Here is a 55,162-nt window from a genome sequence, read left to right as displayed (position 1 = left end):
CGTGTCGTAGCTCGGCGGCACCTCGGCCAGGGGCCGCAAGCCCTGCAGTTCGCCCAGCATGAAGTCCGGTAGCACGGCGATGCCCAACCCGGCCCGCGCCAGCTCCGCCACCGACAACATGCTGTTGCAACGGAAACTCGGGACCACCCCGGGAAAGCGCTGGCGACGCCAGCTCACGCTCGGATGATCGGGCAGAAAATCGTCCGGGGCGATCCAGGCCTGGCGCTCCAGATTCTCGATATCGAGCGCTGGCAAATACGCCGGACTGGCGCACAGTCGATAAGACACCGCGCCCAGGCAACGCCCCACCAGATGCTCCGCTGGCGAGTCGGTCAAGCGCAAGGCGATATCGGCGTCGCGACGGTTCAGGTTGGCGAAATCGTTGGAGGTACTGAGCTCCAGGGTCAGGGCCGGATAAGCCGGCATGAACCGCGCCAGTGCCGGTAACAGCAGCGTATGCAGGACCGAGTCGGTACAGGTCAGGCGCACCGTGCCACTGATCACCTCGCCGTCCTGCTCGATACTGACGCAGGCCACTTCCAGTGCCTGCTCGGCACGCTCCGCCTGTTCGGCCAGGGATTGCGCCAGGCCGGTGGGCAGATAACCGGCGCGACTCTTTTCGAACAGCTCCCGGCCCAGCGCGGCCTCCAGCCGGCGCACCGAACGGAACACCGTCGAGACATCGACCTTGAGCAATCCCGCCGCCCGCGCCAGGGAGCGCCCTCGGACCAGCGCGAGAATCAGCGACAGGTCGGCATGCTCCAGTCGATAGTGCGGCAATGCATTGATCAATTGCGGAGCTGCCTATATTGAATGCGTCGCCGCCACCTTATAGTTCGCCTCAGGAATCAACAAGCCTGGGGGAAATATCCATGGAGCAGCGCTCGCCACACAGCATCCTGAACATCGCCCTGATCGGCGATCACGACCCGCAGGTCAGCGCGCATCGCGCAATCCCCGTAGCCCTGCAACGGGCAGCCGCGGACGCCGGGCTGAACGTGCAAGCTCATTGGCTGGCCACCGACAGCCTGACGGCGCAGACCGACCTGAGCCTGTTCGAGGGTTTCTGGTGCGTGCCGGCCAGCCCCTACCGCAGCCTGGAAGGAGCACTGCTGGCGATTACCCACGCCCGTGAACAACGGCTTCCGTTCCTGGGTACCTGTGGCGGTTTCCAACACGCGGTCCTGGAATATGCACGCCATGTACTGGGCTGGACGGACGCCGAACATGGCGAAACGGCGCCCGACTCGCCGCACGCGGTGATTTCACCATTGAGCTGCTCGCTGCTCGACGCCCACCAGCGCATCGGCTTTGTCGAAGGCACGCTGATTGCCAAGGCCTACGGTGCCCTGGAAACCCATGAGGACTATCACTGCCGCTATGGCATCAACCCCGCGTTCGAAAACGCCTTGCTCGACGGCGACCTGCGCGCCAGCGGCCATGACGCCCAGGGCGATCTACGAGCCGTCGAACTCAAGGGCCACCCCTTCTTCGTCGCGACCCTGTTCCAACCGGAGCGCGCGGCGCTGGAAGGCCGTACCCCGGCGCTGGCCGGCGCGTTCCTGGCAGCCTGCGCGAGTCATCGGCAATGATTGCCCGGACACCGCAACCGCCTTACTACGCGGTCATCTTCACCTCCCTGCGCACCGAGGGTGATCAAGGCTATGGCGCAGCGGCACAACGCATGCTCGAACTGGCCCGACAACAACCGGGCTTTCTCGGCGTGGAGTCGGCCCGGGGCGAGGACGGCCTGGGCATCACCGTGTCCTACTGGAGCAGCGAAGCGGCGATCCTGGCCTGGAAACAACACGCCGAACACAGCGAAATCCGCGAACGCGGTCGCTCCACCTGGTACCAGGCCTTTCATACCCGGGTGTGCAAGGTCGAGCGGGCCTACCCTTTCTCGCATTGACGGCCAAAGTCACCTCAGGAGGCGCTGAGCGCCCTGCGCAGCGCCACGATCTCGGGAACATCCACACGCCGCTGGTACACCCGTAGCGGCTCGCTGATGTTGATCCGGTCATCGATATTCTGGTCCAGCAACAACTGAATCCGCTCGCGACTTAGGCTCATGGTCTCGTCCAGGGTCGGCACCCAGACAAACTCGCAGGCCGGGAAGATGGCGTCATCCGCCACATCCATGCCGAAGGCGTCCTCGCTGAAGCGGACGATGTACTGGTCGGTCTTGCGATTGAAACCGACAAACCCCCTGAGTTGGTCGGCGGCCTGGCAGATAAGCTCGGATGTGATCGACATGGTAAACCTCGCTGAAGAGCCACAAGGCTCATGGATGGATGGTTTACACGCAGGGCATGCCTGTCCCTCTGGCGGGGAAATGGGCGACAAAGCCTGGCGCACAATACCCGAGGAAAGTACCGAAAACCGGATCTGGAGCACGTTTGTGTCGGTTTCGCGATAGCCGCTGTAGCAATCAGTTGTTAAAAGGAAGCTCTGACATTCACTCTCTGCGAAAGGAATTCGAGCATGCCCGTCAACTTCACCAAAAGCGCCCTGGTCCTGAGCCTGCTGCTGGGCCTGGGCACTGCCGAGGCCAACAGCGCCGCCAACGTCGCCGCCTCGGCCGGCATTCCCCATCCCGCGGTGATTGCCCACCGTGGTGCGTCCTTCGATGCCCCGGAATCCACCGCTGCCTCCTACACGCTGGCCCGCGACCTGGGTGCCGACTACCTGGAAATGGATCTGCAACGCAGCAAGGACGGGGTGATCTTCGCCCTGCACGACAACAACCTGTCGCGCACCACCGACGTGGCCAGCAAGTTCCCCGAGCGCAAGGACAGCCCGGCCAACGAGTTCACCTGGGCCGAGCTGCAAACCCTGGACGCCGGCAGCTGGTTCAACAAGGCCTACCCCGAACGGGCGCGTCCGGCCTACGTTGGCCTGAAAATCCTCAGTCTGGACCAGATCATCGACATCGCCCAGGCCAATCCGAAGCACCAGCCTGGCCTGTACATCGAAACCAAGGAACCCAAGCAATTTCCCGGGATCGAGCATGAGCTGAAGAACAAACTGCAAGAGCGCGGCCTGTTGAGCCCGACCCAGGTGGTGTCCAAGGAACAGCCCCAGGTTGGCCAGGGCAAGGGCAAGGTGATCCTGCAGACCTTCGAGAAGAGCAGCCTGGAACTGTTGCAAAAGGAAATGCCGGACACGCCGAAGATCCTGCTGCTGTGGGTCGGTGAAGGCAGCATCGAGCCCAAGTCGAAAGTGAGCTTCGCCGACTCCGGCGAGAAGACCAAGGCCGCCTACTACGCCAAGCAGGAGCCCAAGGACAAGGCCGAGTTCGAGAAATGGGTCGACTACGCCAAGGCCCAGGGCGCCATCGGGACCGGCCCGTCGGCGGAACTGACCCAGGGCGGCGACCAGAGCTATTCGGACTTGGTCAAACCCTGGATGAACCAGTACACCCACGACAAGGGCATGCTGGTGCATGTCTACACCGTCGACACACCGACGGACTTCAAGAAGGTGCTGGGCGCGGGCGTCGATGGCATCTTCACCAACCGCTCGTCCGAGTTGCTCAAGTACTTCAAGCGCCCATCGCCGAAAACCATACCGCAGATTCTTGAGGCCAACGGGTACTGAGCACTTTCTTGAAAGCCACACCCGACCTGTAGGAGCAGGGCTTGTCGGATCGCCGCACCGCCGCGAAGCTTTTCGCGACCTCAAGGCCCCCTTCGCCGGCAAGCCAGGCTCCTGCAGGTTCCGCGGCACCTGGTGGATTTATAGGCCGCCAGCGCTTACCAGAGCGCCACGGTATAGCTGAGAATCAGCCGGTTCTCGTCCAGATCATTGCCGAAGTTCGAGCGCACCGTCGCATTGCGCCACTTCACCCCCAGCCCTTTGAACGTGCCGTCCTGGAACACATAGCCGATGTCGGTGTTGCGTTCCCATTCCTTGCCTTCGCCCGGGATCGTTCGTTGCACGTTATCGCCGGAGACGTAGCGGGTCATGAAGGTCAGGCCCGGCAAGCCCAACTGCGCAAAGTCGTAGTCATAACGCACCTGCCAGGAGCGCTCGTCGATATTGGCGAAGTCGCCGATCTGCACGAAGTTCACCAGGTACGGATCGCTGTGCCCGATGTACGGGAACGGGTCCTTGCCGCTCATGCGCTGATAGCCGAAGCCCAGGGCATTGCCCTTGAACGCATAGGTGAACATCCCGCCCAATGCGCGGTTATCCAACGGACGGAAGTTGCCGTCCTCGCTGCTACGGGCGTAACGCAGGTCGCTCTTCAAGCTCTGGCCCTGGCCCAGGTCCCAGTTATGCACCAGGCCGAGGAAGTTCTGCTGGTAGACATTCTCCAACTTGCCATAGCGATATTGGGTCAGCAGGTTGGGCAACCACTGGTAGTCCGCCCCGGCGAACTGGAACTTGTCGCTCGAACCGCCAATGCGGTTGGCCGTCATCTTCTGATCATCGGTGGAGTCGACGTAGCGGATCTGGTTGAACGAGCCCCCGGTCAGCCTCAAGTGGTCGATTTCCTGCACGTTCAACAACCCGCCCTGAAAGGTCCCGGGCAACAGGCGGGTATCGTTGGAAATGATCACCGGGTCCTTCATCTGGAAGCTACCGACCTTCAGGGTGCTCTTGGAAATCCGCACCTTGGCGGCCGCCGCCAGCTTGCCGTAGCTGTCCTGGGAGCCGCCGTGGCGGGTGTCCGCCGGCAACAGGCCGGTGCCCGCGGTGCCAGGTCCCGAGTCCAGTTTGTAACCGATCATGCCCAGGGCATCGAGGCCGAAACCCACGGTGCCTTCGGTATAGCCGGACTCCATGCGCAACAGGAAACCCTGGGCCCATTCATCGGCTTTTTCCCGGGAGCCCGGCTGGCGAAAATCGCGGTTGAAGTAGAAGTTGCGAGCTTCCAGGGTACCCTTGCTGTCGGCGAGGAAATCCGCCCGGGCGCCCGGTGCCCAGAGCAGGCCCAGGCCCACCAGCGCGCTGGCTGGCACGAACAAACGTGATAAATAATCGAACGACTTCATGGTGTGCTCCTTTATTGCGGACGCAAGCCGACCCTCTCGGGGGCGTTGGGATCGCGACCGATGTGGTTGAAACGTCAGGATCAGTAGTCCCTGGGCCCGCCGGACCCAGGTGCCTCGGACATCAGCTCTCGAGCTGGCGACCGCGGGTTTCCGGCAGGCTCAGGGCCGCCAGGATCACCACCGCGTAAGCACCGGCGGCAAACACGCCGATACCGACGCCAATCGGCAGGGTTTCACTCAGCGCGCCGATAAACAGCGGGAACAACGCGGCGATGGAGCGCCCGGCGTTATAGCAGAAGCCCTGGCCCGACCCACGCATGCGGGTCGGAAACAGCTCGGTGAGGAACGCCCCCATGCCGGCGAAGATGCCCGAGGCGAAGAACCCCAGGGGAAAGCCCAGCCAGAGCATCCAGGTGTTATCGATGGGCAGTTGGGTATAGGCCAGGACGATGCTCATGGAGCCGACGGCAAAGAGGATGAAGTTCTTCTTGCGGCCGATGGCGTCGGTCAGCAATGCGCTGATGACGTAGCCGACATAGGAACCGACGATCACCATCGCCAGGTAACCGCCGGTGCCCAATACACTCAGGCCACGCTCGGTTTTCAGATAGGTCGGCAACCAGGTGGTGATCGCGTAGTAACCGCCCAGCGCGCCGGTGGTGAGCAACGACGCTCGCAAGGTGGTGCTGAGCATCCGTGGCGCGAAGATCTCGAAGAAGGCCCAGGGCGAAGGCTTTTCCGCCTGGCTCAGACGCTCGCCCCGGGACTGCTCGAAGGTATCGGACTCCTTGACCAGCCGGCGGATCACCAGCACGAACAGCGCCGGTACCAGGCCGACCATGAACAACGCCCGCCAGGCCTGTTCCGGCGGCAGGAAGCTGAACAACCCGGCATAGAGCAGCGCCGTCAGCCCCCAGCCCAGCGCCCAGCCGGCCTGCACCATGCCCACCGCCTTGCCGCGATCCTGGGAGCGGATCACCTCGCCGATCAGCACCGCGCCGGCGGTCCACTCGCCACCAAAACCGAAGCCCATGAGTGTGCGGGCCACCAGCAGTTGATCGTAGTTCTGCGCCAGGCCGCACATGAAGGTGAAGAAGGCAAACCAGAGCACCGTCAGCTGCAGGGTGCGCACCCGGCCGATGCGGTCGGAGAGAATCCCGGCAATCCAGCCGCCGGCCGCCGAGGCCAGCAAGGTCGAGGTGCCGATCAGCCCGGCATCGCCCTTGGAAATGCCCCAGGTGGCAATCAGGGTGGGAATCACAAAGCTCAACATCTGGGTGTCCATGCCGTCCAGGCCATAGCCGATCTTGCAACTCCAGAAAGTGCGCTTTTCATTTTTGCTCAGCGGGCCGTACCAACTGAACGGGCCGGCACGGCGCGTCCCTGAAGGCACGGGGTCAGTCATGGTGTGTTCCATGGAGGGGTTCCTGCGGCAGCAAAGGAAGATGACGGACACGCCTCGTTGTTTTTTTGTGAAGGCGTTGTCGTGGAGAGCCGATGCAGATGCGCTACATCGTGGAGTGGATTCTTCGCGCCGCGGCGGTGCAGCGTCAAACGGGAAAAAAGCCGGTCAATGCATAAGAAAAGTTGATGGCCCCTCAGGGACCTGTGCCGGAAAACAGGAGTGTCGCGTGCAACCGCGGATCAGTTTTTCTTGTTCGCAATAACAGATTTTCTCGTTGGACGAGGTGCTCGCCACACCCTAAAAAGGCCTCGACCCAACACCGGAGAGAAACTCGATGAACCTGCCTGCGCTGTCCTTCGATCAGTTGCGCCATCTGGCGCCGCGCGCCTTGCGCCGACATATCGCCACCGACCAGTATCAGGGCCACACCAGCGGCCTGGGCCTGGGCCGGGTACAAGCCAATATCGTGATCTTGCCAGGGGACTGGGCCGACGAGTTCCTGCGCTTCTGCACCCTCAATCGCCAGGCCTGCCCGATACTCGACATCAGCCAACCCGGCGACCCGATCTTCCGCCACCTCGGCGAAAGCGTCGATATCCGCCACGACGTCCCCCGCTACCGGGTCTATCGCCAGGGCGAACTGAGCGAGGAGCCGCGGAACATCAAGCACCTCTGGCGCGACGATATGGTGGCCTTCGCTATCGGTTGCTCCTTCTCCTTCGAACAACCCTTGCTGGATGCCGGCATCGATCTGCGTCACGTCAAATTGGGGCGCAACGTGGCGATGTTCCAGACCAATATCGAGACCCGCCCCACCGAACGGCTAAAGGGCAAACTGGTGGTGAGCATGCGACCGTTGAAGGCCGCCGACGCGATCCGGGCAGTACAGATCACCGGGCGCATGCCCAATGTGCATGGCGCGCCGGTGCACATCGGCGACCCGCGACTGATCGGCATCCATGACCTCGGCGCACCCGACTACGGTGACGCCGTGCCACTGGCCGACGATGAACTGCCAGTGTTCTGGGCCTGCGGCGTGACCCCACAAGCGGTGGTGCAAGCGTCACGCCCACCGCTATGCATTACCCATGCGCCGGGCTGCATGCTGGTGAGCGATCTGCACAATCACAGCCTTTGACTCAGGCGGTGGTGTTCACCGTACTGCCCGATGTGCTGCTGCCTTCTTCCTGCAAGGCGTTGGTCAGGGCGGCGGTGACCGTTGAAATGGAACCGGAAATCGCAGACACCTGCGACTCCGCGGCCGCTACCGCGGTGGCCTTGGCGTCCGGGGAATCATTGCTCGCCTGAGCCTTCTGCATTTGCTGCTCCGCTTGCTGCAACTGCTTTTGCAGATCGGCCAGTTGCTTTTGCAGCTCCTTGACCGTATCGGAAGAAGAGCTGCTGCTGGAGCTGCCGCTGCCGCCCGACGCGCCGCCGGCGCCCGCCGCTTGGCTGCCGCCGGCCTGGGTGGTGCTACCCGCAGCCGCCGTGGCGCTGGTGCTGGTGGTGTCGGTAGCGGCGGTGCCGGTGGTCTTGTTGGCGCTGGTGCTGGTGCTGGTGCTGGTAAGCGTTGGGGCAATGTTGACCGAAGTGATGCTGACCATGGGGATCTCCCGATTCAGTTATGGGCAGTCATGTCATCGACAACCTTTCAACATGATTGAGATCGATTCTGTATCACACGTGTCAGCGTCCCGATACACGGCCACCTCCGTGTGGCCGCGGATCAGCCGGCGAGGCGCGCCGTCACCTCATTCAACTGCCCCGACAAGCCGTGCAGGTTCTGGCTCGCGGCTTCGGTGCGCTTGACGTTGTCCAGGTTGGTACTGGCAATAGCGGTGATCTCGGTCAGGTTGCGCGAAATGTCTTCGGCCACCGAAGTCTGCTCTTCAGCGGCAGTCGCGATCTGACGGTTCATGTCGCGGATCGCCTCCACGGCGGTGGTGATGCGTTCGAGCATGGCACCGGCCTCGGTCACCTGCTCGACGCTCTCCTCGCTACGGGCCTGCCCGCCCTCGATGGCCTGGGCCGCATCCACCGCACCGGTCTGGACCGAATGGATGATCTGGTTGATCTCGATGATCGACGCCGCGGTGCGTTGGGCCAGGCTGCGCACTTCATCGGCGACCACGGCAAAGCCGCGTCCGGCTTCACCGGCGCGGGCGGCCTCGATGGCGGCGTTGAGCGCCAGCAGGTTGGTCTGTTCGGCAATCGCGCGAATCACTTCGAGCACCTTGCCGACCCGTCCGCTGTCGGCTTCCAGGCGCCGGATGACCGTGGCAGTGGTGGTGATCTCGCCGCGCATGCGGGTAATGGTCTCGATGGTCGATTGCATCACCAATTCACCCTGCTGCGCCGCGCGATCGGCATCATCCGCCGCCGTGGCGGCGTCCCCGGCGTGACGGGCGACCTCCTGGGCAGTAGCGGACATTTCAGTCATTGCCGTGGCCACCTGGTCGGTACGTTCGAACTGTTCGTGGGTGCCGTTGGCCATCAGGCCGGCAATCGACTTCAGCTCGCCACTGGCGCTATCCAGGTCCGAGGTGCTGCGCTTGAGATGGCTGAAGGTTTCGGCCAGGAAGTCGCGCAGGGTATTCGCTGCTACCGCGAGGCGACCCAGTTCGTCCTGGCGATCGGCGTTCACCCGATTGTCGAACTTGCCATGGCTCAATTGCGCCACGTAGTCGATCAGGCGGCGGATCGGCTCCACCAGGTTGCGGTTGACCAGCCACAGGCTCAACAGACCGATCAACAGCCCCGAAACCAGCAACACCAGGATGCCGACCCAGATGGTCCGTTCGGCGAGGGCACTGATCGCCTGCGACTGCTCATCACCTTGCTGGCGCAACTGGGCAACCAGGGTCTTCATCTGCTCGCTGGCGGCACGGTCGACGCCCTTGACCGCCTGGTCACCGGCGCTCGCGTCGGACCCGGCCGCCAGGTAAGCCTCGCGGCCTTTCAGATAGGCAGTGCCCAGCACCCGATGTTCTTCTCGTAACTGTTCGATCTGCGACTTGAGCCCTGCGTCCATGCCCGGCTGGCTGGCCAGACGGCCAAGGATGTCCTGCACATCGCGCTGACGCGCTTCAAACTGCGACCAATAGCGGTTGAGGTCCTCCGGTTGCTTGCCGCGCAACAGGACGTCCTTCCACTCCTGCACCTGCGCCTTGAATTGCACGTTGGCCTCGTCGATCAAGTGCGAGGTGCGCAGGGGGCCAGCGAGCAAATCCCGATAATCCTGGACGCCATTGGACAAGAGGTGAAAACAGGTCAGCGCGATCAGCAACATGGCGATCAGGCTGCCGCTCAGGAGCGTGAGCAGTTGGGCTCGCAGGGATTTTTTCAGCATCGACGGAGTCTCTCGACAAGGATTGAATGCTCCCCGTGGGGAACACAAGCAGTCGAAACGTCCCTGTCAGCGACAACCGGGCATACAGTCAAATGGATGGTGGCTTACATCCAATGGCATCGGCCGGGCGGTACGGCACTTGAGCCGAGCCGACCATCGGTCAATGCAACACAGGATACCTGTCGGCGTGTTGGGAAAAGCTCCATCCCCCGCCAACACAGAAACCGTCACAAAACTGTCAAAGAGCCTTGCGATGATGAACCCCGCGAATCTGTAAAAAAATGTTTCAGGCGTTCCACTTCAGCGAGCCTTCATGAACCACAGCCTTGACCAAAGCCATCGTGACCCGGATCTGTTCGGCCTGCTTTACGGATTTCGCTTCCGCACCGGCGAACGCGGCGAGGAAATCGACTCGGCCACCGCCCTGCAATGCCTGCAACAACCGGAGGATCCCGATGAGTTTCTCTGGCTGCACCTGAACCTCGCACACGCCGCCTGCGAGCGTTGGATGAAGACGCACCTGCCGTTGCCCGAGGAGTTTTTCGAGGCCCTGCACGAAGGCTCGCGCTCAACCCGTATCGAACATGTCGACAACGCCTTGCTGGCGGTAGTCAACGACGTGGTGTTCAACCTCAGCAGCATGGTCTCTTCGGACATTTCCACGCTGTGGGTCTGTGCCCGCAGCAGACTGCTGATCAGCGCGCGCCTGCAACCGCTGCACTCGGTGGACAAGCTGCGTTCCTCGGTCAAGGCCGGCGAACGCTTTCGCTCGCCGCTGGAATTGCTCGTGCACCTGTTGCGCGACCAGGGTGAAGTGCTGACCCAGATCGTGCGCAAGACCAGCAGCAGCGTCGACCAGATCGAAGACCAGTTGCTGGCCCTGCGCCTGAGCAACAACCGCGCCGAACTGGGCGCCATGCGCCGGATACTGGTGCGCCTGCAACGCCTGCTGGCCCTGGAACCGGGCTCGTTGCTGCGACTGCTCAACCGTCCGCCGCAATGGCTACAAAAGGAGGACGTCAAGGAACTGCGCAAATCCACCGAAGAGTTTTCGCTGATCCTCAGCGACCTGGAAGCCCTCGGCGAACGGATCAAGCTGTTGCAGGAAGAAATCGCCGCCAGCCTCAACGAACAGAGCAACCGCACCCTGTTCACCCTGACCGTGGTAACGGTACTGGCCCTGCCAATCAACATCATCGCCGGCTTCTTCGGCATGAACGTCGGCGGCATCCCGCTGGCGGGCGACCCGCAAGGCTTCTGGATCCTGGTGGCACTGGTGGTGACCTTCACTGTGCTGGCCGGACGCTGGGCGTTTCGCAAACGTCAGGATTACTGATCTGGCGCAGTCAACCTGTAACATTTTGAAACGATCATGGCTGGCATCCGTTCTCAAATAGGATTCCCCGGCATGGCTACCCCGTCATTGACTAATGCCTCGCCCGCCCAGGACGCAGGTAAACCCCAGTTCGAAAGCACTCCCCGCTCGCGCTTCGTCAACACCCTGATCTTTTTCGCGGTGCTGCCCATGGCACTGTTGTTCACCGCCTACAGCCTGATGCATGACATGCACGACTTCGGCACCGTGGTCACCACCTGGACGCCTTTCCTGCTGCTCGGCGTGGCGTTGTTTATCGCCCTGGGCTTCGAGTTCGTCAACGGTTTCCACGACACCGCCAACGCCGTGGCCACCGTGATCTACACCCATTCGTTGCCACCGCATTTCGCGGTGGTCTGGTCCGGCTGCTTCAACTTCCTCGGCGTGCTGCTCTCCAGTGGCGCGGTAGCCTTCGGCATCATCGCCCTGCTGCCGGTGGAACTGATCCTGCAAGTCGGCTCCTCGGCCGGCTTCGCGATGATTTTCGCCCTGCTGATCGCCGCCATCCTGTGGAACCTCGGCACTTGGTGGCTGGGCCTGCCGGCCTCCTCCTCCCACACCCTGATCGGCTCGATCATCGGCGTCGGCGTGGCCAACGCGCTGATGCACGGGCGCGACGGCACCAGCGGCGTGGACTGGAGCCAGGCGACCAAGATCGGTTACGCCCTGCTGGTGTCGCCACTGGTGGGCTTCTTCTGCGCCGCCCTGCTATTACTGGCCCTGCGCCTGCTGGTGAAGAACCGCGCGCTGTACAAGGCGCCCAAAGGCAACACACCGCCACCATGGTGGATTCGCGGCCTGCTGATCCTGACCTGCACCGGCGTGTCCTTCGCCCACGGCTCCAACGATGGGCAAAAAGGCATGGGCCTGATCATGCTGATCCTGGTCGGCACCCTGCCGATGGCCTACGCGTTGAACCGTACCATGCCGGCCGACCAGGCACTGCAATTCGCCGCGATCGCCGAAGTTACCCAGCAGGCGTTGGTACGCAGTGCACCGCAGCCGGCCCCCGCCGACCCGCGTCAGACGCTCTCGGTGTATGTGCGCAGCAAACAGCCGACGCCGGAACTGATCCCGGCGCTGGCCGCCCTGGCCGGCAATATCGGTACTGAGGTCAAGAGTTATGGCTCGCTGGCCAAGGTTCCGGCCGAAGCCATGGGCAACGTGCGCAATGACATGTACCTGAGCAGCGAAACCATTCGCCTGATGGACAAGGACAAGATCGGCAACTTCGACGCCGATACCCAAGCCAAGCTGCAGCTGTTCAAGCAACAGATCGACGGCGCCACGCGCTTCATTCCGCTGTGGGTGAAAATTGCCGTGGCCATTGCCCTGGGCCTGGGCACCATGGTCGGCTGGAAGCGTATCGTGGTCACCGTCGGCGAGAAGATCGGCAAGACCCACCTGACCTACGCCCAGGGCGCCTCGGCGGAAACGGTCGCCATGCTGACCATCGCCGCGGCGGACATGTACGGTTTGCCAGTGTCCACCACCCATGTCCTGTCCTCGGGCGTCGCCGGGGCCATGGTCGCCAATGGTGGTGGTTTGCAGATACGCACCATCCGCAACCTGGTAATGGCCTGGGTCCTGACCCTGCCGGCGGCGATCCTGCTCTCGGGTAGCCTGTACTGGTTGTTCACGCAGATTTTCTAAGCCCCGCCCCCTCGATGAGCGCATGCCCAGACATGCGCTCATCCTCAAGCGTCGCCCAACTCCTCCTGCAGCACCCGCCCCAACCAGTCCATGAACACCCGCACCCGCCGGGGCAGATGGCGTTGCTGGGCATACAGCAACGACACTTCCAGCGGCGCCGGCAGAGCATCGGGCAATACCGTCACCAACGCACCGCTGTCCAGATGCTTGCGCACGCCCAGATACGGCGCCTGGATCAAGCCGAACCCGCCCAGGCAAGCCGACTCGTAGCAATCGGTACTGTTCACCGTGACACTGCCGGCCATCGGCACCTGCTGCAACTTGCCGTTTTGCAGGTACTCGAACCCCGGGGAACGAGCCCCCAACATCCCGACATAGTGGATCAGCCGATGCCCGCCCAGGTCGGCAACGGACTCCGGTCGACCATAACGCTGCAAGTAGGCGGGACTGGCGCAATTGGCCATCGGCAGCTCGCAGACATGTCGCGCTACCACCGATTGATCAGGTTGCGCACCGACCCGCAGCACACAGTCGAAGCCCTCGCCTAACAGATCGACGCGGCGGTCGGTACTGCTGATTTCCAGTTCGATGCGCGGATGCAGCGCCATGAATTCCGGCAGACGCGGCATGATCACGCGACGAGCCATGACGCTGGGCATATCGAAACGAATGCGCCCGGCCAGCAAGGCCGCATCCTGGCGGAACAAGCCCTGCAACTCATCCATCTGCGCCAGCAGGTCCTTGCTGCGTTCATACAGCACCAACCCGTCCTGGGTCGCTTGCACCTTGCGCGTGGTGCGTTGCAACAGCCGCGTGCCCAACAGTTCCTCCAGCGCCTGGACATGCTCGGACACGCTGGACTTGGGCAGCCCGAGACTTTCTCCCGCGAGGGTAAAACTCGACAGTTCGCTGACCCGGATAAAGGTTCGCAGCAAATCCAGCTTGTTCATGACAGCGCCTTTCTATTGTTCGGAACAGGCGATCAGTGTTTCCGATTTTCCGGCGTTTATCCAATCATGGACGGACAAATACACTTTCCTCAGCGTTATCCACTCCTTGAGGAACACGACATGACTCGTAAAATCGCCCTGATCACCGGTGCCAGCCGCGGCCTTGGTAAAAGTGCCGCGTTGCACCTGGCCGCCCAGGGTGTCGATATCATCGGCACCTACAACAGCCGGGGCGATGACGCCCGGGATGTGGCGGCGCAGATCGAAAAGCTCGGCGCTCGCGCCAGCATGCTGCAACTGGATGTCAGCCTGATCGGCAGTTTCAAGGCCTTCAGCGAAGGCGTTGCCCAGGTACTGGCCACGGTCTTCGACCGTGAGCAGTTTGATTTCCTGGTGAACAATGCCGGGGTTGGCGTGCATTCGCTGTTCGTCGACACCAGCGAAGAACAGTTCGACCAGTTGCTGAACGTGCACTTCAAGGGACCGTTTTTCCTGACCCAGAAACTCTTGCCATTGCTCGCCGACGGTGGTCGCATCGTCAATATTTCCAGTGGCCTGGCGCGCTTCAGCCTGCCGGGCTATGCAACCTATGCGGCGATGAAAGGCGCTATGGAGACCTTGACCCGTTACCAGGCCAAGGAACTGGGCGCCCGCGGGATCAGCGTCAACTGCCTGGCCCCGGGTGCTATCGAGACCGACTTCGGCGGCGGTAGCGTGCGTGACAACAAAGACCTGAATGCCTATGTCGCGGCCAACACCGCGCTGGGGCGTGCCGGCTTGCCGGACGATATCGGCGGCGCCATCGCGCTGCTGCTGAGTGACGCCGGCCAGTGGATCACCGGGCAGCGGATCGAGGCTTCGGGCGGGATGTTCCTGTAAATGCACCGGTGCCTGAACTGACGCCATCGCCGGCAAGCTAGCTCCCACACAGTCCGCGCCAAACCTGACCCGGTGGCGCGACGCAAAACCTGTGGGAGCCGGCTTGCCGGCGAGGGGGCCCATCAGCCGACAACGCCTCCCAGGTCGGTGGCTGGGCTCGCTTACAATGTGTATGGCCGCCTTTGGCGGTTCGCGAGCAAGCGCTGCTCCTACAGGGTTGTGCGGAGCAGCAGACGTTCGCGCACCCGGTCATAGGCCCAGTGATACAGGTAGGTGTAGGGCAGGAAAAACAGCAGCACGCCGATATCCAGCAGCAGAGCCGCCAACAGGCTGAGATCCAACCACCAGGCCACCAGCGGCACGCTCACCACGACCAGGCCGCCTTCGAACAGCAGGGCATGGAGCATGCGGGTCCAGACGTTCTGCGCCAGGGCGAAGCGCTCGCGCATCCGGTCGAACATGCCGTTGAACAACACGTTCCAGCCCAGGGCGATAAAACAGTTGGCAACCGTCACCACGCCCATGTCCAGCAGCGACTTGCCCATCACCCAGGCGAACAATGGCGTACACAAGAGCACGGCGAACACCTCGAAGCCGATGGCTTGTAAAACACGTTCGGTAAAAGACTTGCCGGGGGTCATGACGGACGCCTCCATTGATGTCTGAAGGTTGTCATTATCGCCACCCTTATAGATACTAAAAGTCGATTACCATCGACAAAAGCGATAGTTCATGGCTTCCAATGAAATGCTCCAGGCGTTTGTCCAGGCCGCGACCCTGGGTTCCTTTTCCGCCGCGGCGCGCAAGCTGGGCAAGAGCCAGTCGACCATCAGCGCGGCAGTCGCCAGCCTGGAAATCGACCTGGGCCTCGAGCTGTTCGACCGCAGCACCCGCAAGCCCGGCCTGACCGCGGCCGGCCATGTCATGCTGCAAAAGGCCGAGGACATCCTTGCGGCCAACAACCGCCTGGAAATGAGCGCCCGCCAATTGGCCGGAGGCCTGGAGGCGAAGCTGACGGTGGTGATTTCCGACACCTACCAATCCAACCGTTTCGAGGCCAGCCTGAGCGACTTCGAGGCGCGCTACCCGGACCTCGAGCTGGAGTGCCTGATCGCCGAGTGCGACGACCTGGTGGAGTTGGTCCGCCAGGGCCGGGCCCAGGTGGCCTTTGCCGAACGGCAGGACAGCTACCCGCCGGACCTGGGCAGCGCCACCGTGGATGAACGCACCGAATTTGCCCTGTTCGTCCACCGCGGGCATCCCCTGGCGCAACAGCCCAAGGTCGACCAGGCCAGCCTGCAGTTGCATCGCGAACTGCGCCTGGCGAGCATCGTCAATCCTTACGAGAGTCGTGCCCAGGGCCGCTTCTGGTCGGCGTCAAGTTACCTGATGCTGCTGGAAATGGCCCAGCACGGGTTCGGCTGGGCACCCTTGCCGCGCTGGCTGGTGGAGCGTTTCGACAATGCCTCGCTGGTGGAACTGCCGGTCCGCGGCTGGCCGCGCCCGGTAGCGGTGGATGCGCTCTGGTCACGTCTGCATCCGCCAGGACCGGCGGGCAGTTGGCTACTGGCGAAGATGCTGGAGTAACCAGCGCTACCCGAAACCGTTCAGTTCCTCCAAGCGACGCTCGATGAAACGCCGCTCCGGTGCCTGCTGCGTCAACTCCAGCGCGCGCTGGTAAGCCTCACGCGCCGGCGCCACCCGCCCCAGTCGCCGGCAGAAATCCGCTCGCGCCGAATGCGCCAGGTGGTAGTCCAGCAGCTCGCCACGGCCAAGGATGCCCTCCACCAGCTCAAGCCCGGCCAACGGCCCGTCGCGCATGGCCACCGCCACTGCTCGATTGAGCTCTATCACCGCCGAGGGCACTGCTCGCAACAACAGGTCATAGAGCCCGACGATCTGCCGCCAGTCGGTGTCCTCCGCCGTCGCCGACTCGGCGTGCACGGCGGCGATCGCGGCCTGCAAGCCATAGGGCCCGAAGCGTCCCGTGCCCAGTGCACGCTCCACCAACCCACAACCCTCGGCAATCAACGGCGCGTCCCAACACGAGCGATCCTGGACATCGAGCAACACCAGTTCGCCACTCTCGGACACCCGCGCCGGACGCCGCGACTCATGCAACAACATCAACGCCAGCAAGCCCATGACCTCGGGATCAGGCAGCAATTCCAGCAACAGCCGTCCCAGGCGAATAGCCTCCGCGGTCAGGTCGTCACGGGTCAGGCTGGCGCCGAGGGACGCCGAGTAGCCCTCGTTGAACACCAGGTAAATGACCCGCAATACACTGTCCAGGCGCGCGGGCAACTCCGCCAGGGAAGGCACCTGATAGGGGATCTTCGCGTCACGGATCTTGGTCTTGGCGCGCACGATGCGCTGGGCGATGGTCGAAGGGCTCGAGAGAAACGCACGGGCGATTTCTTCGGTGGTCAGGTCGCAGACTTCCCGTAACGTCAGCGGCACCTGGGCATCCGCCGACAACGCCGGGTGACAGCAGGTAAAGATCAGCCGCAGGCGATCGTCCTCGACCTCCTCGTCGCTCCACTCGCCTTGCTCCAACGCTTCGGCCTGGGCAAGCAACTGTGCCTGGGAAGCGGCAAACCGCGCCCGTCGCCGCAATACATCGATAGCCTTGAAACGCCCGGTGGAGACCAGCCAGGCCCGCGGATTGGCCGGCACGCCATCGCGCTGCCAGCGTTCGACGGCGATAAAGAAGGCTTCGTGCAAGGCCTCCTCGGCCAGGTCGAAATCCCCCAGCAAACGGATCAGGGTCGCCAGGATCCGCCGCGACTCCTGGCGGTACACCACCTCGACCTGCTGCTTGATGCCAACGGGTTCGACACTCAATCCAGCAGCCCCTGGCTGACCAGCAAGGCCAGGCGATCAAGACTCTCACCCCAGCCCCGATAGAAGCCCATCTGCTCATGCGCCGCCTTTTCCGCCGCCGACCAGTGCATCGCCCGGGCGGTATACAGGGTATGACCACCGGCCTCCTCGAGGGTGATTCGGGCCGTCATGAAGGGTTTTCCCGATGGCACCCAGCCTGGGGTAAAGGCATCGGTGAAGACGATCCGCTCCGGCGCGGCGATCTCCAGGAACACGCCCTGATAGGGATACTCGACACCCTCCGCCGTACGTATCAACGTCCGGAACACGCCGCCGACCCATAGCTGCATTTCACAGACCGGCAGGCTCGAGCCATAGGGGCCCCACCATTGGCTCAGCAGACGAGGTTCGGTCCAGGCGCGAAAAACCAGGTTGCGCGGCGCCTCGATCAGGCGACTGATGGACAACTCATGTTCAGCGCCGGCGGGAGCTGGCGGTTGGCGGTTCATGTTCAGGCTCCTCTTGTTCTTATGATTGCCGTTTGAAAGCTGTCGACCCCCTCAGAGATTCAATTCCCGCACCGGTCGTACTTCCACGCTGCCCACTCGCGCGGCGGGGATATGCCCGGCGATCTGCAAGGCTTCGTTCAGGTCGCGGGCCTCCAGCAGATAGAACCCGGCCAGTTGTTCCTTGGTTTCGGCAAATGGCCCGTCGACGATCGACAGCTTGCCACCGCGCATGCGTACCGTGGTGGCGGTGCTCACCGGCTCCAGCGGCTCGGCCGCGAGCATTCGACCACTGGCCCGGATCGACTCGGCGTAGGCCAGGCACTCGGGGTCCTGGGGACTCTCGGGATGGGAATGCAACAGCTCCTCATTACTGTAGATCAGGCACAGATATTTCATGGAATGTCTCCAGGGCGGTCGAACAACTATGGCTGCTGTTTCGCGCTTTGGCGAAGGCCGCCGACGATCAGCAGAGGTACGAATAGTCGTCTGGAAGCGAGCGAAATCGACAGGCGTAAAAAGTTGCTGGAAAAATAATATCGAAGCCGCTAAAGCCGATAGAATCCGCCCCCATACTGTCGGAAATAGGACATACCGCCGTGAGAACGTCCCTTGTCGACTACAACACGTTGACTCCCGCCCAACGCGAGCAGTTGGCATTGATCCAGGTCGATGCGGCACAGAAGGAGTTTTCCAGCGATATCAGCCATGGCCTGTCGGTACTGCATGCCCACCCGGGCAATGACGTCAGGGGTTTTGTACTGCTGGTCGATGAGCGACCGGTGGGTTTCCTGTTGCTCAAGCGGCCACCGGCATCACCGGCCTGGGCCACCGGCAACGTATGCACCCTGCATGGCCTGCAAGTGGATAAAAGCTACCAGGGCCAAGGCCTCGGACGCGCCTGCATGCAGGCCCTGCCGGCCGCCGCCCGCGCGACCTGGCCGGGCACCCACCAGTTGATGCTGATGGTCGACGCGGACAATGACACCGCCCGTGGGCTTTACCTGAAACAGGGTTTTGTCGACAGCGGCGAGACCTTTCACGGCCGGGTCGGTGAAGAGCGCAGGCTGACCTTGCCACTCTGAGACGGAGGTCGCCATGAATGCCCGACTGGCCCGCTACGACGATCTGAGTGCTGTTCAGCAGGCACAGCTGGTGAACCTTGAGGTGCACCCTGAACAGCTGCGATTTTGCGGCGATATCCAGGCGGCGCTGCACTTCCTGCCCGGCGAACCCCAGGACGGCGTGCTCGGTTTCGTCCTGCTCGCCGACGAGATGCCAGTGGCCTTCCTGTTGCTCAAGCGCCATCCTTTCGTCCCGCACTGGGCCGCCGCGGGCAGCGCCACCCTGCATGCCCTGCAGGTCGATAAACATGCCCAGGGCCGAGGTTTCGGCGCGGCCTGCCTGCAAGCCCTGCCCGAAGCGGCACGCCGGGCCTGGCCGCAGGTGCGTGAGTTACTCTTGTCAGTAGGAACCGATAACCAGGCGGCGATGAGCCTTTACTTGAAACAGGGTTGGGTCGATACCGGCGAAGCCTATCGCGGCGAACGGCGCTTGGCCCTGATACTTTAAAATTCCGCCTGGCCATAAGTATGAGATCAGTCGGTCATTTACAGTAAAACTTGATCGCTGGGCAAACTCACCTTCCAGTTATTAAATCGATCACGTCGCCACTTCACCAGGAAGCTGGCGCGTCGCTACTTGATAAGCCGTCATTCAATCCAGGTAGCCATTTAATAAACTGAAAGGACTCAATCCCCATGGATACACAAAGCCGAACTTCAAACAGCGCGCCAAAAACCTTGCCCAGCGCCGCCATCGAACTGTCCGGGAGTGCCGGAAGACGGGACCTGGAATTTGGCGAATACCGCGATGGCCTGGTTATTTTCTCAGAGCGAGGTCCTGGCTTTGTCGGCCCCTCGCTATTATGGCCCGATGGTCGTCATCGGTTTATCGGCGTGCATGAAGACCAGCAGGAAAGTATCACCCTGGCCAACTTCAGCGAAGACGGCTTTTATGATCGAGACCACGCCCAACCGTTCGGAAGTTCCAGCCGGAGGCTGATCAAGGCCGTCGTCGACGAAGACGACACGTTTCTCCTGCTGGGCCACTTCCGCTCCGGCGAACAGGCCTTTTGTGCCCGCCTGACTGAAACCGGTGCCCCGGACCCCGACTTCGGCGATAACGGCCAGGTCACCCTGCCTTACACGGCGCCCTGGGTCGGCTATGGTCGCCGGCTCGCCCTGCAACCCGAGGACGGTTTTATCGTCCTGGCCCTCAGGAACAGCGCCGTGGGCGAGCCGCAACGCGATGTCATCGTGCGCCTCGACCGCAACGGCAGTTTCGACCCGCGATTCGGCACCTGCGGCGTGGTCACGGCACCGGAACCGAACATCGCCTTCGAGGCGGTTCACGTCCAGGCCGATGGCAAGCTGATCGTGGCCGGCCGACGGGGTCGCAAGGCCATGCTGATGCGCTACGGGAGCACCGGCCTGCCGGACAAGGCCTTCGGTAACGCGGGCTATCTGGAGCTGGAGCCGGCCCGCGACGGCAGCGCCGCGTTTTTCGATATCGCCGTGCAACCCGACCAGAAGATCGTCGTCAGCGGCTCCGCGGATCTCTCCCATAACATCGCCCTGCTCACCCGCGTCAGCACCGACGGCAAGCTGGACGCCAGCTTCAACGCCGGGGTGCCCTGGGAGCTGCCGGAACTGGATATCGCCTTTGCCCTCGCGGTGCAGGAGGACGGGAAAATCGTCAGCGCCGGTCATATCAACAGCGGCAGCCGCTGCTGGTTGATGCGCCACCTGAGCAACGGTGAACTGGACCCTGACTTTGGCGACAACGGCATCAGCCGCGTGATCAACATCGTCAATACCACCAGCTACCTCTCCAACCTCGAACTGCAACCTGATGGAAAGATCCTCATCTCCGGACGCTACGCCACGCATTCGGCGGTAGTCCGCTGCCACGGCGACTGAGAACAGCGCTCCTGCGGGAGCGTCGAGCAGCGGCTCCCGCAGCGGACGAGGCAAGCATCAGGCCGGCGGCCTGGCTTCTCTCGATGCCACCCAGGCACCCCAGAACAGACTGGAAAAGAACCGCGTCGCGGTGCCGAACCCGGCCTGTTCGAGTAACCGCTGAACCGCCGCCTCCGAGTGCGGCGGGTCGGCACCCTGGAGAATCTTGCCGAGCTTGACGCGCACGGCGTCGGCGCTCGCTCCCTGCTGGCGCCAGCGCTCCCCCCAGGCCGCTAACAATAACGGCTGGCTGGCATAGGCCTGATGGTTGCCAGCAACAATCAACGGAGCCCCCGGTTTGAGCCGGGCGGCAATCGCCGCGAGGATCTCCTGCTTGGCCTGATCGCCAGGCAAGTGATGCAACACTCCGATCAGGGTCGCGGCATCATAGGGCAGCTCATCCGTGAGTTCCTCGACCGTGCCAAGGAATACCCGTGTGCGTGACAGCAGCCCCCGGGCCTGCAGACTGGCCCGCGCCAACTCGAGCATCGGGGCCGAGGGGTCGACCGCGGTAAACCGCCAAAGCGGCTCAAGCGCCGCCGCCGTGAGGATTTCCTGGGCGGTACCGCCAGCACCCACCACCAGAATCCTCGCCTCGCGTCCACTGCCCAGGCTGGCCGCCAGCATGCAGGCGACCAACTCGTGGCAGGCGTCATAACCGGCCAGGGCGATACGGCTTTGCTCGGCGTATTCGCCGGCCCGGGAAACATCGAACTTTCGAGCAGAATCCGGGTGTTCGGACGACATGGGCGTTCTCTCTTGGCCGGGATTTCAGCCCAAGGTAGTCGCCCTGCAAAAATAAAGAAAATTCATGTTTTTAATACAATACATTCCTTGCAGGAATAAGAAAAAACAGCGCTGACGCCATGAGCCTTGCAGGCAAAACCTGCCTCTCCGGGCGCACATCGACAATGACCTGACGCCGCGGTGAACGGCATCGGCGAGGCCATTGAAGTCCGCCGCGTATCCACCCCATATTGTTGCGCGGACACCCCGTAAAGCTTTTATATAGTCGATGTCATTTGCCCGGAATTTCGACTATTTCTCTGCAGGTCGCCGCCTGATGCGGTGTTTTCCGGAGACCTGTCATGACCCATATCCAGATCGGCCTGCTTATGCTGTTGGGCATCAGCGCGTTCGGTGTGATCACCCTCTACCTCGACTTCTGGCGTGCCGCCAAGACGCAACGGGAGAACAAATAAGCCGTCACAGGCCGACCAGACGATAGCCCACCTGCAGTTCGGTGATCAGGTGCTGCGGCTGCGCCGGGTCGGCTTCGAGTTTTTGCCGCAGGTGCGCCATATGCACCCGCAGGTAATGGGCGCGATCGGCATAGTCCAGCCCCCAGACGTCCAGCAGCAACTGCCGGTGCGTCAGCACCCGGCCCTGGCCGCGGATCAACGCGCTCAACAGGCGGAACTCGATCGGTGTCAAATGCACCCCCGCGCTGCCACGCCGCACCTCATGGGTCGCCAGGTCGACCTCGACCTCACCGAAGCGCACCTTGCTGCTCACCGCCGCCGTACCGCTTTGCGACTGCCGGCGCAGTTGCGCGCGAATACGCGCAAGCAGCTCGGGAACGCCGAACGGCTTGACCAGATAGTCATCGGCCCCGGCATCCAGCGCGGCGACCTTTTCGTCTTCACGATCGCGAGCCGACAACACCAGGATCGGCACGCTCATCCAGCCACGCAGTTCGCTGATCAGGTCCTTGCCGTCACCGTCGGGCAGGCCCAGGTCGACGATCACCAGGTCTGGCTGACGGCTCGCCGCGTCGATCAAGGCACGCTTGCTGCTATCGGCCTCGAAGACCTGGAAGCCTTCGTCCTGCAAGGCGATACCGATGAAACGGCGGATATTGGCTTCATCCTCGACAATCAGGATTCGGGTGCTGGTCATAAGGTTTCCATGGACGGCGGTTGACCCGCCGCTAAGCTGATAACAAAACAGAGGCCGCCCGCGGCCTGCGGCCGGGCGACAACCCGCCCGCCGTGGGCTTCGACGATCCGCCGGACCAGGGCCAGTCCCAGGCCGATACCGGACACCGCCGATTCCTGCTGGCCACGGCTGAAGGCTTCGAAGAGTTGCTCCGGGGCGATACCGGACGGGCAGCCCGGGCCACTGTCGGCGACCTCCAGGACAATCTGCTGATCGACCTGGCGCGCCGTGATCTCGATCGGCGTATCCGCCGGGGTGTACTTCGCCGCGTTGTCCAACAGGTTGACCAGCACTCGCTCGATCAGTAGCGCATCGATCTCCACCAGCGGCAGGTCCGCCGGCAACAGCGCCCGCACCGGGTGTCGGGCCAGGGGTTCGCGCAGTTGGCGCAAGGCGCTGCCGACCACCTCTTCCAGCGAATGCCACTGGCGATTGAGGCGCACGCCGTGTTCCTGCAGGCGCGCCATGTCCAGCAGGTTTTCGATCAGCCGTTGCATGGCGCAGGCCTGATCGTGAATCCCGCTCAACAGCCCGCCGAGCAACTCGTCGCGCACATGGGGTACCGCCGCATCGGCGGCGCCGATTATGCTGGTCAAGGGCGTGCGCAGGTCATGGGAAATGGCCGCGAGCAAGGTATTGCGCATCCGCTCGCCTTCCATCTGCACCAGGGTACTTTGCGCCACTTCGACGAAATGCACCCGCTCCAGGGCAATCGCCAACTGGCTCATGCAGGCTTCCAGCAAGCGCTGTTCATCAGGGTCCTTCAGGCGCTCGGAATCACTCAGGTCGAGAACCAGCACACCGCGCACACGCATCGGCGCCTTGAGGGCAAAGTAGCAACCGGGGGCGGCAGCCAGGGTGTCACTGCCCTGCCCGGCCGGGCGTCCGTGTTCGTAGGTCCACTGGGCGATGCTTTCATCCACCGGGAAGACACTCCCGGCCATGCTGCTGACCCGGTCGGCGGCATCCGGCAATGCCAGGCCGACCCGGGCCTCGAACACCCCGCTGAAGGTGCGCAGCGCCACCGCGCCGAGCTGTTCGACGGTCAGGGCCGCGGACAGGTCGCGGGCCAACAGCGCCAGCGAGGTCGCCCGGCGCTCCCGGGCCGCAGCCGTACGTGCCTCATGGCGCAGACGCGCGGTCAGTTGCCCGGTGATCAGGGCAATGCCCAGCATCAAGGCGAAGGTGAAGAAATACTGGGTGTCGTTGACGGTGAATGACAACACCGGCTGGACGAAGAAAAAATCGAAGCACAACACCGCCAGCATCGCCGCCCAGACACCCGGCCCGCGTCCCAGGCGTAGCGCCACCAGCACCACGGTCAACAGGAACAACATGACTACGTTGGCCGGGTCGAAGACTTGCAGCAACAACGCCGCTACCGCAGTGGCGGCGAAACAGGCCAGGGTCGCCCACAGGTAAGCCAGGCCCCTGCCCGGCGCCAGCCGCGGCTCCGCTTCCGGGCGGGGCGCCGCCGTGCGCGGCAGCTCGCCATGGGCGATGACGATCTGGTCGATCTGCGGGTGATGGCGGCTGATCCGGTCGCTGACCGTCTGGTGCCAGAACTGCCAGACCCGGCGGGGCCGGTGGCCGAGCAACAGGCGGTTGGCGTTGCGTTCGCGGGCACAGGCCACCAGGGTTTCGGCGACATCGATACCCGCCAGGATCGCGGTGTCGGCACCGAACTCGGCGGCCAGGGCCAGGGTCTTCACCGCCGCCGCACGGCGCCTGAGGGCCATGCCTGCGGTCGAGGCCGACTCGACATGCACCACGATCCAGTCGGCTTCGAGCTTCTGCGCCAGGCGCGCGGCTTCGCGCACCAGGCGTTCATCCGAGGCCTCCCCGGCAATCCCCACCAGCAAGCGCTCGCGGGCGGCCCACAAGGTGTCGATGGCGCGCTCGCGGCGATAGACGCGCATTTGCGCATCGACCCGGTCGGCGGTGCGGCGCAGGGCCAGTTCGCGCAGCGCCAGCAGGTTGCCTTTGCGAAAGAAGTGCCGGGACGCCCGGTCGGCCTGCGGGCCCTGGTAGACCTTGCCGTCCTTGAGACGCTGCAACAGCTCGTCGGGGGCCAGGTCGACCAGCACTACCTCATGGGCACTGTCGAACACATGATCGGGCACGGTTTCCCGCACGCGGGTGCCGATGATGCCACTGACCAGGTCGTTGAGGCTTTCCAGGTGCTGCACGTTCAGGCTGGTCCAGACTTCGATCCCGGCCCGCAGTAGCTCTTCGATATCCTGCCAGCGCTTGGGGTGGCGTGAGCCGGGGACATTGCTGTGGGCCAGTTCGTCCACCAGCAACACCGTCGGACGACGGGCCAGGGCCGCATCGAGATCGAACTCCGGCAGCGTGTTGTCGCCATGGGCCAGGCGATGGCGCGGCAGTTGCTCCAGGCCGGCGAGCAAGGCAGCGGTGTCAGCGCGTCCGTGGGTTTCGATCAGCCCGGCGACCAGATCGCGGCCCAAGGCCCGCTCACGGTGCGCGGCCTGGAGCATGGCGCAGGTTTTCCCGACCCCGGCGTTCGAGCCGAAATAGATACGCAAACGGCCGCGCTGGGCGGCCTTCTCGTCTGCTTGCAGTTGCTCCAGCAGCGCATCCGGATCGGGTCGACCGTCGCGGCCGTTGCGGGAGGCGTCATTCAAATCCATGTCATTCCTTGTGCAGACCAGCAGCCCGGCGCCCTTTGTGGGAGCCGGCTTGCCGGCGAAGAGGCCCGTGAGCCTTGCGGCGCCCCTCCGGACGCCATCGCCGCGGTGCGGCGTTCCGACAAGCCGGCGCCTACAGGATCTGATCCGCTGCCTAGACCACGCCCAGGCCGACCAGCAGCATATCGATCAGCTTGATCCCGGCAAACGGCACCAGCACCCCGCCCAGTCCATAGATCAGCAGGTTGCGATTGAGCAGCGCCGCCGCGCCGATGGCCCGGTAGGCCACGCCCTTGAGCGCCAGCGGGATCAGGAACACGATGATCAGGGCATTGAAGATCACCGCGCTGAGGATCGCCGAGTTCGGACTGCCCAAGTGCATCACGTTCAAGGCGCCGAGCTGTGGGTAAGTCGCCACGAACGCCGCCGGCACAATAGCAAAATACTTCGCCACATCGTTGGCCACGCTGAAAGTGGTCAGCGCACCACGGGTCATCAGCATCTGCTTGCCGACCTCGACCACTTCGATCAGCTTGGTCGGATTGCTGTCCAGGTCGACCATGTTCCCGGCTTCCTTGGCCGCCTGGGTCCCGCTGTTCATCGCCACCGCGACATCGGCCTGGGCCAGCGCCGGCGCGTCGTTGGTGCCGTCGCCGGTCATTGCCACCAGCTTGCCCTGGGCCTGGTAGTCGCGGATCAGTTGCAGCTTGTCTTCCGGCCGGGCCTCGGCCAGGTAGTCATCGACCCCGGCTTCCACGGCAATGGCCGCGGCGGTCAGTGGATTGTCGCCGGTGATCATCACGGTCTTGATGCCCATCCGGCGCAACTCGCCGAAGCGTTCCTTGATCCCGCTCTTGACCACGTCCTTGAGCTCGATCACCCCGAGGGCGCGCGCCCCCTCGGCCACCACCAGCGGCGTGCTGCCGCGCCGCGAGACTTCGTCCACCCGTGTTTGCAGGGCCGCGGGGAAACCGCCGCCCAGCGCCTCGATATGCCGGCGAATCGCATCGGCCGCGCCTTTGCGGATCATCCGCCCATCCGCCAGGTCGACGCCGCTCATGCGGGTCTGGGCGGTGAACTCGACGAAGCTGGCATTCAGGCTCTCCACGTCCGGCTCGTTGAGCTCGAACTTGTGTCGTGCCAACAGCACGATGCTGCGCCCTTCCGGCGTTTCGTCGGCCAGGGAGGCCAGTTGCGCCGCCTCGGCCAGTTCACGCTCTTGCATGCCCGGCGCCGGCAGGAAGGCGCTGGCCTGGCGATTACCCAGGGTGATGGTGCCGGTCTTGTCCAGCAACAACACGTCGACGTCACCGGCCGCTTCCACCGCGCGTCCGGAGGTGGCGATCACATTGGCCGCCATCATCCGGCTCATGCCCGCCACGCCGATGGCCGAGAGCAGACCGCCGATGGTGGTGGGAATCAGGCACACCAGCAAGGCCACCAATACCGTCGCGCTGACCACACTGCCGCTGCCGCTCATGACCACGGCAAAGATCGAATACGGGCTGAGGGTGACGATTACCAGCAGGAACAAGGCCGTCAGCCCCACCAGCAGAATGGTCAGGGCTACTTCATTGGGGGTCTTCTGGCGCTTGGCCGATTCGACCATGGAGATCATCCGGTCAAGAAAGGACTCACCGGGATTGACGCTGATGCGCACCACCAACCAGTCGGAAAGGACCCGGGTACCGCCGGTCACCGAGGAGAAATCACCGCCGGCCTCACGGATCACCGGTGCCGACTCGCCAGTGATCGCGCTTTCATCCACCGACGCCACGCCCTCGATGACGATGCCATCGAGGGGCACCAGATCGCCGGCCTCGATCAGCACCACGGCGTCCTTGCGCAACTCGCTGGCCGCCATCGGCAACCATTGCGCGCCATAACGCGGCTTTTGCAGGACCTTGGCCAGGGTCTGGCGCTTCATCCCGCGCAGGCTCGCCGCCTGCGCCCGGCTACGGCCTTCAGCGAGGGCCTCGGCGAAGTTGGCGAACAGCACGGTGAACCACAGCCACAGGCAGATGCTCAGGATAAAACCACTGGGAGCCTCGCCCTGGCCGCCCCAGGATTGCAACCACAACAAGGTGGTGAGCAGGCTGCCCAGGTACACCACGAACATCACCGGGTTTTTCCACTGGGCCTGGGGCAGCAGTTTCCTGAAGGCATCCACACCGGCCGCCAGCAACAGCTCGCGGTCGAACAACGGCAAACGGGCTTTCATGTCACTCATGATCGATTCTCTTACTCAGTGACGGCGACAGGGCGCTGGCCGGGTGTCGCCAGGGCATCCAGCGCCAGGTTGAGTTGCAGCACATTGACCCGTGGCTCGCCGAGCAGGCCGAAGGTGCGTGCCTCGGTCGAGGCCCGGACCAAGCGCAGCAGGGCGTCTTCGGACAGTTGCCGCAGCGGTGCGACGCGCCGCGCCTGGATCAGCGCGTTGGCCACTGAAATGTGCGGGTCCAAGCCGGACGCCGAGGCCGTCACCGCGTCGACCGGCACTGGCGCTTGCGGGTCCAGGCCGTTCGAAGCGCGATAGGTCACGGCCCGTTCCCTGACCGCGTCGAGTTGACGTTGACTGGTCGGGCCCAGGTTGCTGGCCCCGCTGAGGCCGGCATTGTACGGCGTGGTGACGGTCTTGCTGGCGTCGTTCGGATCGACGCTCTGGGTCACGCTGGGGCGGGCCTGGAAATACTCCGGGCGGCTGAACGCCTGGCCGATCAGCGCCGAGCCGATCACCTGGCCGTCACGCTCCAGCAGGCTGCCCTGGGCCTGGAACGGAAACAGCAGGTTGGCCGTCAACGTGGTCAGTGCCGGATAGGCCAGGCCGGTCAACAACATGAAAAACACCGAGGACAGCAACACCGGGCGCCACAGGCCACGGAACAGCCCTTGGGTCACCGCCTGCGGCGGCGTGGAAATACGCGTAGTCATGCAATCATCCTCACTTGTAGGTCTGGCCGGAAAGCAGTTGCAGTTGCTCGACCACAGGCCCCAGCGCGAGCGCCGGCAGGAAGGTCAAACCACCGACCACCAGCACCACGAACACCACCAGGAACATGAACAGCGGCGTGGCGGTGGGAATGGTCCCGGCACCGGCCGGGGTGGTCTTTTTAAAGGCCAGGGAGCCGGCCACGGCAAGCATCGGCAGCAGGGTGAAGAAACGCCCCAGCAACATCGCCAGGCCGATGGTGGTGTTGAAGAACGGCGTGTTGGCGTTCAGCCCGGCGAACGCCGAACCGTTGTTCGCGGTGCCGGAGGTGTAGGCGTAGAGCACCTCGCTGAAACCGTGGGGCCCGACGTTGTTCAGGCTGTCCAGGGTCGAAGGCCAGAGCGCGGCCAGGGCGGTGAACCCGAGGATGCAGATCGGATGCGCGAGCACCGAGAGCATGACCAGTTTCATCTCCCGGGCTTCGATGCGCTTGCCGAGGAACTCCGGGGTGCGACCGATCATCATGCCCACCAGGAACACCGTCAGCAGGGCGTACTGGATCAGGTTGATAAAGCCCACGCCGTCGCCGCCGAACACGCAGTTGAGCATCATCTGCGCCATGGGCACGAAGCCGCCCATGGGCATCAGCGAGTCATGCATGGCGTTGACCGAGCCGGTGGTGGCGCCGGTGGTGGTGGCAATGAACAGGCTGGTATCGGCGATGCCGAAACGCAGCTCCTTGCCTTCCATGTTGCCGCCGCTCTGGGTCGCCGACAGCAGTTGGTCGACGCCCAGTTGGGTCAGCAGCGGATTGCCACCCTGCTCGGCAAAATAGACCACCGCGAGAAAGCCGATGAACATCACCAGGAAGGTGCCGAAGAACACCCAGCCCTGGCGCCGCCGGGCCAAGAGGCTGCCGAAGGCGTAGGTCAGCGCCGAAGGGATCAGCAACATGCTGAAGATATGCAGGATGTTGGTCAGCGGCGTCGGGTTCTCGAACGGGTGCGCGGCGTTCATGCTGAAAAAGCCGCCGCCGTTGGTGCCGATATGCTTGATCGACTCGAAGCTCGCCACCGCACCGACGATCAGTTGTTGCCGGGCGCCTTCCAGCGTGGTCGCCAGGGCCTGGGAGGCAAAGGTCTGCGGCATGCCCTGCCAGACATAGACCAGCGCCATGCCGAAGCACAACGGCAACATCACCCGGTAGAGGATGCGGGTGAAGTCCACCCAGTAGTTGCCGATATCCGTCGCACTGGCCCGGCTCAGGCCACGGATAAAACCGGCGGCGGCGACCACGCCGGAAGTGGCGCCGACAAACATCAGGAAGGTGATCACCGCCATCTGGCTGAAGTTGGACAGGCTGGTTTCGCCCGAATAGGCCTGCCAGTTGGTGTTGGTGATGAACGAGGCGGCGGTGTTGAACGCCAGGTCCGGGGTCTGGGCGGCCAGGCCCAGCGGGTTGATCGGCAGCGAACCCTGCAGGCGCAACAGCAGGTAGCCGAGCAGCATCATCGCGCCGTTGGACAACAGCAGCGCCGAGCCGTAGCGGGCCCAGCCCATGGTCTCCCGTGGATCGACGCCCAGCAGGCGATAGGTCAGGCGTTCCGGCAGCGCATGGCCGGGGTGTGAAAATACCCGGCTCAGCCAACGCCCCATCAAGACGGCGAGCCCGGTCATCAGACCCAGGACCAGCGCAAATTCCAGCAGTACGGTCAACATGTGCAAGCTCCGTTCAAATCTTGTTCAAGGCGACAATGAACAAGGCTGTCGCGCCGAAAAACGCCAGGGTCGCACCCAGGAAAATCAGGTCGTTCATGCTTGGTTTCCTTGTTCGATAGGGTCCTTGCGGACCGCACAAAGCGCCTGCGGCTAGGCGTGCGCAGGATCAGAAGTCTTCGGCGCGGATCAGCGCGTAACCCAGGTAGACAAACAGGCCGGCCGCGCCAAGGCCGCTGAGCAGGTAGATGAGTTTGAGTGTCAACACAGGTGTCCCCTTGCGAAATCGGTCGGCTCGCTCAAGCGCAGGCAAAGGCGCCGCAAGCCAGGTCAAAGGGTACGGGTGGGGGTATTAAGGTCGGACACTGATTGCCGGGGGGGACGTTAAGATGGCGTATAGAAGCGCTCCCCCGCTGTCGAAGGGGAGCGTGCGGCGCGCGGGATCAGGCCTTGATCGGCAACCAGATCTCCACGGTGCCGGTGCCTTTTTCCGGATTGAAATCGGCGCTGTAGCGCTCGAACTCCGGCGCATCGGCGGCCAGGTAACCGGATTGCGGCAACCAGTGGTTCCAGATGGCTTCGAAAGTCTGCTTGAGGGTGTCGAGGGAGCCCTGGTGTTCAAACACCGCATACTGCTGGTCCTGCAGTTCCACCCAGCGGTACAGCTCGGGCAGGTCGTCGAGCTTGCTGATCTGCACCCCGGCGATGTACTCGAAGCCGCCCTGGCCATCCGGATGGCAGCAGATACCGTACGTCACCTCACCCACCTGGCCGGGGACTTTTCCGATGTGCGGCACGAAAGCATCCCACAGGTCCGGGATGGAGCCCGACGTCTCGGCGGTAAAGCGGGCGCCCAGGCCGGCGATCAATCGAAAGTGGCCGTGCTCGAAGCGCGGCGCTGGCAAGGCCTGCGTGTAGCCAAGGTTATGTGCTAAGTCCATGGGTGCAGAACTCCATATGGGAAACGACTCCGAAAGGCAGTATAGAAGCAAATTATCGTGTCGCTCTGGCGACCCGGCGCTTGCCCCCGGCGAAAATATTTTCCGCCAGCCATCTGGACAGATCGCCAGCATCGCCCTTATTGTCTGCCCCGCAGGCCACCGCAGTGGCCGACGTCGCTCGGACGGTTCCGGGCGCTTACGTGTCAGAGGTTTATATGGCAGACCAAGGTTCGCCGCGCCGTTTTTCGCGCATTGATCGACTCCCCCCCTACGTATTCAATATCACTGCCGAGCTGAAGATGGCCGCCCGTCGTCGTGGCGAAGACATCATCGACTTGAGCATGGGTAACCCCGACGGCGCCACCCCGCCGCATATCGTCGAAAAACTGGTCACCGTCGCCCAGCGCGAAGACACCCATGGCTACTCCACTTCCAAGGGCATCCCACGGCTGCGCCGGGCGATTTCCCACTGGTACAAGGATCGCTACCAGGTCGATATCGACCCGGAAACCGAAGCCATCGTCACCATCGGTTCAAAAGAAGGCCTGGCCCACCTGATGCTCGCCACCCTCGACCAGGGCGACACGGTGCTGGTGCCCAACCCCAGCTACCCGATCCATATCTACGGCGCGGTGATCGCCGGCGCCCAGGTCCGTTCGGTGCCGCTGGTGCCGGGCGTGGACTTCTTCGCCGAACTGGAGCGGGCCATCCGTGGCTCCATCCCCAAGCCGAAGATGATGATTCTCGGTTTCCCCTCGAACCCCACCGCGCAGTGCGTGGAACTGGACTTCTTCGAACGGGTGATCGCCCTGGCCAAGCAGTACGACGTGCTGGTGATCCACGACCTGGCGTATGCCGACATCGTCTACGACGGCTGGAAAGCCCCGTCGATCATGCAGGTGCCCGGCGCCAAGGACATCGCGGTGGAGTTTTTCACCCTGTCCAAGAGCTACAACATGGCCGGCTGGCGCATCGGTTTCATGGTCGGCAATCCGGAGCTGGTCAACGCCCTGGCGCGGATCAAGAGCTACCACGACTACGGCACCTTCACACCGTTGCAGGTGGCGGCCATCGCCGCGCTGGAAGGCGATCAGCAATGCGTCAAGGATATCGCCGAGCAGTATCGTCAACGGCGCAATGTGCTGGTCAAGGGCCTGCATGAACTGGGCTGGATGGTCGAGAACCCCAAGGCCTCGATGTATGTCTGGGCGAAGATTCCCGAGGAATATGCCCATATGGGTTCGCTGGAGTTCGCCAAGAAACTGCTGGCCGAAGCCAAGGTCTGCGTCTCGCCGGGGGTCGGCTTTGGCGAGTACGGCGACGACCATGTGCGGTTCGCCCTGATCGAAAACCTCGACCGCATCCGCCAGGCGGTACGCGGGATTCGTGGGATGTTCCGCAGCGATGGCCTGCTGAAGAAAGCCACCGCGGAATAACCCTTAACACCCATTGTGGCGAGCGGGCTTGCCCGCGCTGGGGTGCGAAACGCCCCTGTAACCGGCGAACTCGACTTATCAGACAGACCGAGATCACCGATTTTGCGACTGCTTCGCAGTCGAGCGCGGGCAAGCCCGCTCGCCACAAAACCGTGTTCGACTTCAACACGCCTTGTGATCGGGGCCGACACCCTCACAGGTATCGGCCCCGACTCGTTCAGACCACCAGTGACAACAGCAGGATAAACACCAGCCCCACCACCGAGAGAATGGTCTCCATGGCCGTCCAGGTCTTGAACGTCTCGGCCACGGTCATGTTGAAGTACTGCTTGACCAGCCAGAAGCCGGCATCGTTGACGTGGGACAGGATCAGCGAGCCCGCTCCCGTCGCCAGCACCAGCAACTCGCGGTTCACCCCGGGAATCAGGTCCACCACCGGCATCACGATACCCGCCCCGGTAATCGTCGCCACCGTCGCCGAGCCCGTGGCCACGCGGATCACCGCCGCCACCAGCCAGGCCAGCAGGATCGGTGAAATCTGCGCATTCACGGCGATATGCCCGATCACATCACCCACGCCACTGGTCACCAGCATCTGCTTGAAGCCACCGCCGGCACCGATGATCAGGATGATCGCCGCGGTCGGCGCCAGGCTGGCATCGAGCAGCTTGAGCACGCGCCTGGAATCCATGCCCTGGCGCTTGCCGAAGGTGTACAGCGCCAACAGCAGGGCCAGCAGCAAGGCGCTGATCGGGTGACCGATCATGTCCATCCAGATGCGGAAGAAATGCCCGTCCGGCAAGGCAATGTCGGCAAAAGTCTTGAGCAGCATCAGGAACACCGGCAACAGCACGGTGACCAGGGTCACGCCGAAGCTGGGCAGTGCCGCCACTTGCGGTTCACGGGCCAACTGGTCGACCAGCTCCTGCGATGGGTTGCCCGGGATATACTTGGCAATAAAGGTGCCGTAGATCGGCCCGGCGATGATAGCGGTCGGCAGGGCGACGATCAGGCCGTAGAAAATGGTCTTGCCGATGTCCGCGTTGAACACCCCGATGGCCAGCAGCGGCCCCGGATGCGGCGGTACCAGGCCGTGCACCGCCGAAAGCCCGGCCAGCAGCGGAATGCCGATCTTGATCAGCGGCACGCCGGTACGCCGCGCAACGATGAACACCAGCGGAATCAGCAGCACGAAGCCGATCTCGAAGAACAGCGGGATGCCCACCAGGAATGCCGAGCACATCATCGCCCACTGCACCCGCTCCTTGCCGAAGGCGCGGATCAGGGTCTGGGCGATCTGATCGGCGCCGCCGGAATCGGACATCATCTTGCCAAGCATGGTCCCCAGCGCAAGGATGATCCCGACAAAGCCCAGCACGCCGCCGAAGCCGTCCTGGAAAGCCTTGATGATCTTGTCCGCGGGCATGCCCGAGGTCAGGCCGAGAAACGCCGAGGCGATGATCAGTCCGACAAAGGGGTGAATCTTGAAACGGGTGATCAACACGATCAGCCCGATAATCGTGACCACTGCATCCAGCAACAGATAGGTCTCGTGGGACAGTCCAAACATAAGGTGTCTCCTGCTTGTTGTTTTTATACGCTGCGTTGTTTGACGATAGCCGATTGGGACAGCGCTATCTTTTCGAAACGAAAATCAGGCCGAGCGTTCCAGCCCGTGCGCCTGCCACCAGTGATGGGCCGCCTGCGCCAGGCGCTCGACGCTCTGGGTCGAGGCATCCAGGGCCAGGGTCAGGGGCTCGCCGAGCGGCGACTCAAGGGTGGCGAACTGGCTGTCGATCAGGGTCGAGGGCATGAAGTGCCCGGGCCGATGGGCCACCCGCTCGGCAGCGACTTCGCGGCTCAGTTCGAGAAACACGAAGCCCAGGCCCGGTGCCGCGCGACGCAGGCGTTCGCGGTAACTGTGCTTGAGCGCCGAGCAGGTCAGCACCGGATGCCCGCCTGCAGCCAGCACCCGACGCAACTCGTCGCACAGGCTGTCGAGCCAACCGGCACGGTCGTCATCGGTCAGGGGGATGCCGGCACTCATCTTGGCGATATTGGCGGCGGGGTGAAAGCTGTCGCCTTCGATCTGGGTCGCGCCGTTGAGCCGGCACAGGGCCTCGCCCACACTGGACTTGCCGCAACCGGAGACGCCCATGATGACCAGGGCAGTGATGGGTTGACTCATGTAACACCTCAGCACGCAGACAGCGCTGTCTTTGTCAGGCTTTCCGTTGTTCGGAAAGCAAAGCACAAAACACAGACTGCCGACGCCTTCTTGTCATTTTTATGGGGTGGTGCGCGAAACATCCAGGACAGCCCCCGACGCGATCAGGCCAATCGCGCTCGGACAATTGCAGGCTTGTCGAGACAGCGCTACCTTAGTACCTTGAATTTTGTTTGGCAAGCCGTCCGATGACCTCCACCAAAACCGACAAGAATACCCGTACCACGGGACGCCCTACCCTCAACGAAGTCGCGCGCCTGGCCGGCGTCAGTCCGATCACCGCATCGCGGGCCCTGCGCGGCATCAGTAGCGTGGCCACGGATCTGGTGGAGAAGGTCCGACGAGCGGCAACGGAACTGAACTACGTGGTCAACCCGGCCGCCCGCGCCCTGGCCTCGGCCCAGAGCCATTCGGTGGTGGTGCTGGTGCCGTCGTTGTCCAACCTGCTGTTTATCGACACCCTCGAAGCCATACACGCGGTGTTGCGCCCGCGCGGCTTCGAGGTACTGATCGGTAACTATCACTATTCCCGTGAGGAAGAAGAAAACCTGCTGCGCAATTACATGTCCTACCAGCCACGGGGCCTGTTGCTGACCGGTTTCGACCGCTCGGAAAGTGCGCGGCGGATGATCGAGGCGAGCCAGGTGCCGTGCGTCTACATGATGGACCTGGACCCCGGCGCCGGGGTCAACTGCGTCGGTTTCTCGCAACAGAACGCCGGCGCGACCGTGGCCGAGCACCTGATCTCCCGTGGTCGCAAGCACCTGGCCTATATCGGCGCGCAACTGGACCAGCGCACGCTCCTGCGCGGCGAAGGCTTTCGCCAGGCCCTGCAGGCGGCCGGGCTGTATCACCCGGATCTGGAACTGCTGACTCCGCGCCCCTCGTCGGTGGGCCTGGGCGGTGAACTGTTCCTGCAACTGTTGCAGAGCCATCCGCAGGTCGACGGGATCTTCTTCGGCAACGACGACCTGGCCCAGGGCGCCCTGCTGGAAGCCATACGCTGCGGCATCAAGGTCCCGGAGCAGGTCGCGGTAGTGGGCTTCAACGACCTTCCCGGCTCGGCCTTCATGGTCCCGCGCCTGAGCAGCATCCGCACACCGCGGGAGGCCATCGGCCGGCGGGCGGCGGAACAGATGCTGAGTTTGATGGCTGGCAATCCGGTGGCCCAGCCGGTGCAGGACATGGGCTTTGAACTGATGGTGCGCGAGAGCAGCTGAAGGGTGGCGGGCAGTGGAATCGATCCCCGACTCAGCGCGGATCGATCGGCATCAGGCCTGATCGGTGCGACGCTTTTCCCTGACCAGCAGCAGCGCGGCAAACACCCCGATCCAGACCACCGAAGCGCCATAGTTCAGGCGCTGGTAGAGGCCGAACCCCTCCCCCGCCTCTACCGCCAGCCCCATCAACGGCAAAGCCGCCAGGGCCACCAGGGTACAGGCCAGGGAAAACCAGGCGAAGGCTTTCGAACCGAGCAAGCGAGCGGCGAGATACACCCACAAGGCGTTGGCGATCACCAGGGTCAGAAACATCACCAGCCCCGCGCTGTTATGCACGGTCTGGCTGAAGGAAGGGTGCTGCAGCCCGCAGCCGGCGTCGCAGGAAAAATAACCGGTGAACAGGCTGGCGATGCCGTGCAGCGCAATCAGCACCCCGCTGATCTGCGCCAGGCCGCGCCCTTCGAAACAGGCGAAGACCGTCACGCCAAAGGCGAAGAACAACAGCCCCAACGGCAGGTTGTTGATCAATGGCGACAACTCGTGGGTCGGCGCGCCCAGTGCCCCCAGTTCACTCATGGCCTGATTGAGATGGCTGTAGCCTGGATACAGGGCCCCGGCCAGGGCCAGCCCGACAAGCAACCAGAAGGGCGTCAACAACCCGGCCACGCAGCCGAATTTACGCAGTGCCTTGTGCATCTAGCGGGGACCTCTGAGCGTTGGATGAAAGCGACAGGCCACTATCCTAAAACGCCATGCGAACCTTGGGCTAGAGATTTATCGGTCAGCCAGACTGGCGGCCATGGTCTATCCTGAAGCGTCACAAAACATTCATTCAAAAGTAAAAACATCAACATGGAAGTCTGAATGAGCACACTCAAGGTATTGCTGACCGGTGCCTGCGGTCGTATCGGCAAGACGTTTTTCCAGGCCATGCAACACCATTACCACTTTGTCCTCGCCGACCGTCACCAACCGGATTTCGCCATCGGCGATCACCGCTTCGTCCGCCTGGACATGGCCGACAAGGGCGAACTCGCGGCCCTGGTCGATGGCATCGACGTGGTGGTGCACCTGGCGGGTATTCCTTTCGCCGATTCGTCCTTCGAGGAACTGCTGCCGAACAATATCCTGGCCACCACCTACCTGCTGGAAGCCGCCGCGAACGCCCAGTGCAAACGAGTGGTGTTCGCCAGCAGTGCCCAGGCCGTCGAGGGTTACCCGGTGGACCGGCAGGTCACCCCGGGCATGCCGGTGATGCCGGCCAATCTGTACGGGGTGAGCAAATGCTATGGCGAAGCGCTGTGTGCGTTCTATTCGGCACGGCACGCTTTATCGACCATTGTCCTGCGCATCGGCGCCTTCGAGTTTCCCGACGACCATGACCTGCGCAACGCCCGCGACCTGAGTGCCTGGCTCAGCCCGCGCGACGCCGTACAGTTGTTGCAAAAGGCGATCGAGGTCGAAGGCGTGCAACACTTGGTGGCCCACGGCATTTCCAACAACCGCTTCAAGCGCCTGGACCTGAGCGAGACCGTCCGGGTACTGGGTTATCAACCGGTGGACGACGCGTTCCGCGAGTTCGACCTGCCGATCCGCTGAAGTCGGAACCGGGTTGCCGGCAGCGGCAATCGAGGCGGCAAGGCGCCTCCTCCCGCCGCCGCGTTTTTGCCTGGCATGTATCCACCAACCCTTGATAAGCCCGGGCTTTGTACCAACAGGCATACAAATTGCTGGGACTGACCCTGTCCCCACCTCCAGGTGTTTATCCCATGTTGGTCAATGCCCGTAACAATCCAGTGATCCAGCCCAGCCATCGCGCGGACCTGGATCCGACCACCGCCGCCGCCAGCGCGCTGTCCAGCGGTTTTATCCAGAATGCCCAGGCCGCGGCTACTGCCAGCACCGCGCCCGGCACACAGAACGCTGCCGACAAGATCGCCGACAACGTCAATGCGGCCTTTGCCAAGACCCGTGTGCATTTGCAGGCCGCGGTGCCGACTGTCGCGCTCCCGGCGACCCTGACCGCCACGGCGCCGACGACCCGCACGGCCCCCTCCGCCACCGCGAGCAACGACAGCGACGCGATGAAGGAATTCAAGGATTACATGAGCAAGCCGGTGGCCCAGCGCATCCGCGATCAGATACTCAAGGAACAGGGACTGACCGAGGACGACCTGAAAAGCATGTCGCCGGAAAAACAGAAAGGCATCGAAGACAAGATTGCCGAGCGCATGAAGCTGGAGTTCAACGCGAAGACCGCGGACAACAAGACCAACCCTGCCGACCAGCAGGTGGCCGGAGCCTTCCTGGCCACGAAGTAAACCGACAACCGGACCGCCGCGAAGAGGCCCTCAAGGCCGCCAAAAGCTTCGCGGAAAATCTCCTCGATGCCGATCCCCCGCAATTCACCGCAACATCTCGAACAAGGCCCGCACCGCCGCCGAGCGAGCCCCCGCAGCCGACGGCAGCAAACCGAAGTGCCGTTTGATCGGCACCTCCAGGCGCAGCACCCGCAGGCCCTTGCGTTCGCTGGGCAGGGCCAGTTCTGGGACCAGCGTCACACCGAGGTTTTCCCGCACCAGGGTGTAGGCGCTGCTCCACTCGCGAACCTCGACGCGCACATCCTGCAACGACAGGCCGGTTTCACCGGCAATGCTCCGGGCGTTGACCGCGCAACCGCCGGTTGCCAGCACAAAGGGTTCGGCCACCAGTTCGGCCAGGCTCACACAGCCATCGGCGCCCCTGGCGGCCAGTCGATGGCCCATGGGAACCACCGCGACCCAGGTGTCGTGCCCCAGCTCCAGGGCGCCGCTTTCGACATCAGGATTGAGCACCACGCCGACGTCCACAGTGTCATTGGCGAGCATGGCCTGCACTTCGTGGTCGCTGACTTCCAGCGCCACCACTTCGATACCGGGATGACGCTGGCGGAACTGCCGCAGCAGCGGTGGCAGCAAGGTACCCAGGATCATGGGAAAGCTCGCCAGGCGAATGCTGCCGCCCACCAATCCCTTATCGCTGTCGACCTGCCGGCGGATGTTTTCCAGGGCCGCGAGCATCACCCGCGCCTGTGCCAGGACCTGCTGGCCGATGGCGGTGGGCAATGACTGACGGGCATGGCGGGTGAACAGCTGGACGCCGAGGGTCTGCTCCATCGCCGCCAGTGCCTGGCTGGCCGCCGATTGGGTCATGCCGACCTGTTCGGCGGCACGGGTCAGGGTGCCGCTATCGAGTACCGCCACCAACAGACGCCAATGCAGCAGATTCATCATGACAGTAGCCGACCTTATGACTGGTTTCTCAAGAATTAATTTTACCCAGGTCAGGACGCCATATGACACTGCCGTTCGCCAAGGCCATCAAGGCCGAACACGGTTCTTACCCAGGGAGTCTCATTGTCATGAAGCTGTACTACGCCCCCAACACCTGCTCGCTGTCCCCGCATATCGTTCTGCGTGAACTGGGCCTGCCCTTCGAACTGGTGCGGGTCGACAACCAGAGCAAAGTCACCGAACACGGAGAGGACTTCCTCAAGATCAATCCCAAGGGTTACGTGGCGGCCCTTCAGTTGAACAATGGCCAGGTGCTCACCGAGGGCGTGGCCATCGTGCAGTTTCTCGCCGACCTCAAGCCCGAGGCCGGGCTGGCGCCGGCCAATGGCAGTTGGGAACGCTCGCGCCTGCAAGAGATGCTGAATTTCATTTCCGGCGAAGTGCATGGCGGGATGGGGCCACTGTTCAACAGTGCGATCCCGGATGAGGTGAAGGCGATTTTCCGGGAAAAGCTGTACAAGCGTTTCGCCCTGCTGAGCAAGACCCTGGAACAGCAGGACTATCTACTCGGCGAACACTTCAGCGTGGCCGATGCCTACCTGTTCACCGTGCTGCGCTGGACCGCGTTCCTGGGCCTGGACCTGGGGCCGTGGCCGGCGCTGCAACGGTTCATCGCGCGGATCGATCAGCGTCCGGCGGTAATTGCCGCGCTGGCGACGGAACTGGCAGCCTGAGGATCGGGTCCCGATAAAAAATCCGGGGCCGACGATATTCCCGAGCTGAACACCAACCTGTAGGAGCCCGGCGTGCCCAGGCACAGGCAGGTGAACATCACAGACTGCCACTCACACGCTGGGCCACCGCCGCGGGAACCCAGGCATTCCAGACCTGTGGCTGCTCACGCAGGAAGGTTTCGGCGACCTGACGCGGTGGCAGGCGTTTTTCGGCCATGTCGGCCAGGGTACGGTTCAGCAGGCCGATGGGCAGGTCGACTTTGGCAAAGAACTCCACCAGCTCCGGGTACTGCGCCTTGAACGGTGCGGATATGCCGATCGCCAGGTGCGCCGGCATCGAGCGGGTACCACGGGGGTGTGGGTTGTTGGCATCGGCCAGGGTCTTCCAGGCTTCGGCGTCAAACGGCGGCTCTTCCAGTTTCACCAGGTTGAAGCGCCCCAGCAACGGGGTCGGCGACCAGTAGTAGAAAAGTACCGGCTTGCCGCGTTTGACCGAGGAGGCCACCTCCGCGTCCAGCGCCGCGCCGGAGCCGGTGCGGAAGTTGACGAAGCTGTCGCCCAGGCCATAGGCCTTGATCTTCTGGCTGTTGACGATCTCCGAGGTCCAGCCGGTCGGACTGTTGAGGAAGCGCCCGCGGGACGGGTCTTCCGGGTCGCGAAACACGTCCTTGTAGCGTGGCAGGTCGGCCACCGACTTGAGGTCCGGCGCCAGTGGCTTGATGCCGCGCACCGGGTCGCCCTTGATCACGTACTCCGGCACCCACCAGCCTTCGGTGGCGCCCTTGACCGTGTCGCCGACGCCGAACACCTTGCCTTCGTTCTCAGCCTTGACCCAGGCCGGGCTGCGTCCGGCCCATTCTTCGCCGATGACCTGGATATCGTTTTTCGCCAGGGCGGCTTCCAGGCTCACGGTACTGCCCGGCAAGGTATCGGTGGAGTAACCGTAGCCTTTCTCGACGAGCAACCGCAGGACCTCGGTGATCAGGCTGCCGCTCTCCCAGGTGATGTCACCGAAGTGGATCGGGGCGTTCTTTTCCGCGGCGGGTGCTGGCTGGGTCAGCAGGCTAAGGGCCAACAGGGAGCCGCCGAACAGGGTCTTGATGGATTTCATGTTCACCTCGTGGTGGTCTGGTTTTTATGGTCAATCGTTGTGTTGCACAGGGATTTCCCCTGGAATACGAACCTGTAGGAGCGGGCTTGCCAGCAATGACGTCCGTCCGGGCCATGCAAGTAGCCCGGGCCATGTAGTCACTGACCGAACGCTGGGAAATGCCCAGTTCGACGGCGATCTCGGGATAGGTCAGGCCGTTGACCTGGGACAGCAGGAAGGTGGCCTTGACCTTGTCCGGCAGGCCGTTGAGCAGGCAGTCGATGTTTTCCAGGGCTTCGAGTATCTGGGTCAGGTCCTCGGGCGACGGCACTTCGGCGTCGGGGTCCTGTTGCAAGGCATCGAGGTAGGCGCGCTCCAGGTCGCGGCGGCGCCAGAGCTGGTACATCAGGCGCTGGGCAATGGTGGTCAGCAACGCCCGTGGCTGACGGATCGGCACCGCGTCGGCGGCCATCAGCAACTGGACGAAAGTATCGGCGGCAATGTCTTCGGCCCTGGCGCTGGAATCCAGGTGGCGACGCAAACGGGCGCACAGCCATGGGTAATGACTACGGAACAATCCGCCCACGTAATCGCGGTGAGGGGTGTCGGCGCCGGACATAGTGGCTCCAATTCAAGAGAGATGCGCTGTATGTCCGGCGGTCCGGTGGCAGGGATCCTACCAACACGGCTTATTCTTTAACAATACTTAAAAACTATTTTTATATTCCTTTTAGTTGTTTAATGAGTTATCCCCAATCCTGTAGATACCATCTTGCCAGCGATGGCTATGCCAGCCTCACCGCCGCCATCGCCGGCAAGCCAGCTCCTACAAGGAACCGAGGCAGTGGCGAGGATTGGCGGTGAAACAGCGGGCTAGCGCACGTGAGCAAATCCCAACGCCTGGGCCGCATCCCGGTAATCCAGCAGGACCTGATAGTCCGCCTCGCTCGCCGGCAATACTTCACTCAAACCCAACGTGGCCGCGACTTCGGGAAGCTCGTGCAACGCCTGGTTCATCGCCGCCCGAATCCGCTCGATCTCGTCGCGGCCCGATCCGACCTGAGTAATGTAGGGCAGGCACGGGCTCAAGGCGCTGCGCGCCACCACTCTCAGCCCGGCCACCTCCTGGGGTGCAAATCGCGCCAGGTAGGCAAAGGTCACACTGTCCACTGCGGCCAGATCGGCAAGATCCTCGCGCAACCAGCGCAGGCTTTCCCGGTGCGCACCGCTCTGTCCGACACTGGCGAAGAATCGCCCCTCCCGCTGCAAGGGTGCCAGTGAATGTCGCAGCAGGTTCATGCCGCTATTGGAAGCCTCGTCGTTGATCACGCCGCGGCTGCCGTGAAAGTCCTCCAGCACACGACGGTCCTCGCGCTCGCGACTCAGCAACAGGCTGCAATGATCTCCGCCCGCGGCATGCTCCAGTTCATAACGCGGACGCCCGAGCAACTTGACCTGACCGCGTAACAGGGTCATCAGCGGATAACCGCAAGTCTGGCTGAACAACAGCTGCGGGGACAGCCACAGCCCCATCAAATCCAGGCCCTCGGCGGAACCACGGCGCACCCCGAGCAGCTCCACAATCCGCTCGATCCAGCGCGCGTTGGCCTCCCGCACTTCCTGCGGCGCCACATACATCAACAGTTCGGCATAACGATGAGTCATCAACCTTCCTCAGGCAAATGGATGCTGTGGGCTATCAACAACATTCACGGCATGCCGCCGCGCCAGCTCGCCATAACCTTTGACCAGGTAGCCACCACTGCGCGCCAACCAGTCCTCGCGCCTTGCACGATAGACCCGCGGCAGGAAATACCAGGGCAGCTTCGGCAGGTCATGGTGTACCAGATGCAGGTTCAGATTGAGGAACAGCCAGCGCCAGGGCCAGCCCGCTTCATTGAGCACCGTGCGTTGTTCCGGCAGGGCACTCGGACGGTGTTCGTAGAAAGACCGCAGCGCCCCCAGCGACAGCGCCGGAACGCTGATCAGCAGCAGGTAGTGCCAGACCGGAATCACGCTGTAATGGGCGATGAACGCCAGCATCAACAGGGTCAGGCTGCCGTGGCTCAGCCACATCAGCCAGGCCTGGCGCTCACCGCGCCATAGCCGCCGGCCTTCTTCCCTGGCCAGGCCCAACAAACCCAGCGGTGCCCCTAGCAGCAGACGCCCCGGGACCGTCTTGTTCAAACGCTGCACAGCACGCACCAGGGCCGAGCGGTTCGGCCAGTCCCGCCGGCTGAAGTAGCGGCTTTCCGGGTCGACCCCGGGCAAGGTCAGGTCCTCGTCGCGGTGATGCAACAGGTGGCTGTCACGATACAGGGTGTAGGGATACCAGACGGCGAACGGCGCATAGCCCATCAGCTTGTTCAGCCAGACGAAACGGCTCGGATGACCATGCAGCAGTTCATGCTGCACCGACATCCACAGCGTGACGATGGGGATCAGCAAGGCGGTGCTTGGCCACAGGCCCAGCCGGGGGCTGGCCAGCAGCACGGCGAACCAGCTTGGATAGACACCGATCAGCAATAGCCAGGTCGGCCATTCGGTACGACCGGTGAAGGTTTGCTGCAGCTGCAGGATTTCTTCGCGTTGGGCAACATCGAGATAGTTGGGCATCGTTCGGCTTCACACAGGTTCAGCCGATGGATAAACCCCGGCTTTATCCCCTGATGTGGATTACCGACGACAAATCTTGCAGATCGATGGGTTATATCCTTAGAACCCTCAGTGACCGAACACGTCGACCTTCTTGGCCTTCTTCGCCGCGCGCTTTTCGTCGGCGCTCTTGGCCGGTTTCTTCTTGGCCGCTTTCTTTGAATCCATGCCCTTGCTCATGATGCGCACTCCAGATGGATGTAGACTCAGGTATACACCCATCCGAGCACTTCGGCTCTCTTATAATCCCGCGCCAGCCCCTCCAGCGATGAATTCCATGCCCACTCCCGACTACGCGCGACTGCCGGAAACCTTGCGACCGCTGCTGAACAAATTCTACCGCGCGCACAACTCACCGATGCGTGCGGCCAGTGATGGGCAGCTGTGGGTGGCCCGGCAAGAGCAGATCATCGGCGGGCTCTCGCTGACGCCGGTTGCCCAGGGACATTGGCTCACCGGGCTGTTCGTCGCCCCGTCACAACGCGGCCAGGGCATTGCCGCGAAGTTGCTGCAACAGGCACTCGGCGACTGCAACGGTCCGGTCTGGCTGTTCTGTCATCCCGACCTGCGCGGGCTCTATGAACGCCTGGGATTCCACTGCGACCCGGACCTGCCGCAGCCACTGGCGGAGCGCCTGGCGCGTTACTCACGCAGTAAACCGATGATCGCCCTGGGTATAGAACCGTTAGTTAGGTCGTCTGCGCAAAATGTGTGATGGACGGTGCATTTGCCCGTGCTAGCCTCGAACCCACACTCGTTTTGACCAGGATGATCATGAAACGCACGCTCGTGGCTTTATCCTTGACCGCCCTTCTCGCTCCACTCGCCAGCCAGGCCGCCACTGCGGCCATCAGCGACGCGCAATACGCCAAGGTCCTCGCCGGCCCGTGGCGGGCGCCGGAAAACAGCGTTCGCGACGGCTTCCGCCATCCCCAACAGACCTTGCAGTTCTTCGGCTTGCAGGCCAACCAGACAGTGATCGAGATTACCCCCGGTGCTGGCTGGTACAGCGAAGTGCTCGCGCCGCTGCTCAAGGACCACGGGCATTACATTGCTGCCGTGCAGGCACCCGCAACCAGTGAGTTCGCCAAGCGCTCGGCCGACAACCTGAAGCAGAAGTTCGCCAAGGACCCGAGCCACTACGCCAAGGCCGGAGTGGTCGAGTTCGATCCCCAGGCACCGGTGTTCGGCAAGCCGGGCTCGGCGGACCGCGTGCTGACCTTCCGCAATGTGCACAACTGGGTCATGGCCGATGACGCCCCGGCGATGTTCAGCGCCTTCTTCAAGGTACTGAAACCGGGCGGCGTGCTCGGCGTGGTGGATCACCGGGCCAAGGACGGCGCCGACCTGGCCAGCATCAGGCAAAGCGGCTATCTGCCCACCGCCTACGTGGTGAAGCTGGCCACCGATGCCGGCTTTGCGCTGGAAGCTCAAAGCGAAATCAACGCCAATCCCAAGGACACCAAGGACTACCCCGGTGGTGTCTGGACCTTGCCACCCTCGCTGAAGCTGGGTGAGCAGGATCGGGCCAAGTATGTCGCCATCGGCGAATCGGACCGCCTGACCCTGCGCTTCGTCAAACCCGGCAAGGTGGCGGCCCAATAGCAACGGCTGGGCGCCTCGGCGCTCAGTCGTCGACCGTCGGGTCCAGGTCGGGGAACAGCACTTCGGTGAAACCGAATTTACTGAAGTCGCTGATCCGCGACGGGTACAGGCGGCCGATCAGGTGGTCGCATTCGTGTTGCACCACGCGGGCGTGGAAACCCTCGGCAAAGCGTACCAGCGGTTCGCCGTTGGGCGTGAAACCTTCGTAGCGGATACGCGAGTAACGCTGCACCGCGCCGCGCAGGCCCGGCACCGAGAGACAACCTTCAACGCCCTCTTCCATCTCCGGTCCCAGGGGCGTGATCAGCGGGTTGATCAGGATGGTCTGCGGCACCGCCTCGGCATCCGGGTAGCGCTCGCTGTGCTCGAAACCGAAGATCACCAGTTGCAGGTCGACACCGATCTGCGGCGCGGCCAGGCCGACGCCACCGACGTGTTCCATGGTCTGGAACATGTCGTCGATCAGGTCCCACAGTTCCTTGCTGTTGAACAGTTCCGCCGGCACCGGCGGGGCGATGCGCAACAGGCGCTCATCGCCCATTTTCAGGATTTCACGAATCATGATCAGGCTTCGTCAGTAGTCGGCTTGAGGGAGTGGTCCCGCCCCAACCCGGAGATAGGCATGGTGTCGTCATGCTCGTGGAAGTCCTTTTCGCCAGGATTCTTGCCTTCGGACGACATGTGTTCGATCACCGCATTCATTTCAGCCCCCAGCAACAGGACCGCCGCGGAAATGTAGAAGTACAGCAGCAATACGATGATCGCCCCGATACTGCCATACATTGCGTTGTAGTCGGCGAAGGTTTTTACGTAGTAGCCGAAGCCCAGGGACGCGACGATCCAGACCACCACCGCCAGCACCGAGCCCGGGGTGATAAAGCGGAATTTCTGCTTCACGTCCGGCATCACGTAGTACATCAGGGCCACGGCGAACATCAGCAGCAGCACCACTACCGGCCAACGCAGCCAGGTCCAGAGCGTGACGACGTACTCCTGCATGCCGATCTGCCCCGCCAGCCAGCTCATCACCTGCGGCCCGAGCACCATCAGCGCGGCAGCGGCCAGCAGCATCACGGCGATGCCGACGGTATAGAAGATCGACAGCGGGAAACGCTTCCAGATCGGCCGCCCCTCGACCACGTCGTAGGCCGCATTCATCGCGCTCATCATCAGGCGCACGCCGGCCGAGGCGGTCCACAGGGCAATGACGATACCCACCGAGAGCAGGCCGCCCTTGGATTGCTGCAACTGGTCGATCACCGGGTTGACCTGGTCCAGCGCCTGGGGCGGCAACACCAGCTCCGACTGCATGCGCAGCCAGGTGAAGAAATCCGGCAGGTGCAGGAAACCGATCAGGGCGATCAGGAACAACAGGAAGGGAAACAAGGAAAACAGCATCTGGTAGGCCAGTGCCGAGGCATAGGTCGACATTTCGTCGGCGACGAATTCAGTGACCGTGCGCATCATCACGCGATGCAGGGGCAGGTCGCGCAACTCAGGGAAAATCATAGCGTCTCCTTTCGCCGCAAATAAAGGTAGCGAGTCAAGGCGACTCAAAAGGTGATTCCAATAGAGCTCTTTCTAACCCAAAGCAACGCGGTTGGCGACTGGCAAAGCATTTCCCGATCTGATCCAGTGTAGCCGCCACGCGAAAACGGCCATCCTGGGATGGCCGCTGGATCCGCTTTCCGAAGGGTCAGGCCCGGTCGACGCCTTTCTTGATGGCGTCTTTGGTTTTGCCGACGGCCTTCTGCGCATCGCCCTTGAGTTCCTGGACCTTGCCTTCGGCGCGCATCTGGTTATTGCCGGTGGCCTTGCCGACGGCTTGCTTGATGTTACCCACCGCTTCGTTCGCCGTGCCTTTGATTTTATCGCTGGTGCTGCTCATGATATTTCTCCAAGTAAGAAATGCGGGTGTCATGTCTCGACATAAGGTTGACCCGAGGCCTGCGCGCGGAGTTTCATTTTTTTCAGTCGCTGTTTACCCGCGGTTTTTCATCGAAGAATTCAGGTTTGGCTTTATGTTTGCCCGCCAACCCCTGAGAATGCGCACCAGATTCAGGCTTCGGCGCTGAAGATCGATAACGGTAGGAAAGTCATGAAACTCGATAAAAAGCAGGCCATCGCCCGCCGCAACCAGGAACTGGGCGGCGCGGTGCTGGGCGTCAACAACTGTCACTTCACCGAATTGAACCGCAACAAGAACATCTGGTGGTTCGATATCCCGGTGGCGCGCCTGGCGATCGGCCAGTACGAATGGGTGCACCTGTTGCTGCACACCCCGAGCAGCGACCAGTTGCTGCACCTGAAGGTGACCACGGCGTTCCTGCGCGAGAAGATGGAAGGCCTGGTGGTACGCAACGCCGGCAAACGCCGACCGACCCTGAGCCTAGAGCTGAGCGCCGACAAGGACTCGTTTCTCAAGGACGTGCGCCCGGCCGGCACCGGGGTGGACTTCTCACAGTTCCAGCAGCCCTGAGTGTGGCGAGCGGGCTTGCCCGCGTTCGACTGCGAAGCAGTCGTAAAATCTTTGACCGCGTTCTACCTGACACCATGAGGCCACTGATTTCAGGGGCGCTTCGCGCCCCAGCGCGGGCAAGCCCGCTCGCCACAAATCTCGGTCAGACTTGAGATGGCTCTTAACTGACTGATATTCGAGCTCGCCACAGGTTCTGCGCAAATCAGACCTTTATAAACGACAAAGCCCCGCATGGCGGGGCTTTGTCGTTTCAGCGGTTCAGGCGATTTTCTTCAGGCCCAGCTTCACAAGCTCGCTATCACGCAGCTCGCGACGCAGGATCTTGCCGACGTTGGTGGTCGGCAGCGCATCGCGGAACTCGACGAACTTGGGCACCTTGTAGCCGGTGACATTGGCGCGCATGTGCTCCATCACCTGGTCCTTGGTCAGGGTCACACCCGGCTTGGCGACGATGAAGATCTTGATGACCTCCCCGGACCTCTCGTCCGGCACGCCGATGGCCGCGCATTGCAGCACGCCCGGCAGGGTCGCCAGCACGTCTTCCAATTCGTTCGGATAGACGTTGAAGCCCGAGACCAGGATCATGTCCTTCTTGCGGTCGACAATCCGCATGTAGCCATCCGGCTGGATGACCGCGATGTCGCCAGTCTTCAACCAGCCCTCACTGTCGAGGATCTCGTCGGTGGCGTCCTGGCGCTGCCAATAGCCCTTCATCACCTGCGGGCCCTTGACGCACAGCTCGCCGATTTCGCCCAGGGCCTGTTCTTCCCCGGCATCGTTGATCACCTTGCACAGGGTCGAAGGCACAGGAATGCCGATAGTACCGATCTGGATGCGCTGGCTCGGGTTCACCGTCGCCACCGGACTGGTTTCGGTCATGCCGTAACCTTCGCAGATGGCGCAGCCGGTCACCGCCTTCCAGCGCTCGGCCGCAGCCAGTTGCAGGGCCATGCCACCGGACAGGGTGACCTTGAGCGCGGAGAAGTCCAGCTTGCGGAAACCCTCGTTGTTGCACAGCGCCACGAACAAAGTGTTCAGGCCGACAAAGACACTGAACTTCCACTTCGACAATTCCTTGACCATCGCCGGCAAGTCGCGCGGATTGCTGATCAGGATGTTGTGGTTGCCGATCAGCATCATCGCCATGCAATGAAAGGTGAAGGCATAGATGTGGTAGAGCGGCAGCGGGGTAATGACGATCTCGCTACCTTCATTGAGCTCAGACCCCATCAACGCCTTGCACTGCAGCATGTTCGCCACCAGGTTGCGATGGGTCAACATCGCGCCCTTGGCCACGCCGGTGGTACCGCCGGTGTATTGCAGCACGGCCACATCGCTGCTGGTCGGATTGGCTTCCTTGACCGCCTGGCCACGGCCCTTGCTCAGCACGTCGTTGAATTTGACGGCCTTGGGCAGGTGATAGGCCGGGACCATCTTCTTCACGTACTTGATGACACTGTTGATCAGCAGGCGCTTGAGCGGTGGCAACAGGTCGGCGACTTCAGTGACGATCACGTGCTTGACGCCGGTCTTGGGCACCACGGCTTCGGCCAGGTGCGCCATGTTCGCCAGGCACACCAGGGCCTTGGCCCCGGAGTCGTTGAACTGGTGTTCCATTTCCCGCGCGGTGTACAGCGGGTTGGTGTTGACCACGATCAGACCGGCGCGAATGGCGCCAAAGACCGCGACCGGATATTGCAGCACATTGGGCAACTGCACGGCGATACGATCGCCCGGTTGCAGGTCGGTGTGTTGTTGCAGGTAAGCGGCAAAAGCACCCGACAGCTCATACAGCTCACCATAGGTGAGTGTCTTGCCGAGGTTGCTGAAGGCCGGCTTGCTGGCGAATCGTTGGCAAGACTGTTTCAATACCGTCTGAACATTCGGGTACTCGTCAGGATTGATATCGGCAGCAATCCCAGCCGGGTACTTATCCTTCCAAAAGTCTTCGATCATGGAAGCCTACTCCTCAGCAACGCGAATTCAGCACCGCATTTGATGCGATTATTATTTGTCTGTGTTTTTTATTGGGTGAAACCGGCTTTAACTTACGCCGAGAAGTCACAAAGCGCGCCGAGAGTAGCAGCTTTGCCGAGGGTCGCCTAGAGCCAAACGTGGCCCTCACGGTCATAAAGATGACTCAAGAAATACCAATGGTCACTTTTAGAGCAAAGATTCTATTTTCTTTATTTCCGCTCTAGATCAATGGTTTCAGGGCTAAAAAGCTTCGTCGGAACGCCGCCCGGACCAAGCTCCGCTCCCACAGTAGATTGGCGTCGTACCGTTATTTCGAGTACGACGCCAATCTACTGTGGGAGCGGAGCTTGTCCGCGAAGAGGCCCTCAATGACGCCACACCAGGTCCGCCCTAGGCGATATCGCGCAACTCCCGCCGCAGGATCTTGCCCACCGCCGTCATCGGCAACGAATCGCGCAGCACGATGTGCTTGGGCACCTTGTAGCCGGTGAAGTTTTCCTTGCAGTAGGCCTTCAGTTCTTCAAGGCTGACCCCCGTATCCCGCGCCACCACGAACAACTTCACCGCCTCGCCGGAACGCTCGTCCGGGACGCCGATCACCGCGCAATTGGCGACCTTCGGATGGGCCATCACCACGTCCTCGATTTCATTCGGGTACACGTTGAAACCGGAGACAATGATCATGTCCTTCTTGCGGTCGACGATACGCACGAAACCGTCCGGGTCGATCACCGCGATATCGCCGGTCTTGAACCAGCCCTCGGCGTCCAGCACCTGTTCGGTGGCCTCGACCTGCTGCCAGTAACCCTTCATGACCTGCGGTCCCTTGATACACAGCTCGCCGCGCTCACCCAACGGCTGCTCGACATCGTTGTCATCGATGACTTTCAAGGCCGTGCCAGGCACCGGCAGACCCACCGAGCCCAACCGCCCCTTGTCACCATAGGGGTTGGTACAGGCGATCGGCGAAGTCTCGGTCAGCCCGTAGCCTTCGGTGATGCGACAGCCAGTGAGCTTCTGCCAACGGTCGGCGGTGGCCTTGACCAGCGCGGTACCGCCGGAATTGGTGAGCTTCAGGCCGGAAAAATCCAGGGTCTTGAAATCCGGATGCTCCATCAATGCCACGAACAGGGTGTTGAGCCCCAGCAGCGCGGAAAAGCGCCAGTTCTTCAGCTCCTTGATAAAGCCGCCGATATCCCGCGGATTGCTGATCAGCACGTTGTGGTTGCCGGTAACCATCATGCACATGCAATTCGCCGTGAAGGCATAGATGTGGTACAGCGGCAGCGGCGCGATCATCACCTCCTGGCCTTCCTTGAGCAGCGGCTGGCCATCGGGACCAGGCTGGGACAGGCAGCCGCGGGCCTGCTGCATGTTCGCCACCAGGTTGCCGTGGGTCAGCATCGCGCCCTTGGCCAGGCCGGTGGTGCCGCCGGTGTATTGCAGCACCGCGATATCCTCGAGGCCGACGCTCAAGGGGCGGATGGCGTGGCCCCGGCCCAGGCGCAAGGCGCTCTTGAACGAGGCCGCCTGGGGCAGGTCGTAGGCCGGTACCAGCTTTTTCAGCTTGTCCACCACCAGGTTGGTCAACCAGCCCTTGGCGGCGGGCATCAGGTCGCCCATCCTGGCTTCGATCAGGTACTCGATCTGGGTATCGGGCAGCACTTCCTGGACCCGCTGGCCGAACAGGTTCAGGTACACCAGTGCGCGGGCGCCGGAGTCCTTGAACTGATGGCGCATCTCGCGAACGGTGTACAGCGGGTTGGTGTTGACCACGATCAGCCCGGCGCGCAACGCGCCGAACACGGCAATCGGGTAATGCAGGACGTTGGGCAACTGCACCGCGATGCGGTCGCCCGGTTGCAGTTCGGTATGGCTTTGCAGGTAACCGGCGAAGGCCGCGCTGTAGCGCTCGAGCTCGGCGTAGGTCAGGGTCACGCCCATGTTGCTGAAGGCCGGACGGTCGGCGAACTTCTTGCAGGAGCGCTCGAACACCTCGATCACCGACTTGTAGGCGCCCAGATCGATGTCCAGGGGTACGCCGGTGGGGCGTTTGTCATTCCAGAAATCAGGTTGCATTGTTTTTGTCCTCTTACCTGAGCCTCTGCGGGGCCGCCTGCGCGCCAAGGCGAAAAAAGCGGTGCTTAGCGGACGTTAGCAGTTAACGAGCATCAGGCAAATATGCCGGACACAGTCATTAACATCATGAATCTTGCTGCCAATGCGCAGGAGGGCCTGCTTCCTCGGCAAGGATGCGCTATACAATGGATCGACACCGCGCCCCAGCCGATGTCCGTCTCGTCCCCGTGCAAAGGAACCGCCATGATCCATGACACCTTCTGGCTGACCGTGAGTGACCACAGCAGCCTGTACGTCAATCGCTGGTTGCCGGACGGCCCGCCGAAAGCCGTGATCATGCTGTCCCACGGCATGGCCGAGCACAGCGGCCGCTATGCCCGCCTGGCCGAGGCCCTGTGCGCCGCCGGTCACGGCTTGTATGCCATCGACCAGCGCGGCCACGGCAAGACCGCCGAACACGGCATCCTCGGCCACTACGCCGACCAGGACGGCTGGTGCGCGGTGGTCAGTGACCTGGCCAGCCTCAACCAGCGCATCGGCGAACAGCACCCCGGGGTACCGATCATCCTGCTCGGCCACAGCATGGGCAGCTACATCGCCCAGGCCTACCTGCTGCACCACAGCGCCAGCCTGCAGGGCGCGATCCTCAGCGGCTCGAACTTCCAACCGGTGGCGCTGTACCGCGCGGCCGCCGCGATTGCCCGTTTCGAACGCTGGCGCCAGGGCCCCGGCGGGCGCAGCGCGCTGATCGACTGGCTGTCGTTCGGCTCGTTCAACAAAGCCTTCAAACCCAACCGCACGGCCTTCGACTGGCTGAGCCGGGACCCGGATGAAGTGGACAAGTACGTCAACGACCCGCTGTGCGGCTTCCGTTGCACCAATCAATTGTGGGTTGATCTGCTCGGCGGCCTGCAACAGATCAGCAAGGCGAAGAACCTTGCGCAGATCGATCCCGGCCTGCCGCTGCTGGTGATCGGCGGTGAATGTGATCCGGTCAGCGAGGGCAAGCGTCTCAAGGATCTGGCCGATGCTTTGCGCGCCGCCGGTAGCCAGAACCTGCAATTGAACGTCTACCCACAGGCACGGCATGAAGTGTTCAACGAGACCAACCGCGAGGAAGTCACCCGCGACGTGACCCAGTGGCTGGAACAGGCCCTGGCCCATCGTCGACCGTCGCGCTCGGAATGATCGCCGGCTCAATCATCAACGTTGAAATCAATCCGCTGATTTCAAATAACACCCTTACAGGACCCCCTTGCGATGACCCAGGTTACCAACACGCCTTACGAAGCCCTTGAAGTCGGCCAGACCGCCAGCTTCAGCAAGACCGTTGAAGAGCGCGACATCCAGTTGTTCGCCGCCATGTCCGGCGATCACAACCCGGTGCACCTGGACGCCGAGTTCGCGGCGACGAGCATGTTCAAGGAGCGCATTGCCCACGGCATGTTCAGCGGCGCGCTGATCAGCGCCGCGGTCGCCTGCGAACTGCCCGGCCCGGGCACCATCTACCTGGGCCAGCAGATGACGTTCCAGAAGCCGGTAAAGATCGGCGATACCCTGACCGTGCGCCTGGAGATCCTCGAGAAGCTGCCGAAATTCCGCGTGCGCATCGCCACCCGCGTGTTCAACCAGCGTGATGAGCTGGTGGTCGACGGCGAGGCCGAGATCCTCGCGCCACGCAAGCAACAGACCGTGACCCTGACCAGCCCGCCGCCGATCACCATTGGTTGATCACGGTCTCATAGGGGCCTGTCAGTCAAGGAAACTTGAGGCAAAACGCGGTCTTGCGGCGAGCGGTCTTGCCCGCTCGCCACAGGAGCGTGCCTGGCTTCACACTTTCTTGAACCGACAAAAAACGCCGGATCAACCGGCGTTTTTTGTGGCAGCGTGAAACCTAGCTGGCGCGGGCGATGTTACGCAGCGCTTTCACTTGGTCGTGATTGCGCAACACCCCCTGGTACTGGCGGTTCACCAGGTCGGCGAGCCCCACCAGGTTGTGCTTGGCCAACTTCACCAGCGCTTCGCTGTAGGCCTTCTTGGCATGGTCTTCACCGCGCTCGGCTTCGTTGAGTACCGCCTCTTGACCCTTGCCGGTGAACAGCGCCTTCACGTCCACCCAGCGCCGATGCAGGTCGCCAGCGACACTGCTGGAAGTCTCCGGATCGCCGCCCAGTTTGCGCACCTCGGCCTGCAACTCTGCCGCGGAGGTCGCACACTCGCTGGCACGCTGTACAAACAAGGCCTTCAGCTCAGGATGCTGGATATCGTCCGCGCATGTCTGAAAGCCTTTCTGACCATCTTTGCTGACTTCGATCAGATGGTTGAGAATCGATACGGCTTCTTTATTGATGTTGGTCATGGCTCAATTCCTTCTGGTGGTGAACGTTAGCCAAGACGGTTGCAGTCACCGTGCCAAGCCCTGACCGATTATTTTTTACTTATATTTCATAAACTTAAAAATATTCAAAAAATCTGTATGGCGGTTATTTGCATGAACTGTCAATTGGCCTGCATGCAGAATGCCTGTATTTTCCAAGACGCTTGAACAGCGCAAGACAAGGTCGCCCATGAATCCCGAGAAACTCGAACTGCTGGTCACCCGCGAAATGCCGTTCGGCAAATACAAAGGACGGGTCATCGCCGACCTGCCCGGCCCCTACCTGAACTGGTTCGCCCGCGAGGGTTTCCCCCACGGCGAACTCGGTGGCCTGCTCGCCTTGATGCAGGAGATCGACCACAACGGCTTGTCCGACCTGCTCGACCCGCTTCGCGCCAAGCACGGTAAACCCAAACCCCGCCATTGACCCCGTAGTCGAGAGAAGCACCGCCATGCCATGGAATGAAGAGCACGCCCGCGACGAACACTTCTGGCACAGCGTGGCCGCGCGCTATGACCTCGATCCCGGCCCGATCAACCTGGAAAACGGCTACTTCGGCCGTATGACCCGCAGTGTCGTGGAGGCGTACAAAGGCCATATCGAGTTCATCAACCGCAGCAACTCGGTACATGTACGCCAGCGCTTCGAAACCATCGAAAGCCTGGAGATTCGCGCGCAATTGGCCGATCTGCTGGGTACCCATCACGAGGCCGTGGCCCTGACCCGCTGCGCCAGTGACGGCCTGCATTCGTTGATCCGCAACTACAACGCCCTGCGGCCCGGCGATCAGTTGCTGGTCAGCGACCAGGAATACCCCAGCGTCCTCGGCGCCATGCGCTGGCTGGCAGGCAACCGCGGCGTCGAGCTGATCGAGATCA

56 protein-coding genes (2 of these 56 running past the window's edge) are annotated in these 55,162 nt (G+C 62.6%); 23 read left to right on the top strand and 33 right to left on the bottom strand.

From position 1 onward, the window contains the following. Positions 1-792, bottom strand: partial view of a LysR family transcriptional regulator gene (locus M5B96_RS14275; RefSeq protein ID WP_248797298.1) — the 5' portion only. It extends 114 nt beyond the left edge of the window; the window shows 792 of its 906 coding nt (coding positions 1-792); the start codon lies at positions 790-792; its stop codon lies off the left edge, out of view. A gap of 80 nt (positions 793-872) precedes the next feature. Here M5B96_RS14275 and M5B96_RS14270 point away from each other — a divergent pair, with 80 nt between their 5' ends. Beyond that, positions 873-1,592 carry a CTP synthase gene (locus M5B96_RS14270; RefSeq protein WP_248797297.1) on the top strand — a complete coding sequence of 240 codons (720 nt, stop codon included), beginning with the start codon at positions 873-875 and terminating at the stop codon, positions 1,590-1,592. Next, entirely contained in the window at positions 1,589-1,912 is a 324-nt protein-coding gene (locus M5B96_RS14265) for an antibiotic biosynthesis monooxygenase family protein (protein ID WP_248797296.1), read from the top strand. Before M5B96_RS14270 ends, M5B96_RS14265 begins: the two co-directional genes overlap by 4 nt. 14 nt (positions 1,913-1,926) lie before the next feature. On the opposite strand, the gene M5B96_RS14260 is transcribed toward M5B96_RS14265, so the two are convergent. Next, positions 1,927-2,256 carry a DUF2025 family protein gene (locus M5B96_RS14260; RefSeq protein ID WP_248797295.1) on the bottom strand — a complete coding sequence of 110 codons (330 nt, stop codon included), beginning with the start codon at positions 2,254-2,256 and terminating at the stop codon, positions 1,927-1,929. 228 nt (positions 2,257-2,484) lie between these two features. On the opposite strand from M5B96_RS14260, the gene M5B96_RS14255 reads away from it, so the two are divergent. After that, positions 2,485-3,600: a glycerophosphodiester phosphodiesterase gene (locus M5B96_RS14255; protein ID WP_248797294.1), complete on the top strand. Its 1,116-nt coding sequence runs from the start codon at positions 2,485-2,487 to the stop codon at positions 3,598-3,600. 155 nt (positions 3,601-3,755) lie between these two features. Here M5B96_RS14255 and M5B96_RS14250 read toward each other — a convergent pair whose 3' ends face one another. Together M5B96_RS14250 and M5B96_RS14245 are read right to left on the bottom strand one after the other, a co-directional pair. After that, positions 3,756-5,000: an OprD family porin gene (locus M5B96_RS14250; RefSeq protein ID WP_248797293.1), complete on the bottom strand. Its 1,245-nt coding sequence runs from the start codon at positions 4,998-5,000 to the stop codon at positions 3,756-3,758. Positions 5,001-5,121: 121 nt separating this feature from the next. Further along, positions 5,122-6,405 carry an MFS transporter gene (locus M5B96_RS14245; protein ID WP_248797292.1) on the bottom strand — a complete coding sequence of 428 codons (1,284 nt, stop codon included), beginning with the start codon at positions 6,403-6,405 and terminating at the stop codon, positions 5,122-5,124. A 334-nt stretch (positions 6,406-6,739) separates the two neighbouring features. Here M5B96_RS14245 and M5B96_RS14240 point away from each other — a divergent pair, with 334 nt between their 5' ends. After that, complete coding sequence (locus tag M5B96_RS14240) at positions 6,740-7,543, top strand: putative hydro-lyase (protein ID WP_248797291.1); 804 nt, start codon at positions 6,740-6,742, stop codon at positions 7,541-7,543. A 1-nt stretch (position 7,544) separates the two neighbouring features. On the opposite strand, the gene M5B96_RS14235 is transcribed toward M5B96_RS14240, so the two are convergent. Together M5B96_RS14235 and M5B96_RS14230 are read right to left on the bottom strand one after the other, a co-directional pair. Next, positions 7,545-8,009, bottom strand: coding sequence for a hypothetical protein (locus M5B96_RS14235; RefSeq protein WP_248797290.1), 465 nt, complete (start codon positions 8,007-8,009; stop codon positions 7,545-7,547). Between the two features lie 122 nt (positions 8,010-8,131). Continuing rightward, positions 8,132-9,754, bottom strand: a complete 1,623-nt coding sequence (locus tag M5B96_RS14230; RefSeq protein WP_248797289.1) for a methyl-accepting chemotaxis protein — start codon at positions 9,752-9,754, stop codon at positions 8,132-8,134. A 313-nt stretch (positions 9,755-10,067) separates the two neighbouring features. Here M5B96_RS14230 and M5B96_RS14225 point away from each other — a divergent pair, with 313 nt between their 5' ends. Continuing rightward, positions 10,068-11,090, top strand: a complete 1,023-nt coding sequence (locus M5B96_RS14225) for a transporter (protein ID WP_248797288.1) — start codon at positions 10,068-10,070, stop codon at positions 11,088-11,090. 72 nt (positions 11,091-11,162) lie between these two features. Further along, positions 11,163-12,782, top strand: a complete 1,620-nt coding sequence (locus M5B96_RS14220; protein WP_248797287.1) for an inorganic phosphate transporter — start codon at positions 11,163-11,165, stop codon at positions 12,780-12,782. Between the two features lie 44 nt (positions 12,783-12,826). Here the strand turns inward: M5B96_RS14220 and M5B96_RS14215 are convergent, their stop codons facing one another. Beyond that, the gene (locus M5B96_RS14215; RefSeq protein ID WP_248797286.1) at positions 12,827-13,732 is read right to left on the bottom strand and encodes a LysR family transcriptional regulator; all 906 of its coding nucleotides are present in this window, start codon (positions 13,730-13,732) and stop codon (positions 12,827-12,829) included. Positions 13,733-13,852: 120 nt separating this feature from the next. Between M5B96_RS14215 and M5B96_RS14210 the strand changes: the two genes are divergently transcribed. Beyond that, positions 13,853-14,611 carry an SDR family NAD(P)-dependent oxidoreductase gene (locus tag M5B96_RS14210; protein WP_248797285.1) on the top strand — a complete coding sequence of 253 codons (759 nt, stop codon included), beginning with the start codon at positions 13,853-13,855 and terminating at the stop codon, positions 14,609-14,611. Positions 14,612-14,820: 209 nt separating this feature from the next. On the opposite strand, the gene M5B96_RS14205 is transcribed toward M5B96_RS14210, so the two are convergent. Further along, a complete protein-coding gene (locus tag M5B96_RS14205; protein ID WP_248797284.1) occupies positions 14,821-15,252 on the bottom strand; it encodes a multidrug/biocide efflux PACE transporter in 432 nt (143 codons plus the stop codon). A 91-nt stretch (positions 15,253-15,343) separates the two neighbouring features. Here M5B96_RS14205 and M5B96_RS14200 point away from each other — a divergent pair, with 91 nt between their 5' ends. Then, the gene (locus M5B96_RS14200) at positions 15,344-16,198 is read left to right on the top strand and encodes a LysR family transcriptional regulator (RefSeq protein WP_248797283.1); all 855 of its coding nucleotides are present in this window, start codon (positions 15,344-15,346) and stop codon (positions 16,196-16,198) included. Positions 16,199-16,204: 6 nt separating this feature from the next. On the opposite strand, the gene M5B96_RS14195 is transcribed toward M5B96_RS14200, so the two are convergent. Genes M5B96_RS14195 through M5B96_RS14185 form a run of 3 tightly spaced genes read right to left on the bottom strand, consistent with a single transcriptional unit; the run spans position 16,205 to position 18,339 of the window. Further along, entirely contained in the window at positions 16,205-17,455 is a 1,251-nt protein-coding gene (locus M5B96_RS14195; protein WP_248797282.1) for an RNA polymerase sigma factor, read from the bottom strand. Beyond that, positions 17,452-17,943, bottom strand: coding sequence for an SRPBCC family protein (locus tag M5B96_RS14190; RefSeq protein WP_248797281.1), 492 nt, complete (start codon positions 17,941-17,943; stop codon positions 17,452-17,454). Before M5B96_RS14190 ends, M5B96_RS14195 begins: the two co-directional genes overlap by 4 nt. Before the next feature lie 51 nt (positions 17,944-17,994). Further along, positions 17,995-18,339, bottom strand: a complete 345-nt coding sequence (locus M5B96_RS14185) for a YciI family protein (protein WP_248797280.1) — start codon at positions 18,337-18,339, stop codon at positions 17,995-17,997. A 200-nt stretch (positions 18,340-18,539) separates the two neighbouring features. On the opposite strand from M5B96_RS14185, the gene M5B96_RS14180 reads away from it, so the two are divergent. The 3 genes from M5B96_RS14180 (at position 18,540) to M5B96_RS14170 (ending at position 20,921) form a co-directional block, all read left to right on the top strand. Further along, positions 18,540-19,025: a GNAT family N-acetyltransferase gene (locus M5B96_RS14180; RefSeq protein WP_248797279.1), complete on the top strand. Its 486-nt coding sequence runs from the start codon at positions 18,540-18,542 to the stop codon at positions 19,023-19,025. Between the two features lie 13 nt (positions 19,026-19,038). Next, a complete protein-coding gene (locus tag M5B96_RS14175; RefSeq protein WP_248797278.1) occupies positions 19,039-19,512 on the top strand; it encodes a GNAT family N-acetyltransferase in 474 nt (157 codons plus the stop codon). A 188-nt stretch (positions 19,513-19,700) separates the two neighbouring features. Continuing rightward, the gene (locus tag M5B96_RS14170; RefSeq protein ID WP_248797277.1) at positions 19,701-20,921 is read left to right on the top strand and encodes a hemolysin; all 1,221 of its coding nucleotides are present in this window, start codon (positions 19,701-19,703) and stop codon (positions 20,919-20,921) included. Between the two features lie 57 nt (positions 20,922-20,978). Here M5B96_RS14170 and M5B96_RS14165 read toward each other — a convergent pair whose 3' ends face one another. From M5B96_RS14165 to M5B96_RS14130, 8 genes are all read right to left on the bottom strand, one after another. Continuing rightward, the gene (locus M5B96_RS14165; RefSeq protein WP_248797276.1) at positions 20,979-21,707 is read right to left on the bottom strand and encodes a class I SAM-dependent methyltransferase; all 729 of its coding nucleotides are present in this window, start codon (positions 21,705-21,707) and stop codon (positions 20,979-20,981) included. A gap of 459 nt (positions 21,708-22,166) precedes the next feature. After that, on the bottom strand, positions 22,167-22,859 hold the full coding sequence (locus M5B96_RS14160; protein ID WP_248797275.1) for a response regulator: 693 nt from the start codon (positions 22,857-22,859) through the stop codon (positions 22,167-22,169). Next, positions 22,856-25,549 (bottom strand): sensor histidine kinase, encoded by a 2,694-nt coding sequence (locus tag M5B96_RS14155; protein WP_248797274.1) that lies wholly within the window; start codon positions 25,547-25,549, stop codon positions 22,856-22,858. Before M5B96_RS14155 ends, M5B96_RS14160 begins: the two co-directional genes overlap by 4 nt. 151 nt (positions 25,550-25,700) lie before the next feature. Continuing rightward, complete coding sequence (gene kdpB, locus M5B96_RS14150) at positions 25,701-27,767, bottom strand: potassium-transporting ATPase subunit KdpB (protein WP_248797332.1); 2,067 nt, start codon at positions 27,765-27,767, stop codon at positions 25,701-25,703. A gap of 20 nt (positions 27,768-27,787) precedes the next feature. Beyond that, positions 27,788-28,477, bottom strand: coding sequence for a potassium-transporting ATPase subunit KdpC (kdpC, locus tag M5B96_RS14145; protein ID WP_248797273.1), 690 nt, complete (start codon positions 28,475-28,477; stop codon positions 27,788-27,790). A 10-nt stretch (positions 28,478-28,487) separates the two neighbouring features. Beyond that, positions 28,488-30,194, bottom strand: coding sequence for a potassium-transporting ATPase subunit KdpA (gene kdpA, locus M5B96_RS14140; protein WP_248797272.1), 1,707 nt, complete (start codon positions 30,192-30,194; stop codon positions 28,488-28,490). A 166-nt stretch (positions 30,195-30,360) separates the two neighbouring features. Next, positions 30,361-30,456 (bottom strand): potassium-transporting ATPase subunit F, encoded by a 96-nt coding sequence (locus tag M5B96_RS14135; protein ID WP_152741273.1) that lies wholly within the window; start codon positions 30,454-30,456, stop codon positions 30,361-30,363. A gap of 178 nt (positions 30,457-30,634) precedes the next feature. Continuing rightward, positions 30,635-31,132, bottom strand: a complete 498-nt coding sequence (locus M5B96_RS14130; protein ID WP_248797271.1) for a GyrI-like domain-containing protein — start codon at positions 31,130-31,132, stop codon at positions 30,635-30,637. A 215-nt stretch (positions 31,133-31,347) separates the two neighbouring features. On the opposite strand from M5B96_RS14130, the gene alaC reads away from it, so the two are divergent. Further along, the gene (gene alaC, locus M5B96_RS14125) at positions 31,348-32,568 is read left to right on the top strand and encodes an alanine transaminase (protein WP_248797270.1); all 1,221 of its coding nucleotides are present in this window, start codon (positions 31,348-31,350) and stop codon (positions 32,566-32,568) included. A gap of 217 nt (positions 32,569-32,785) precedes the next feature. Here alaC and M5B96_RS14120 read toward each other — a convergent pair whose 3' ends face one another. Together M5B96_RS14120 and M5B96_RS14115 are read right to left on the bottom strand one after the other, a co-directional pair. Then, the gene (locus M5B96_RS14120) at positions 32,786-34,138 is read right to left on the bottom strand and encodes a GntP family permease (RefSeq protein WP_248797269.1); all 1,353 of its coding nucleotides are present in this window, start codon (positions 34,136-34,138) and stop codon (positions 32,786-32,788) included. 84 nt (positions 34,139-34,222) lie between these two features. Next, on the bottom strand, positions 34,223-34,756 hold the full coding sequence (locus tag M5B96_RS14115) for a gluconokinase (RefSeq protein WP_248797268.1): 534 nt from the start codon (positions 34,754-34,756) through the stop codon (positions 34,223-34,225). Positions 34,757-34,983: 227 nt separating this feature from the next. On the opposite strand from M5B96_RS14115, the gene M5B96_RS14110 reads away from it, so the two are divergent. Then, positions 34,984-36,015, top strand: coding sequence for a LacI family DNA-binding transcriptional regulator (locus M5B96_RS14110; RefSeq protein ID WP_248797267.1), 1,032 nt, complete (start codon positions 34,984-34,986; stop codon positions 36,013-36,015). A 51-nt stretch (positions 36,016-36,066) separates the two neighbouring features. Here M5B96_RS14110 and M5B96_RS14105 read toward each other — a convergent pair whose 3' ends face one another. Then, entirely contained in the window at positions 36,067-36,711 is a 645-nt protein-coding gene (locus M5B96_RS14105) for a DUF998 domain-containing protein (protein ID WP_248797266.1), read from the bottom strand. Between the two features lie 168 nt (positions 36,712-36,879). Between M5B96_RS14105 and M5B96_RS14100 the strand changes: the two genes are divergently transcribed. Both M5B96_RS14100 and M5B96_RS14095 read left to right on the top strand, forming a co-directional pair. Continuing rightward, positions 36,880-37,614, top strand: a complete 735-nt coding sequence (locus M5B96_RS14100; RefSeq protein WP_248797265.1) for an NAD-dependent epimerase/dehydratase family protein — start codon at positions 36,880-36,882, stop codon at positions 37,612-37,614. Positions 37,615-37,784: 170 nt separating this feature from the next. After that, positions 37,785-38,336 (top strand): hypothetical protein, encoded by a 552-nt coding sequence (locus M5B96_RS14095; RefSeq protein WP_248797264.1) that lies wholly within the window; start codon positions 37,785-37,787, stop codon positions 38,334-38,336. A gap of 84 nt (positions 38,337-38,420) precedes the next feature. Here the strand turns inward: M5B96_RS14095 and M5B96_RS14090 are convergent, their stop codons facing one another. Continuing rightward, positions 38,421-39,287 carry a LysR family transcriptional regulator gene (locus tag M5B96_RS14090; protein WP_248797263.1) on the bottom strand — a complete coding sequence of 289 codons (867 nt, stop codon included), beginning with the start codon at positions 39,285-39,287 and terminating at the stop codon, positions 38,421-38,423. A 128-nt stretch (positions 39,288-39,415) separates the two neighbouring features. On the opposite strand from M5B96_RS14090, the gene gstA reads away from it, so the two are divergent. Beyond that, on the top strand, positions 39,416-40,021 hold the full coding sequence (gene gstA, locus M5B96_RS14085) for a glutathione transferase GstA (RefSeq protein WP_248797331.1): 606 nt from the start codon (positions 39,416-39,418) through the stop codon (positions 40,019-40,021). 97 nt (positions 40,022-40,118) lie between these two features. Here the strand turns inward: gstA and M5B96_RS14080 are convergent, their stop codons facing one another. The 4 genes from M5B96_RS14080 to M5B96_RS14065 all read right to left on the bottom strand — a co-directional run bounded on the left by M5B96_RS14080 (position 40,119) and on the right by M5B96_RS14065 (position 43,727). Further along, a complete protein-coding gene (locus M5B96_RS14080) occupies positions 40,119-41,132 on the bottom strand; it encodes an ABC transporter substrate-binding protein (protein ID WP_248797262.1) in 1,014 nt (337 codons plus the stop codon). Next, positions 41,086-41,730, bottom strand: a complete 645-nt coding sequence (locus M5B96_RS14075; RefSeq protein WP_412548607.1) for a sigma-70 family RNA polymerase sigma factor — start codon at positions 41,728-41,730, stop codon at positions 41,086-41,088. Before M5B96_RS14075 ends, M5B96_RS14080 begins: the two co-directional genes overlap by 47 nt. A gap of 254 nt (positions 41,731-41,984) precedes the next feature. Continuing rightward, positions 41,985-42,776 carry a phosphate/phosphite/phosphonate ABC transporter substrate-binding protein gene (locus M5B96_RS14070; protein WP_248797261.1) on the bottom strand — a complete coding sequence of 264 codons (792 nt, stop codon included), beginning with the start codon at positions 42,774-42,776 and terminating at the stop codon, positions 41,985-41,987. Between the two features lie 9 nt (positions 42,777-42,785). Continuing rightward, positions 42,786-43,727 (bottom strand): fatty acid desaturase, encoded by a 942-nt coding sequence (locus M5B96_RS14065; protein ID WP_248797260.1) that lies wholly within the window; start codon positions 43,725-43,727, stop codon positions 42,786-42,788. A 316-nt stretch (positions 43,728-44,043) separates the two neighbouring features. Here M5B96_RS14065 and M5B96_RS14060 point away from each other — a divergent pair, with 316 nt between their 5' ends. Both M5B96_RS14060 and M5B96_RS14055 read left to right on the top strand, forming a co-directional pair. Then, on the top strand, positions 44,044-44,481 hold the full coding sequence (locus M5B96_RS14060; protein ID WP_248797259.1) for a GNAT family N-acetyltransferase: 438 nt from the start codon (positions 44,044-44,046) through the stop codon (positions 44,479-44,481). A 59-nt stretch (positions 44,482-44,540) separates the two neighbouring features. Then, entirely contained in the window at positions 44,541-45,371 is an 831-nt protein-coding gene (locus tag M5B96_RS14055) for a class I SAM-dependent methyltransferase (RefSeq protein ID WP_248797258.1), read from the top strand. Between the two features lie 22 nt (positions 45,372-45,393). Here the strand turns inward: M5B96_RS14055 and def are convergent, their stop codons facing one another. The 3 genes from def to M5B96_RS14040 form a co-directional block, all read right to left on the bottom strand. Beyond that, a complete protein-coding gene (gene def / locus M5B96_RS14050) occupies positions 45,394-45,933 on the bottom strand; it encodes a peptide deformylase (RefSeq protein ID WP_248797257.1) in 540 nt (179 codons plus the stop codon). A 2-nt stretch (positions 45,934-45,935) separates the two neighbouring features. Further along, positions 45,936-46,880, bottom strand: a complete 945-nt coding sequence (locus M5B96_RS14045) for a YihY/virulence factor BrkB family protein (RefSeq protein WP_248797256.1) — start codon at positions 46,878-46,880, stop codon at positions 45,936-45,938. A 187-nt stretch (positions 46,881-47,067) separates the two neighbouring features. Beyond that, positions 47,068-47,259, bottom strand: coding sequence for a CsbD family protein (locus M5B96_RS14040; protein ID WP_248797255.1), 192 nt, complete (start codon positions 47,257-47,259; stop codon positions 47,068-47,070). Between the two features lie 210 nt (positions 47,260-47,469). Between M5B96_RS14040 and M5B96_RS14035 the strand changes: the two genes are divergently transcribed. Continuing rightward, positions 47,470-47,850, top strand: coding sequence for a hypothetical protein (locus M5B96_RS14035; RefSeq protein ID WP_248797254.1), 381 nt, complete (start codon positions 47,470-47,472; stop codon positions 47,848-47,850). A 258-nt stretch (positions 47,851-48,108) separates the two neighbouring features. Here M5B96_RS14035 and fadD1 read toward each other — a convergent pair whose 3' ends face one another. After that, the gene (gene fadD1, locus M5B96_RS14030) at positions 48,109-49,806 is read right to left on the bottom strand and encodes a long-chain-fatty-acid--CoA ligase FadD1 (RefSeq protein ID WP_248797253.1); all 1,698 of its coding nucleotides are present in this window, start codon (positions 49,804-49,806) and stop codon (positions 48,109-48,111) included. 411 nt (positions 49,807-50,217) lie between these two features. Further along, positions 50,218-51,906, bottom strand: coding sequence for a long-chain-fatty-acid--CoA ligase FadD2 (gene fadD2, locus M5B96_RS14025; protein WP_248797252.1), 1,689 nt, complete (start codon positions 51,904-51,906; stop codon positions 50,218-50,220). A gap of 243 nt (positions 51,907-52,149) precedes the next feature. Here fadD2 and M5B96_RS14020 point away from each other — a divergent pair, with 243 nt between their 5' ends. Further along, the gene (locus M5B96_RS14020) at positions 52,150-53,094 is read left to right on the top strand and encodes an alpha/beta hydrolase (RefSeq protein WP_248797251.1); all 945 of its coding nucleotides are present in this window, start codon (positions 52,150-52,152) and stop codon (positions 53,092-53,094) included. Between the two features lie 72 nt (positions 53,095-53,166). Next, positions 53,167-53,637, top strand: coding sequence for a MaoC family dehydratase (locus tag M5B96_RS14015; protein WP_248797250.1), 471 nt, complete (start codon positions 53,167-53,169; stop codon positions 53,635-53,637). 163 nt (positions 53,638-53,800) lie between these two features. On the opposite strand, the gene M5B96_RS14010 is transcribed toward M5B96_RS14015, so the two are convergent. Beyond that, positions 53,801-54,265: a PA2169 family four-helix-bundle protein gene (locus M5B96_RS14010; RefSeq protein WP_248797249.1), complete on the bottom strand. Its 465-nt coding sequence runs from the start codon at positions 54,263-54,265 to the stop codon at positions 53,801-53,803. Between the two features lie 208 nt (positions 54,266-54,473). Between M5B96_RS14010 and M5B96_RS14005 the strand changes: the two genes are divergently transcribed. Then, positions 54,474-54,710, top strand: coding sequence for a DUF3820 family protein (locus M5B96_RS14005; protein WP_248797248.1), 237 nt, complete (start codon positions 54,474-54,476; stop codon positions 54,708-54,710). Positions 54,711-54,735: 25 nt separating this feature from the next. Then, positions 54,736-55,162, top strand: the 5' portion of a protein-coding gene (locus M5B96_RS14000) for an aminotransferase class V-fold PLP-dependent enzyme (RefSeq protein ID WP_248797247.1). Its footprint extends 758 nt past the window's final position; 427 of the gene's 1,185 nt are visible here — the first part of the coding sequence; it begins with the start codon at positions 54,736-54,738; its stop codon lies beyond the right edge, outside the window.

Origin of the sequence: Pseudomonas sp. MWU13-2105 (genome assembly GCF_023242315.1) — a bacterium.
Classification (GTDB): Bacteria; Pseudomonadota; Gammaproteobacteria; order Pseudomonadales; family Pseudomonadaceae; genus Aquipseudomonas.
This window is presented reverse-complemented; position numbering and strand designations above follow the sequence as displayed.

Coding starts and splice junctions, on each gene's coding strand:
- M5B96_RS14270 (WP_248797297.1), top strand. CDS start 873: ATGGAGCAGCGCTCGCCACACAGCATCCTGAACATCGCCCTGATCGGC.
- M5B96_RS14265 (WP_248797296.1), top strand. CDS start 1,589: ATGATTGCCCGGACACCGCAACCGCCTTACTACGCGGTCATCTTCACC.
- M5B96_RS14260 (WP_248797295.1), bottom strand. CDS start 2,256: ATGTCGATCACATCCGAGCTTATCTGCCAGGCCGCCGACCAACTCAGG.
- M5B96_RS14255 (WP_248797294.1), top strand. CDS start 2,485: ATGCCCGTCAACTTCACCAAAAGCGCCCTGGTCCTGAGCCTGCTGCTG.
- M5B96_RS14250 (WP_248797293.1), bottom strand. CDS start 5,000: ATGAAGTCGTTCGATTATTTATCACGTTTGTTCGTGCCAGCCAGCGCG.
- M5B96_RS14245 (WP_248797292.1), bottom strand. CDS start 6,405: ATGACTGACCCCGTGCCTTCAGGGACGCGCCGTGCCGGCCCGTTCAGT.
- M5B96_RS14240 (WP_248797291.1), top strand. CDS start 6,740: ATGAACCTGCCTGCGCTGTCCTTCGATCAGTTGCGCCATCTGGCGCCG.
- M5B96_RS14235 (WP_248797290.1), bottom strand. CDS start 8,009: ATGGTCAGCATCACTTCGGTCAACATTGCCCCAACGCTTACCAGCACC.
- M5B96_RS14230 (WP_248797289.1), bottom strand. CDS start 9,754: ATGCTGAAAAAATCCCTGCGAGCCCAACTGCTCACGCTCCTGAGCGGC.
- M5B96_RS14225 (WP_248797288.1), top strand. CDS start 10,068: ATGAACCACAGCCTTGACCAAAGCCATCGTGACCCGGATCTGTTCGGC.
- M5B96_RS14220 (WP_248797287.1), top strand. CDS start 11,163: ATGGCTACCCCGTCATTGACTAATGCCTCGCCCGCCCAGGACGCAGGT.
- M5B96_RS14215 (WP_248797286.1), bottom strand. CDS start 13,732: ATGAACAAGCTGGATTTGCTGCGAACCTTTATCCGGGTCAGCGAACTG.
- M5B96_RS14210 (WP_248797285.1), top strand. CDS start 13,853: ATGACTCGTAAAATCGCCCTGATCACCGGTGCCAGCCGCGGCCTTGGT.
- M5B96_RS14205 (WP_248797284.1), bottom strand. CDS start 15,252: ATGACCCCCGGCAAGTCTTTTACCGAACGTGTTTTACAAGCCATCGGC.
- M5B96_RS14200 (WP_248797283.1), top strand. CDS start 15,344: ATGGCTTCCAATGAAATGCTCCAGGCGTTTGTCCAGGCCGCGACCCTG.
- M5B96_RS14190 (WP_248797281.1), bottom strand. CDS start 17,943: ATGAACCGCCAACCGCCAGCTCCCGCCGGCGCTGAACATGAGTTGTCC.
- M5B96_RS14185 (WP_248797280.1), bottom strand. CDS start 18,339: ATGAAATATCTGTGCCTGATCTACAGTAATGAGGAGCTGTTGCATTCC.
- M5B96_RS14175 (WP_248797278.1), top strand. CDS start 19,039: ATGAATGCCCGACTGGCCCGCTACGACGATCTGAGTGCTGTTCAGCAG.
- M5B96_RS14170 (WP_248797277.1), top strand. CDS start 19,701: ATGGATACACAAAGCCGAACTTCAAACAGCGCGCCAAAAACCTTGCCC.
- M5B96_RS14165 (WP_248797276.1), bottom strand. CDS start 21,707: ATGTCGTCCGAACACCCGGATTCTGCTCGAAAGTTCGATGTTTCCCGG.
- M5B96_RS14160 (WP_248797275.1), bottom strand. CDS start 22,859: ATGACCAGCACCCGAATCCTGATTGTCGAGGATGAAGCCAATATCCGC.
- M5B96_RS14155 (WP_248797274.1), bottom strand. CDS start 25,549: ATGGATTTGAATGACGCCTCCCGCAACGGCCGCGACGGTCGACCCGAT.
- kdpB (WP_248797332.1), bottom strand. CDS start 27,767: ATGAAAGCCCGTTTGCCGTTGTTCGACCGCGAGCTGTTGCTGGCGGCC.
- kdpC (WP_248797273.1), bottom strand. CDS start 28,477: ATGACTACGCGTATTTCCACGCCGCCGCAGGCGGTGACCCAAGGGCTG.
- kdpA (WP_248797272.1), bottom strand. CDS start 30,194: ATGTTGACCGTACTGCTGGAATTTGCGCTGGTCCTGGGTCTGATGACC.
- M5B96_RS14130 (WP_248797271.1), bottom strand. CDS start 31,132: ATGGACTTAGCACATAACCTTGGCTACACGCAGGCCTTGCCAGCGCCG.
- alaC (WP_248797270.1), top strand. CDS start 31,348: ATGGCAGACCAAGGTTCGCCGCGCCGTTTTTCGCGCATTGATCGACTC.
- M5B96_RS14120 (WP_248797269.1), bottom strand. CDS start 34,138: ATGTTTGGACTGTCCCACGAGACCTATCTGTTGCTGGATGCAGTGGTC.
- M5B96_RS14115 (WP_248797268.1), bottom strand. CDS start 34,756: ATGAGTCAACCCATCACTGCCCTGGTCATCATGGGCGTCTCCGGTTGC.
- M5B96_RS14110 (WP_248797267.1), top strand. CDS start 34,984: ATGACCTCCACCAAAACCGACAAGAATACCCGTACCACGGGACGCCCT.
- M5B96_RS14105 (WP_248797266.1), bottom strand. CDS start 36,711: ATGCACAAGGCACTGCGTAAATTCGGCTGCGTGGCCGGGTTGTTGACG.
- M5B96_RS14100 (WP_248797265.1), top strand. CDS start 36,880: ATGAGCACACTCAAGGTATTGCTGACCGGTGCCTGCGGTCGTATCGGC.
- M5B96_RS14095 (WP_248797264.1), top strand. CDS start 37,785: ATGTTGGTCAATGCCCGTAACAATCCAGTGATCCAGCCCAGCCATCGC.
- M5B96_RS14090 (WP_248797263.1), bottom strand. CDS start 39,287: ATGATGAATCTGCTGCATTGGCGTCTGTTGGTGGCGGTACTCGATAGC.
- gstA (WP_248797331.1), top strand. CDS start 39,416: ATGAAGCTGTACTACGCCCCCAACACCTGCTCGCTGTCCCCGCATATC.
- M5B96_RS14080 (WP_248797262.1), bottom strand. CDS start 41,132: ATGAAATCCATCAAGACCCTGTTCGGCGGCTCCCTGTTGGCCCTTAGC.
- M5B96_RS14075 (WP_412548607.1), bottom strand. CDS start 41,730: ATGTCCGGCGCCGACACCCCTCACCGCGATTACGTGGGCGGATTGTTC.
- M5B96_RS14070 (WP_248797261.1), bottom strand. CDS start 42,776: ATGACTCATCGTTATGCCGAACTGTTGATGTATGTGGCGCCGCAGGAA.
- M5B96_RS14065 (WP_248797260.1), bottom strand. CDS start 43,727: ATGCCCAACTATCTCGATGTTGCCCAACGCGAAGAAATCCTGCAGCTG.
- M5B96_RS14060 (WP_248797259.1), top strand. CDS start 44,044: ATGCCCACTCCCGACTACGCGCGACTGCCGGAAACCTTGCGACCGCTG.
- M5B96_RS14055 (WP_248797258.1), top strand. CDS start 44,541: ATGAAACGCACGCTCGTGGCTTTATCCTTGACCGCCCTTCTCGCTCCA.
- def (WP_248797257.1), bottom strand. CDS start 45,933: ATGATTCGTGAAATCCTGAAAATGGGCGATGAGCGCCTGTTGCGCATC.
- M5B96_RS14045 (WP_248797256.1), bottom strand. CDS start 46,880: ATGATTTTCCCTGAGTTGCGCGACCTGCCCCTGCATCGCGTGATGATG.
- M5B96_RS14040 (WP_248797255.1), bottom strand. CDS start 47,259: ATGAGCAGCACCAGCGATAAAATCAAAGGCACGGCGAACGAAGCGGTG.
- M5B96_RS14035 (WP_248797254.1), top strand. CDS start 47,470: ATGAAACTCGATAAAAAGCAGGCCATCGCCCGCCGCAACCAGGAACTG.
- fadD1 (WP_248797253.1), bottom strand. CDS start 49,806: ATGATCGAAGACTTTTGGAAGGATAAGTACCCGGCTGGGATTGCTGCC.
- fadD2 (WP_248797252.1), bottom strand. CDS start 51,906: ATGCAACCTGATTTCTGGAATGACAAACGCCCCACCGGCGTACCCCTG.
- M5B96_RS14020 (WP_248797251.1), top strand. CDS start 52,150: ATGATCCATGACACCTTCTGGCTGACCGTGAGTGACCACAGCAGCCTG.
- M5B96_RS14015 (WP_248797250.1), top strand. CDS start 53,167: ATGACCCAGGTTACCAACACGCCTTACGAAGCCCTTGAAGTCGGCCAG.
- M5B96_RS14010 (WP_248797249.1), bottom strand. CDS start 54,265: ATGACCAACATCAATAAAGAAGCCGTATCGATTCTCAACCATCTGATC.
- M5B96_RS14005 (WP_248797248.1), top strand. CDS start 54,474: ATGAATCCCGAGAAACTCGAACTGCTGGTCACCCGCGAAATGCCGTTC.